The organism is Arthrobacter sp. SX1312, assembly GCF_002929295.1.
Taxonomy (GTDB): Bacteria; Actinomycetota; Actinomycetes; order Actinomycetales; family Micrococcaceae; genus Arthrobacter_D.
Map to the genome: position 1 here is coordinate 171,115 of NZ_PJIM01000003.1, position 57,671 is coordinate 228,785.

At 71.9% G+C, this 57,671-nt stretch carries 40 protein-coding genes and 1 tRNA gene (1 of these 41 running past the window's edge); 10 read left to right on the forward strand and 31 right to left on the reverse strand.

What is annotated here, in order from left to right; all coding sequences use genetic code 11:
* Positions 1 to 25: 25 nt before the first annotated feature.
* Together pth and CXQ92_RS14030 are read right to left on the reverse strand one after the other, a co-directional pair.
* Positions 26 to 610 carry an aminoacyl-tRNA hydrolase gene (gene pth / locus CXQ92_RS14025; RefSeq protein ID WP_104168390.1) on the reverse strand — a complete coding sequence of 195 codons (585 nt, stop codon included), beginning with the start codon at positions 608 to 610 and terminating at the stop codon, positions 26 to 28.
* 10 nt (positions 611 to 620) lie between these two features.
* Positions 621 to 1,271 (reverse strand): 50S ribosomal protein L25/general stress protein Ctc, encoded by a 651-nt coding sequence (locus CXQ92_RS14030; RefSeq protein WP_104168391.1) that lies wholly within the window; start codon positions 1,269 to 1,271, stop codon positions 621 to 623.
* A 377-nt stretch (positions 1,272 to 1,648) separates the two neighbouring features.
* On the opposite strand from CXQ92_RS14030, the gene CXQ92_RS14035 reads away from it, so the two are divergent.
* Entirely contained in the window at positions 1,649 to 2,962 is a 1,314-nt protein-coding gene (locus CXQ92_RS14035; protein ID WP_104168392.1) for a UDP-glucose/GDP-mannose dehydrogenase family protein, read from the forward strand.
* 514 nt (positions 2,963 to 3,476) lie between these two features.
* Here CXQ92_RS14035 and CXQ92_RS14040 read toward each other — a convergent pair.
* The 6 genes from CXQ92_RS14040 to CXQ92_RS18700 form a co-directional block, all read right to left on the reverse strand.
* Positions 3,477 to 6,161: a LuxR family transcriptional regulator gene (locus CXQ92_RS14040; protein ID WP_104168393.1), complete on the reverse strand. Its 2,685-nt coding sequence runs from the start codon at positions 6,159 to 6,161 to the stop codon at positions 3,477 to 3,479.
* Positions 6,158 to 8,863, reverse strand: a complete 2,706-nt coding sequence (locus CXQ92_RS14045) for a LuxR C-terminal-related transcriptional regulator (RefSeq protein ID WP_104168394.1) — start codon at positions 8,861 to 8,863, stop codon at positions 6,158 to 6,160. Before CXQ92_RS14045 ends, CXQ92_RS14040 begins: the two co-directional genes overlap by 4 nt.
* A gap of 196 nt (positions 8,864 to 9,059) precedes the next feature.
* Entirely contained in the window at positions 9,060 to 10,040 is a 981-nt protein-coding gene (locus tag CXQ92_RS14050; RefSeq protein ID WP_104121083.1) for a ribose-phosphate diphosphokinase, read from the reverse strand.
* On the reverse strand, positions 10,037 to 11,563 hold the full coding sequence (gene glmU / locus CXQ92_RS14055) for a bifunctional UDP-N-acetylglucosamine diphosphorylase/glucosamine-1-phosphate N-acetyltransferase GlmU (protein WP_258069956.1): 1,527 nt from the start codon (positions 11,561 to 11,563) through the stop codon (positions 10,037 to 10,039). Before glmU ends, CXQ92_RS14050 begins: the two co-directional genes overlap by 4 nt.
* Positions 11,564 to 11,636: 73 nt before the next feature.
* Positions 11,637 to 11,708, reverse strand: a tRNA-Gln gene (locus CXQ92_RS14060).
* A gap of 129 nt (positions 11,709 to 11,837) precedes the next feature.
* Positions 11,838 to 11,972 (reverse strand): hypothetical protein, encoded by a 135-nt coding sequence (locus tag CXQ92_RS18700; RefSeq protein ID WP_258069957.1) that lies wholly within the window; start codon positions 11,970 to 11,972, stop codon positions 11,838 to 11,840.
* Positions 11,973 to 12,114: 142 nt separating this feature from the next.
* Here CXQ92_RS18700 and CXQ92_RS14065 point away from each other — a divergent pair, with 142 nt between their 5' ends.
* A complete protein-coding gene (locus CXQ92_RS14065; RefSeq protein WP_146067476.1) occupies positions 12,115 to 12,645 on the forward strand; it encodes a hypothetical protein in 531 nt (176 codons plus the stop codon).
* Here CXQ92_RS14065 and CXQ92_RS14070 read toward each other — a convergent pair.
* From CXQ92_RS14070 to CXQ92_RS14090, 5 genes are all read right to left on the reverse strand, one after another.
* On the reverse strand, positions 12,620 to 14,161 hold the full coding sequence (locus tag CXQ92_RS14070; RefSeq protein WP_104168396.1) for a dynamin family protein: 1,542 nt from the start codon (positions 14,159 to 14,161) through the stop codon (positions 12,620 to 12,622). The genes CXQ92_RS14065 and CXQ92_RS14070 overlap by 26 nt on opposite strands.
* Positions 14,158 to 16,032, reverse strand: coding sequence for a dynamin family protein (locus tag CXQ92_RS14075; protein WP_104168397.1), 1,875 nt, complete (start codon positions 16,030 to 16,032; stop codon positions 14,158 to 14,160). The genes CXQ92_RS14070 and CXQ92_RS14075 overlap by 4 nt, the downstream gene beginning before the upstream one ends.
* 89 nt (positions 16,033 to 16,121) lie before the next feature.
* A complete protein-coding gene (locus CXQ92_RS14080; RefSeq protein WP_104168398.1) occupies positions 16,122 to 17,411 on the reverse strand; it encodes an IniB N-terminal domain-containing protein in 1,290 nt (429 codons plus the stop codon).
* Between the two features lie 115 nt (positions 17,412 to 17,526).
* Positions 17,527 to 19,719 (reverse strand): LuxR C-terminal-related transcriptional regulator, encoded by a 2,193-nt coding sequence (locus CXQ92_RS14085; protein ID WP_104168399.1) that lies wholly within the window; start codon positions 19,717 to 19,719, stop codon positions 17,527 to 17,529.
* Positions 19,716 to 21,728: an Hsp70 family protein gene (locus tag CXQ92_RS14090; protein ID WP_181033676.1), complete on the reverse strand. Its 2,013-nt coding sequence runs from the start codon at positions 21,726 to 21,728 to the stop codon at positions 19,716 to 19,718. The genes CXQ92_RS14085 and CXQ92_RS14090 overlap by 4 nt, the downstream gene beginning before the upstream one ends.
* A 275-nt stretch (positions 21,729 to 22,003) precedes the next feature.
* Here CXQ92_RS14090 and CXQ92_RS14095 point away from each other — a divergent pair, with 275 nt between their 5' ends.
* Positions 22,004 to 23,365, forward strand: coding sequence for a right-handed parallel beta-helix repeat-containing protein (locus CXQ92_RS14095; RefSeq protein WP_104168401.1), 1,362 nt, complete (start codon positions 22,004 to 22,006; stop codon positions 23,363 to 23,365).
* Positions 23,366 to 23,429: 64 nt separating this feature from the next.
* Here the strand turns inward: CXQ92_RS14095 and CXQ92_RS14100 are convergent, their stop codons facing one another.
* The 8 genes from CXQ92_RS14100 to CXQ92_RS14135 all read right to left on the reverse strand — a co-directional run bounded on the left by CXQ92_RS14100 (position 23,430) and on the right by CXQ92_RS14135 (position 34,848).
* Positions 23,430 to 24,839, reverse strand: a complete 1,410-nt coding sequence (locus CXQ92_RS14100; protein WP_104168402.1) for a UDP-glucose/GDP-mannose dehydrogenase family protein — start codon at positions 24,837 to 24,839, stop codon at positions 23,430 to 23,432.
* A 55-nt stretch (positions 24,840 to 24,894) separates the two neighbouring features.
* Positions 24,895 to 25,980, reverse strand: coding sequence for a nitrous oxide reductase family maturation protein NosD (locus CXQ92_RS14105; protein WP_146067477.1), 1,086 nt, complete (start codon positions 25,978 to 25,980; stop codon positions 24,895 to 24,897).
* Complete coding sequence (locus tag CXQ92_RS14110) at positions 25,977 to 27,818, reverse strand: nitrous oxide reductase family maturation protein NosD (protein ID WP_104168403.1); 1,842 nt, start codon at positions 27,816 to 27,818, stop codon at positions 25,977 to 25,979. The genes CXQ92_RS14105 and CXQ92_RS14110 overlap by 4 nt, the downstream gene beginning before the upstream one ends.
* A complete protein-coding gene (locus CXQ92_RS14115) occupies positions 27,815 to 29,158 on the reverse strand; it encodes a glycosyltransferase (RefSeq protein ID WP_258069958.1) in 1,344 nt (447 codons plus the stop codon). Before CXQ92_RS14115 ends, CXQ92_RS14110 begins: the two co-directional genes overlap by 4 nt.
* 527 nt (positions 29,159 to 29,685) lie before the next feature.
* The gene (locus CXQ92_RS14120; RefSeq protein WP_104168404.1) at positions 29,686 to 31,506 is read right to left on the reverse strand and encodes an ABC-F family ATP-binding cassette domain-containing protein; all 1,821 of its coding nucleotides are present in this window, start codon (positions 31,504 to 31,506) and stop codon (positions 29,686 to 29,688) included.
* A gap of 36 nt (positions 31,507 to 31,542) precedes the next feature.
* Complete coding sequence (locus CXQ92_RS14125) at positions 31,543 to 32,490, reverse strand: 4-(cytidine 5'-diphospho)-2-C-methyl-D-erythritol kinase (RefSeq protein WP_258069959.1); 948 nt, start codon at positions 32,488 to 32,490, stop codon at positions 31,543 to 31,545.
* Between the two features lie 139 nt (positions 32,491 to 32,629).
* A complete protein-coding gene (rsmA, locus tag CXQ92_RS14130) occupies positions 32,630 to 33,523 on the reverse strand; it encodes a 16S rRNA (adenine(1518)-N(6)/adenine(1519)-N(6))-dimethyltransferase RsmA (protein WP_104168406.1) in 894 nt (297 codons plus the stop codon).
* A gap of 365 nt (positions 33,524 to 33,888) precedes the next feature.
* Positions 33,889 to 34,848, reverse strand: coding sequence for a TatD family hydrolase (locus tag CXQ92_RS14135; RefSeq protein ID WP_104168407.1), 960 nt, complete (start codon positions 34,846 to 34,848; stop codon positions 33,889 to 33,891).
* A 187-nt stretch (positions 34,849 to 35,035) separates the two neighbouring features.
* On the opposite strand from CXQ92_RS14135, the gene CXQ92_RS14140 reads away from it, so the two are divergent.
* Genes CXQ92_RS14140 through CXQ92_RS14150 form a run of 3 tightly spaced genes read left to right on the forward strand, consistent with a single transcriptional unit; the run spans position 35,036 to position 40,095 of the window.
* Entirely contained in the window at positions 35,036 to 36,055 is a 1,020-nt protein-coding gene (locus CXQ92_RS14140; RefSeq protein WP_104168408.1) for a MoxR family ATPase, read from the forward strand.
* Between the two features lie 48 nt (positions 36,056 to 36,103).
* The gene (locus CXQ92_RS14145) at positions 36,104 to 37,642 is read left to right on the forward strand and encodes a DUF58 domain-containing protein (RefSeq protein ID WP_104168409.1); all 1,539 of its coding nucleotides are present in this window, start codon (positions 36,104 to 36,106) and stop codon (positions 37,640 to 37,642) included.
* Positions 37,639 to 40,095 (forward strand): DUF3488 and transglutaminase-like domain-containing protein, encoded by a 2,457-nt coding sequence (locus CXQ92_RS14150; protein ID WP_146067478.1) that lies wholly within the window; start codon positions 37,639 to 37,641, stop codon positions 40,093 to 40,095. The genes CXQ92_RS14145 and CXQ92_RS14150 overlap by 4 nt, the downstream gene beginning before the upstream one ends.
* Positions 40,096 to 40,177: 82 nt before the next feature.
* On the opposite strand, the gene CXQ92_RS14155 is transcribed toward CXQ92_RS14150, so the two are convergent.
* The gene (locus tag CXQ92_RS14155; RefSeq protein ID WP_104168411.1) at positions 40,178 to 41,659 is read right to left on the reverse strand and encodes an NAD-dependent succinate-semialdehyde dehydrogenase; all 1,482 of its coding nucleotides are present in this window, start codon (positions 41,657 to 41,659) and stop codon (positions 40,178 to 40,180) included.
* A 147-nt stretch (positions 41,660 to 41,806) separates the two neighbouring features.
* The gene (gene rsmI, locus CXQ92_RS14160) at positions 41,807 to 42,676 is read right to left on the reverse strand and encodes a 16S rRNA (cytidine(1402)-2'-O)-methyltransferase (RefSeq protein ID WP_258070010.1); all 870 of its coding nucleotides are present in this window, start codon (positions 42,674 to 42,676) and stop codon (positions 41,807 to 41,809) included.
* A gap of 204 nt (positions 42,677 to 42,880) precedes the next feature.
* Here rsmI and CXQ92_RS14165 point away from each other — a divergent pair, with 204 nt between their 5' ends.
* Both CXQ92_RS14165 and CXQ92_RS14170 read left to right on the forward strand, forming a co-directional pair.
* Positions 42,881 to 44,503 carry a dolichyl-phosphate-mannose--protein mannosyltransferase gene (locus tag CXQ92_RS14165; RefSeq protein ID WP_104168413.1) on the forward strand — a complete coding sequence of 541 codons (1,623 nt, stop codon included), beginning with the start codon at positions 42,881 to 42,883 and terminating at the stop codon, positions 44,501 to 44,503.
* A 50-nt stretch (positions 44,504 to 44,553) separates the two neighbouring features.
* A complete protein-coding gene (locus tag CXQ92_RS14170; RefSeq protein WP_104168414.1) occupies positions 44,554 to 46,389 on the forward strand; it encodes a long-chain fatty acid--CoA ligase in 1,836 nt (611 codons plus the stop codon).
* A 40-nt stretch (positions 46,390 to 46,429) separates the two neighbouring features.
* Here CXQ92_RS14170 and CXQ92_RS14175 read toward each other — a convergent pair whose 3' ends face one another.
* Together CXQ92_RS14175 and CXQ92_RS14185 are read right to left on the reverse strand one after the other, a co-directional pair.
* The gene (locus tag CXQ92_RS14175) at positions 46,430 to 47,713 is read right to left on the reverse strand and encodes a TIGR01906 family membrane protein (RefSeq protein WP_258069960.1); all 1,284 of its coding nucleotides are present in this window, start codon (positions 47,711 to 47,713) and stop codon (positions 46,430 to 46,432) included.
* A 109-nt stretch (positions 47,714 to 47,822) separates the two neighbouring features.
* The gene (locus CXQ92_RS14185; RefSeq protein WP_104168417.1) at positions 47,823 to 48,812 is read right to left on the reverse strand and encodes a stage II sporulation protein M; all 990 of its coding nucleotides are present in this window, start codon (positions 48,810 to 48,812) and stop codon (positions 47,823 to 47,825) included.
* Positions 48,813 to 48,924: 112 nt separating this feature from the next.
* Here CXQ92_RS14185 and CXQ92_RS14190 point away from each other — a divergent pair, with 112 nt between their 5' ends.
* Positions 48,925 to 49,725: an RDD family protein gene (locus CXQ92_RS14190; protein WP_104168418.1), complete on the forward strand. Its 801-nt coding sequence runs from the start codon at positions 48,925 to 48,927 to the stop codon at positions 49,723 to 49,725.
* Here the strand turns inward: CXQ92_RS14190 and CXQ92_RS14195 are convergent.
* The 4 genes from CXQ92_RS14195 to CXQ92_RS14210 all read right to left on the reverse strand — a co-directional run bounded on the left by CXQ92_RS14195 (position 49,722) and on the right by CXQ92_RS14210 (position 53,384).
* Positions 49,722 to 50,975 (reverse strand): Ig-like domain-containing protein, encoded by a 1,254-nt coding sequence (locus tag CXQ92_RS14195; protein WP_104168419.1) that lies wholly within the window; start codon positions 50,973 to 50,975, stop codon positions 49,722 to 49,724. The genes CXQ92_RS14190 and CXQ92_RS14195 overlap by 4 nt on opposite strands.
* Before the next feature lie 142 nt (positions 50,976 to 51,117).
* Positions 51,118 to 52,617, reverse strand: a complete 1,500-nt coding sequence (ahcY, locus tag CXQ92_RS14200) for an adenosylhomocysteinase (protein ID WP_104168420.1) — start codon at positions 52,615 to 52,617, stop codon at positions 51,118 to 51,120.
* A 58-nt stretch (positions 52,618 to 52,675) separates the two neighbouring features.
* On the reverse strand, positions 52,676 to 52,867 hold the full coding sequence (locus tag CXQ92_RS14205; protein ID WP_104168805.1) for a hypothetical protein: 192 nt from the start codon (positions 52,865 to 52,867) through the stop codon (positions 52,676 to 52,678).
* A 130-nt stretch (positions 52,868 to 52,997) separates the two neighbouring features.
* A complete protein-coding gene (locus tag CXQ92_RS14210) occupies positions 52,998 to 53,384 on the reverse strand; it encodes a DUF3499 domain-containing protein (protein ID WP_104168421.1) in 387 nt (128 codons plus the stop codon).
* Between the two features lie 137 nt (positions 53,385 to 53,521).
* Between CXQ92_RS14210 and CXQ92_RS14215 the strand changes: the two genes are divergently transcribed.
* On the forward strand, positions 53,522 to 54,016 hold the full coding sequence (locus tag CXQ92_RS14215; protein WP_104168422.1) for a metallopeptidase family protein: 495 nt from the start codon (positions 53,522 to 53,524) through the stop codon (positions 54,014 to 54,016).
* 39 nt (positions 54,017 to 54,055) lie between these two features.
* Here the strand turns inward: CXQ92_RS14215 and CXQ92_RS14220 are convergent, their stop codons facing one another.
* Together CXQ92_RS14220 and CXQ92_RS18705 are read right to left on the reverse strand one after the other, a co-directional pair.
* Positions 54,056 to 55,798: a DUF5719 family protein gene (locus CXQ92_RS14220; protein WP_104168423.1), complete on the reverse strand. Its 1,743-nt coding sequence runs from the start codon at positions 55,796 to 55,798 to the stop codon at positions 54,056 to 54,058.
* On the reverse strand, positions 55,795 to 57,671 hold the 3' portion of the coding sequence (locus CXQ92_RS18705) for a glycosyltransferase family 2 protein (RefSeq protein WP_306738644.1). Its footprint extends 1,615 nt past the window's final position; 1,877 of the gene's 3,492 nt are visible here — the last part of the coding sequence; its start codon lies off the right edge, out of view — the gene reads right to left on this strand; its stop codon occupies positions 55,795 to 55,797. Before CXQ92_RS18705 ends, CXQ92_RS14220 begins: the two co-directional genes overlap by 4 nt.

The following is a 57,671-nucleotide window of genomic DNA, read 5'->3' on the forward strand; positions in this document are numbered from 1 at the left end:
GTCCCGTACATCCCCGCCCCGGAGCCTAGGCCTGGGCGTGGACCTTCTGCTGGGCGGCGAGCAGGCCGTCGCGGATGAGGAGTTCGACGGCGTCCGCGGCGTCGTCGAGCAGGAACGGCAGTTCCTTCTTCTCCACCGTGCCGAAGTCCTTCAGCACGAAGTCCGCGGGATCCTGGCGTCCGGGCGGGCGTCCCACGCCGACCCGCACGCGGTGGTAGTCCTTGGTGCCGAGGGCCTTGCTGATGTCACGCAGACCGTTGTGGCCGCCTTCCCCGCCGCCGAGTTTGAGCTTCAGCGTGTTGAACGGGATGTCGATCTCGTCGTGCACGGCGATCACGTGGTCGGGTGCCACGTCGTGGAAGCGGGCCAGCATGGAGACCGGGCCTCCCGTGATGTTCATATAGGTGAGCGGCTTCGCCAGGACCAGGCGCGGGCCGCCGATCCCCAGGCGCCGCTCGAGGGTGACGGCCTGTGCCTTGGAGGACGTGAAGCGGCCGCTCATACGGGAGGCGAGCAGGTCGAGGACCATCTGGCCCACGTTGTGGCGGTTGCCCGCGTAGCCGGGCCCGGGGTTACCGAGCCCGACTACGAGCCAGGTGTCGGAGGACACCGATTCTTACCTACTTCTCGTCGGCGTCGGTGACGACGGCATCAGCGTCGGCGTCACCGGCGGTTGCGCCCTCGGCGGTCGCCTCGGTGTCGACGTCGGTCTCCTCGGTCTCGCCCAGGTCCTGGACGGTGGGGGCCATGAGGTTGACCACGAGGGTCTCGGGGTCGGTGAGGAGGGTGACGCCCTGGGGCAGCACGATGTCCGAGGCGTGGACGTGCTCGCCGATCTGGTGACCCTCGATGCTGACGGTGAGCGTCTCGGGCAGGTGGGTGGCTTCGGCCTCGACGAGGACCGTGGTGGTCTCGAGGTTGAAGACGACGTCAGGGACGGGCTCGCCTTCGACGTGGATGGCGACGTCCACCTGGACCTTCTCGCCGCGACGGACGGTCAGGAGGTCGAGGTGCTCGACGATCCGCTTGAGCTGGTTGCGCTGGATGTCCTTGACGAGGGCCAGGTGGTCCTCACCCTCGATGTTCAGCGTGAGCAGGGCGTTGGGCGTGCGGACGGCCAGGGTGGTGGCCTTGGCCGGCAGCAGGACGTGGATGGGATCGGCGCCGTGCCCGTAGATGACGGCGGGGATCATGTTGGCGCGGCGGGCCTGGCGGGCCGAGCCCTTGCCGAACTCGGTGCGGACGTGTGCTGCGAGCTTCTGCTCGGACATGGCTTCTCCTGGAACGATTGCGGCTCGTCGCGTGGTTGCGCGAGCACTGGGACACAAGCCGGGGCGGAAGGAACACGCGAGTGGGCAGTCGTCTAGAAACCAGTCGAGTCGCTAGCCACCGTCGATCACGGAGTACGGCCGGACGTCGTGCAATCCGGCCCGCTCCCTCGCCTAGGCATCGCGGTCCATCCTACAGGACCGGGCACTGCCGTCCGTCCGTCCCGAAGGATCACTGGATGCCGGTCTCCACCCGGTACCGGTGGCGGACTCCGTGGGTTCACCGGCAATTCAGCTCCTCCCTCCCTGCGCGTACCGGGAGTCTTTCGGGCCCCGCTAGCGTCGGCCGCGGACCAGTCCTTGTCGTGAGGAGTATCAGCGTGCACATTTCCATCATCGGCTGCGGTTATCTGGGTGCGGTTCACGCGGTGTGCATGGCGAAGCTCGGGCACGACGTCGTCGGCATCGACACGGACTCGTGGAAGATCGGCGAACTCCAGGCAGGTCGTGTTCCCTTCTTCGAACCCGGCCTGCCCGAACTCCTCGATGAGGTCCTGGCGACCGGTCGGCTGAAGTTCAGCCCCAACATGGCCGATGCCAAGGGTGCGCAGGTCCACTTCCTGTGTGTCGGGACGCCCCAGCGGAAAGGCGCGTACGCAGCGGATATGCGCCACGTCGACGGCGCCTTCACCGCACTTCTCGGCTCCCTCGAACCAGGCAACGTCGTGGTCGGGAAGTCCACCGTGCCTGTGGGAACCGCCGCACGACTCGCCGAGCTCCTGGCCGATCACCACCCCGACTCCGTCGTCGCCTGGAACCCTGAGTTCCTCCGCGAGGGTTTCGCTGTGAAGGACACGCTCTCACCCGACCGCTTCGTCTACGGAGTGCCCGACGGCGAGCCCGGCGCGCGAGCGACGGCCGCCCTCGACGAGATATACAGCACGCCCCTCTCCCTGGGTACCCGCCGCCTCGTTGCGGACTACGCCACCGCGGAACTGGTCAAAGCCGCGGCGAACTCGTTCCTCGCCACGAAGATCTCCTTCATCAATGCCATGGCCGAGGTGTGCGAGGTGACCGGCGCCGACGTGACGGTCCTCGCCGACGCCATCGGTCTGGACGAGCGCATCGGCCGCAAGTTCCTGAACGCCGGCATCGGCTTCGGCGGAGGCTGCCTCCCCAAGGACATCCGCGCCTTCATGGCCCGTGCGGGGGAACTGGGCGCGGACCAGGCGCTGACCTTCCTGCGCGAGGTGGATGACATCAACGTGCGACGCCGCATGAGGGCCGTCGAGCTGACCCGCGGCCTGCTCGGGGGCTCGCTCCTCGGCAGGCGCATCACGGTCCTCGGAGCGGCGTTCAAACCCGACAGCGACGATGTCCGCGACTCCCCCGCGCTCAACATCGCGGCCCAGCTGCAACTGCAGGGCGCAGCCGTGACGGTGACCGACCCGCGGGCGATCGACGGGGCCCGGCATCGCTTCCCGGAGCTCGCCTATGAGCGGGACCTGGACGAGGCGATGTCCGACGCCGACGCACTCCTCCTGCTGACGGAGTGGGACGAGTACAGGGCCATCACCCCGGAGCGCTCGGCGCAGCTCGTGCGCACCAGGAACATCCTCGACGGGCGCAACGTCCTCGACGGCAGTACCTGGCGTGCAGCGGGATGGAGTTACAAGGGGATCGGCACGCCCTGAGTTCTCATGCCACCCGATGCAGCGCTCTCCTCGCGCGCGGACAACCGGTGCGTGACGCGAACAACGTCAGCTACACGGCCGTCAAGACGCCGGCCGGCGCAGCGCAGGCCGCTCCCCCACCGGTTCCTACGTCGCCGGTGAGACCGGCACCCTCGAGGCCGACGCTGTCGGAGGCCCCACCGGAACCACCGACGACTCCACCTCCACAGCGGGCCGGCAGCAGCGTGGTGGCATCCGCCCATTAAACAGGAAGAGGCCAGCGGCAGCTGGGGACGGAGTCTTGGTCTCAGGAAGACTCCTTTGCCGCTGGCCCCGATCCGGGACCCGCTCTTTCTGCGAGTAAGGGCCGAAGCCCTGCAGTTGAAGCTTCATCGGTTCAACAGATGCAACCCTACGCAGATCGACCGAACCGCTCACCAGTACGCACTACTTCAGTTTGGCTGATTGAATACCTGAAATTCGTCGTCGGACTACTCAAACCCAACTGGCCGCCGAGGCGCACGGTGGGCGCAGGTCAATGCTCGTCGTCGTACGCCCGCATCTCACCTTCGAGTTCCTCGCGGGTGGTGATGCCGAGCTTCCCGTAGATGCGGTAGAGGTGCCCTTCCACGGTCCGCGTGGACAGGACGAGCGCCTCCGCGATGGCGCGGTTCGACGCCCCATTCGCGGCGAGCCTCGCGATCTCGCGTTCCCTGGACGTCAGCTCGTGGGTGCTGCGCGGGTCTCCCTCCTCGTGCGGCAGCACTCCTTCGAGGAGGGACTGTCGGTGGCGTACGGTCCGCAGTGCCATGCGCCGGGCCCTGCCGTCGCCCTGCTCCTCGAACAGGCGCATGGCCCTCATGGAGGCCTCCGCCGCAAGCGGGATCTTCTGAATTCTCTCCGCGCTGTCCGCGGCCGCGAGCAGGGCGGTGGCGTCGTGGTCCGCCAGGGCATGCGCGTACCGGGAGAGCACCTGCGCCTCCGAGCCCTCGAACTGGTCGGCGAGCTCGGCGAGGCGCCAGGCCAGCGCCGTGTCGCCGAGAACCGAGAGGAGCTCCAGCATGTCCTTCTCGCACGAGCGGAACGACGCCTCCCGCGCGGCCTCGGCCAGTGCCTCGAGCCCGCTGAGATCTCCCCCGCCGGTGCTCGCCGCGGCGAGGAACGCTTGCCCGAGGAGGAGCAGCGGGCGGCTGCCGATGGACGCCACCCCTGTGAACTCCTTCTCGAAGGCCGCGGCGGCTCCCGATTCCCCCAGGGTATGCGACGCCCATGCGGCGACGCCGAGCGCGTAGGGCAGCAGCATCTCGGAGTCCACCTGCCGGAGGGACGCGAGGGCCGGCTCGAGGAGGTGCAGCGCAGTGCGGAACTTCCCGCGGCGGGCTTCGAGGATGGCCTCGAGCGCCGCCAACGGGCCGCCGACGTACTCGAAGCTCACCACGGGCCGCCGCCGGTACTCCTCGAGCGCCTCTCGTGCGGTAGCGAACTCGCCGGCGTGGATCAGTGCGCTGACGTACCGTGCCACGACGCGCGGACGCAGGTGCTCGAGGTCTCCGCGGGAACGATCCACGGCATCGAGCGCCGCGCGGATCCCTGCCAGCGCCGTGTCGGAGTGGCCGAGCGCTGCATCGATCTCGCCGCGGAAGAGCATCAGGAGCACCGGCAGGGGGGCTTCGGACTCCACCCCCGCCGGAGCGAGGGCGTCGAGGGCGTCCACCTCGGCGCGGGCGGTCGCGAAGTCGCCCTCGAGGATCCATGCGAGCAGATGGAGCAGCCCCAGTGCGTGCCCTGCCTGCTCCGACTGCTCTGCCTGCGCTGTCGACCCCTGCTCGGACACCCTGGCCAGCCGCTCCGCGCACGCGTCTGCAATGGCATGGATGCGGCTCGGGTCTTCACCCCCCTGGACGCAGGCCAGTGCCTTCAGGACGGCGGCGTCGGCCGCGACGACGGGCCGGGCCCCATCCGCGGGGACCTGATCGAGCAGTTCCGCGGCCACCGCGTACTCTCCGAGGCCGACCCGTACACGCGCCTCCTCCACCACCCCGGCGTACTCCTCTCCCGCCGCCCGCGCAGCGCTCGCGAACCGCAGGGCGGACTCCGGGCTGGAGACGTGCGCCGCGGTGCGGGCCGCCGTCAGGAGGACGGCCGGCGGCACGGCCGCACCGCAGTCGAGGGCCCAGTCGAGATAGTCGATCATGCCCTCGTCCACGGGGGGCGGCACCACCTCGTCGCCGAAGACGCGGCGGCGAAGGTCCGCGCTGCGCCCGGCCGGGACGAGCGCCCGGACCACGCGCGCCATCATGGGATGGGCCACCCTGAGCACGCTCGTGGAGGAGCCGAGGGTGCGCAGGAGCCCGCGGCGCACGAGCTGCTGGGCCACGGCGTCCTCCTTGACCGCCGCCAGGCGCGCCTGTGAGACGCCACCGCTGAGCGCCACCACCTCATAGGCGGTCCGCTCCTGCTCCGTGAGTTCCTGCAGCAGGGTCTTCGCGAGGTCCATCAGGGGTGGAGCGGGCGGATGGAACCGGCCGGACAGGCACCACACGCCATCGTGCTCCGCGAGCTCGCCGGTGGCGGTGGCGTGGTCCAGCAGCGCGCGCAGCATCAGGGGATTCCCCGCGCTCTGCCGGGTGAGGTAGTGGCCTGCCCCCTGGGACAGCCGCCCGCCCTGGATCGCCTCGCACAGCGCGACGGCGTCCGCTTCGGCGAGTCCCGGGAGGTCCACCCTGCTGATGAAGCCGTCCGTGTAGAGGGAGAACAGGTCTCCGGCCCGCGGCGGCAGGCCGTCGGCGAAGAGCACCACTTTGATGATGCGGGAGATCACCAGCTGGGTGAGGATGTGGCTGCTGTCGTCATCGATGTACTGGGCATCGTCGACGACCACCACCGCGTTCCGTCCTTCGGATGCCGCCCTGAAGTAGGAAACGAGGGCACGGAGCGCGGAGAGGGAGGAATCGAGGGCCTGGGGTGTCGCGTGGGAGAGGTATGGGCCAAGCGCTCCGTACGGTACCGCCGCCAGGTTCTCCGCGGCCCGGACGAGGAAGAACCGTGTCTGGTGCGGGTCCCCGGCGGTCACGAGGCGCCGGGCGATCGCGCTCTTGCCCGTCCCGAACTCGCCCACCACGAGTGCCCCGTGCAGATTGGGGTGGGACAGCGTCTGGGCGATGGCAGCAAGGGGGCCCTCGACCCCCACGAGGGCTACCCGCCGGCCGTCGACGCTCATCCGAGGGGTGCCGGGAACAGCTCAGCGAGCTGGGAGCGGGAGGACACGTGCAGCTTCGAGTAGATCTGGTACAGGTGCCCCTCGATCGTCCGCACGGACACGCACATGGCCTCGGCGATCTCCCGGTTCATCAGACCGCCCACCGCCAGCTGGGCGATCTCCGCCTCCCGGGGAGTGAGGCAGTCGAGCTGGGAGGTGGGGCCGTTGGCGTCAGGGTCGGCCAGGACGCGGCGCGCCCGCTGCTGGACCTCGCGCACCGTCGACTTGTCCCCCAGTGCCCGCGCCGCGTGAAGGGCCGAACGGGCGGCATCCCGTCCGAAGTTCTGGTCTCCTCCCGCGGCGGCGAGGTCCATGGCCTGCAGGAGCACTTCGGCGTCGCGGTGGCTCACCCCCTTCGCGAAGGTCTCGCACAGGTGGGCGTAGGGGCCCTGCACGCGGGCGGCCACCTCTGAGAGCTCCGTCAGGACTCCGCTGCTGCCGAGCCGGACCGCGCTCGTGAACGCGGACAGTGCGAAGAGGGACGCACCACGTTCCCTGTCACTGCGTCCCAGGGCCTGCAGTTGCCGGGCGGCGTCCGGCTTCGCCTCACGCAGCCCCACACTGAGCAGCTGCAACTGGGAGGCGATCCGGCGCACCAGCCAGGGATCGCCCGCGGACGGTTCCGCGTGCACCAGAAGCGGGATCGCGGCCTTGATGTTGTCCCCCACCGAATGGCAGTAGGCGATGGCCGTTGCCGCGAGGGGCAGCACGCGCTGCGGGTCACCGACCCGCAGCTGATCGAAGGCCGGCGTCAGGACCGCCAGCGCGTCCTGCGGCGTCCCGTACCGGCCGCGCACGAGTCCCAGCGCCAGCTGCACGGCCGAACTGTGCAGCACCGTGCCGCTGTCACCGTCCGACAGGCGGAGCTTACGGGCGCCCTGCTCCCAGGAACCGGTCGCGCTGTAGATGGCGATCAGGCGCAGATAGGCGAGTTCCCGGGTACGGGAGGCGACGTCGGGCTCCTGCAGGCGGTCCGCGAGGGCATCGGCGAGCTGGAGCGCGTCCAGCTGGTCCTCCAGCATGGCCCATGCCTCGGCCAGCAGGACGTCACCGGCGATGCCCTGGTCCCGGCCCAACGGGACGCCGCCGGAGCGCAGGGACAGCACCAGGTCCCGCGCGTCACCGAACCGGCCCTGCAGGGACGCGACCTCCGCGCGGGCGATGACGATATCGGCCTGGAGCCGGGCGCGGTCCTGCGGCTCGACGCCGGCGTCGGCCTCCAGCCGCTCCCCGGCCTCGTTCAAGGCGTCCTCGACGCCGCCCAGCCCGAGGCGGTGGCGCAGGAAGACGCCGGTGATCAGCAGTGGCACGGCCTCCGCAGCCGGCGCGTCGTCGAGCAGTGGAGCGGCGAGCAGCATGGCGTTGCCTGCGTCCTGGAAGCGCCCGGTGAAGGTGAGAGCACGGATGCGCTCGACGGCGGCGGCGGCCGACGAGCGGTAGGCATCGCCGAGTTCGGTGTACTCGGCGGCGATGGAGTGCCGGCCGGCACGGTTCGCCGAGCGCGCGGCGGCGAGGGAGAGTTCGGCCGGGACGGGCCGCTGGGCCTTCTGCAGCCACTCCGCGTGTCGCTCCGGATCGAGCAGGTCCCCGAGTGCAGCGCCCCCGACCCACCTCTCGTACAGCTCGCCCGCGCGCTGGGCGGACAGGGACGCGGCGGTACCCGCACCGACCACGGGGTCCTGGAACTCCACGCGCTCCTGCTCGCCGTGGCGCACCGCGAGCAAGCCGGCGGTCTGGAGGGCATCCAGGTCCGCGCTGCCGGTGATGGACTGCGTGACGGGGAGGGGCAGCCGCCCGGCCAGCGCGAGGACGTGGGCGATCTCCTGCTGCCCGGATGGCAGTTCCTCGAGGATGAGCTGGACCGCTTCGGTGATCTCGGTGGGCACGGGCGTGCTGCCCGGCAGGAGGACCCAGGTCTCCCCGTGCTGCACCACGCTGCGTCCGCGGACCGCCCGGATGGAGGCCTGCAGGAACCGCGCGTTGCCGCCGCTCATGCGGTACAGCAGCGCCGCGGCCTCGGCGCTCACCGCTCCCTGCAGCTCCGCCGCCGCGAAGGCCCGTGACTCCAGGGCATCGAACGGCGCGAGGTCGAACCGGCGCAGGGAGCCGTCCCGCCAGAGGCCGGCGAACTGGGGGTCCGCGGCGGCGAAGTCCTGGGCCGTCAGCAGCACACTGGCGGTCCCGCCGAGCACGAGCTGCCCGATGAGGGCCGCCGAGGACGGATCCAGGTACTCGACGTTGTCCACGGCGAGGACCACGCGGCGCCCGCGCGCCTGCTGGTTCAGGAAGTTCGCGACGGCACGGAGCACCATCACGGGGTGCTCGACGACGTCCGCCTCGAGCTCCGAGAGGAGGAAGTTGACGGGTCGGTAGGACTGGTCCCTGAACCCCCTGGACCCGCGGATGCGGAGGACGTATAGGCTCTCCGCACTGGATGAGAGCACCTGCTGCACGACGGCGGTCTTGCCGACCCCCGCCGCGCCCACGAGGACGGCGCCGACGGACCCGGGGGCGGTCAGGGCTTCCCCGACGGCCAGGAGGAGGTCCGCGCGGCCGACGAAGGAGGGGGCGTCGCCCGGAGAAGGCGCCCGGCCGGGGCCCGCCGCAAGACCCGCGGGCGGGATGGATCGAGTATCTGACACGCCCTGGCCGTTCGCAGCCATGAAACCACATCCTAGGTTCGAGGGGGTCGTTCGCCTCCGAGCCTAAGTAGAGTCACGACGGGCTACACGAGTAGCACTTACGGGAGTTACACTCCACCTACTCGATTCTCGCCCCGCACACTCTGGCGAGACTACTTCAAATCGTTCAAAAAACTACTTGCCATATCAAGTAATTGCCGGCCGGCCGGGTCGCCGCTCAGGAGTTGCCGTCGAACAGGCTGGTGACCGAGCCGTCGTCGAACACCTCGCGGATGGCCCGGGCGATCAGCGGGGCGATGGACAGCACCGTCAACTGCGGGAACCGCTTCTCCGAGGGGATGGGCAGTGTGTTGGTGACCACGACCTCGCGGGCACCGGATTCGGCGAGCCGACGTGACGCCGGCTCCGAGAATACCGCATGCGTGGCCGCGATGATGACATCCTTGGCGCCGGCGTTCTTGAGCACCTGCACGGCGCCGGAGATGGTGCCGCCGGTGTCGATCATGTCGTCGATCAGCACGCAGGTGCGGCCCTCCACCTGGCCCACCACCTGCTTGGAGACGGCCTGGTTGGGGACGGTCAGGTCACGGCTCTTGTGCACGAAGGCGAGGGGCGCGCCGCCCAGGCGCTCGGCCCACTGCTCGGCCACCCGGACGCGGCCGGTGTCCGGGGAGACGACGGTGACGTTGTCGGCGTCGACGCGCGAGCGGATGTAGTCCGCCAGCAGCGGGATGGCCATGAGGTGGTCCACGGGGCCGTCGAAGAAGCCCTGGATCTGCGAGGTGTGCAGGTCCACGGACATGAGCCGGTTGGCGCCGGCCGTCTTGTAGAGGTCCGCGACGAGGCGGGCCGAGATGGGTTCACGCCCGCGGCCCTTCTTGTCCTGACGGGCGTAGGGGTAGAACGGCGAGACCACGGTGATGCGCTTGGCCGAGGCCCGCTTCAGGGAATCGATCATGATGAGCTGTTCCATGAGCCAGTTGTTCAGCGGGGCCGGGTGCGCCTGGATCACGAAGACGTCCGTTCCGCGGACGCTCTCCCCCGACCGCACGTAGATCTCGCCGTTGGCGAAGTCGTAGGCGGAGACCGGAAGCAGCTCGGTGCCCAGCCAGGAGGCGATCTCCTCCGCCAGCTCCGGGTGCGCGCGCCCCGAGGCCAGGACCAGCTTCTTCTCGCCGTGTGCGGTGATCTCGCTCATGCCTGGGTGCTCTTCTCTTCGGTGGGGGTACTCGTGGGGGGTCCGGGGGAGGGCGCGTCAGCGGCGGCACCCGCGGCCGTGGCGGAGGCGGTGCCGGGCCGCTTCGCAGCCACCCAGTCGGGGATGTTCCGCTGGGCCGCGACGGTCACGGCGAGCGCACCCGCCGGGACGTCCGCGCGGACCACGGCGCCGGCGCCGGTGTAGGCGCCGTCGCCCATGCTCACCGGGGCCACGAAGACCGTGTTGGAGCTGGTGCGGACGTGGGAGCCGATGACCGTGCGGTGCTTGTTCACGCCGTCGTAGTTGGCGGTGATGTTGCCGCAGCCGATGTTCGTGTACTCGCCGATCTCGGCGTCGCCGGCGTACCCGAGGTGGGACAGCTTGGAGCCGCGGCCGATCGTCACGTTCTTCGTCTCGTAGAACGCCCCGATCTTGCCGTCCTCACCGAGGACCGTGCCGGGGCGCAGGTAGGTGAAGGGGCCCACGCTCGCACCGGCCCCGATGCGGGCGCCGCTGCCGTGCGTGCGGACCACGTGTGCGCCTTCGCCGATCACGACGTCGGTCAGCGTGGTGTCCGGGCCCACCACGGCGTCGCGCGCCACGGCGGTCTCCCCGTGGAGCTGCGTACCGGGCAGGATGGTGACGTCCTCCTCGAGGACCACGGTGGAATCGATCCAGGTGGTGGACGGGTCCAAGACCGTGACGCCCGCCAGCATCCACTGCTCGACGACGCGGCGGTTGAGTTCGGCGCCGAGCGCGGCGAGCTGCACGCGGTCGTTGGCGCCCTCGACCTGCCAGCGGTCCTCCTGCACCACGGCGGCGACGCGCCCGCCGTCGGCCCGGGCGATGGCGAGGACGTCCGTCAGGTACATCTCGCCCTGCGCGTTGGACGCATCGACCAGCGTGAGGGCGCGCCGCAGGACGTCGGCGTCGAAGGCATAGATGCCGGAGTTGACCTCGCGGATGGCCCGCTGCTCGGGCGAGGCGTCCTTGTGCTCGACTATCGCGAGCACGGTGCCGTCCTCGTGGCGCTGGATGCGCCCGTAGCCCGTGGGGTCCTCGAGGACCGCGGTGAGGACGGACACGGCGTTGGCCTCGCGGTGATGGACGGCCACGAGCTCCTGCAGGGTCTGGGTGGTGAGCAGCGGGACGTCACCGTAGGTGACCACGACGGTGCCGCTCAGGGGGCTCCCGGAGCGGGCGTCGAGGCCCTCGAGCGCCACCTGCACGGCGCGCCCGGTGCCCGGCAGCTCGTCCTGGTCGATCAGGACGGCTTCCGGGTCCATGCTGCCGACGTGCTCCGCCACGCGGTCCCGCTCATGGCGGACGACGACGGCGAGCTCCCGCGGCCCGATGGCGCGGGCGGCCCGCAGCGCGTGGCCGATCATGGAGATCCCGCCGATACGGTGCAGGATCTTGGGGGTCCGCGACTTCATGCGGGTCCCCGCGCCGGCGGCGAGAACGATGACGGCGGCCGGTACGCCGGCGCCCTCCAGGTGCGTGGTTTCGTCCTGTGTGCTCACGAAGAAGCGCTCCTACCTGTAGGTGACCGGCGTGTGCGGCGGACTGGCTGATCCCTGGCCAGCGCCTCCCCCGTTCCGCCCATAGGATTCGAACCTATACTCCACAGCTCCAAAGGCTGGGGTGCTGCCATTACACCAGGGCGGACCGCGACGTACCCCGGGTGGGCCGGGGCATGTGCGCACGGTTATCTAGTTTGCCATGCCCGCGGGACTTTGCCATGACGTGCACGGCAGACCGCCCCGGCACGCTGCCGGGGCGGGACAGGCTGCCGGGTCAGAGCAGCAGGAACAGAACGACGGCGACGACGAACACCACGACGAGGGTCCCGATGACGGTCCAGCTGCGCTGCGTGCCCTCCCCTGCGCGACGGCGTCCATGGTCCGGCGACGGGGACGGTGTATTGGTCATGCACCAACGGTAGGAGCCGGCGCCACCGGGCCGACACCCTGCCGGATACTCGACTGCCGATACCGACCACTTGCCCGCCTGCCGGCGGGGCCGCCGGCCGTCGACCGTTGAAGCCCCCGCGCGGCGGGGCTAGATTACGACCATGCGTCCTCCCCGGCCAGAGATGTCCAACGCCGTTCCGCCTCCCTCGCTCAGGGTGGCTGCTCCTCCCCCGCTGGTCCGGTACATGGGCGCACTGTGGCTTCTGGGCAGCGTCGTCGGCGTGGCGGCTCTCGTGTTCGCCTACCTGGACCGAGACGCGCATCTGGCCCGTCTCCGGGAGACCGCCGCGGGCATCGACGCCGGGGCGGACGCGGCGCGGCTGGACCAGGTCGCGGCGATCGCGTTCTGGGGCACGCTCGCGCTGTTCGCGGTGGTGCTGGTGGCCGAAGCCCTCCTCGCGCGCCCTCTGGTGCGCGGCCGCGGTGGCGTGCGCTGGGTACTCCTCGTGATGCTCGCGCTCAACGTGGGTGCGGTCCTGCTGGTGGTCGCCTTCCTCGGTGAGGACTCGGCGGGATTCCAGCCCACCGCGCATCTGGCGGGGGTCCAGCTGGCCCTCGCCGCCCTCGCCTTCCTCCTCTGCCTGCTCCCGCCGGCGGCGCGGTGGTTCAGGGACGCGCGCCCCCCGCAGTGACGACCTCACCCGGTTCCGGCTCGCCCGCCGGTTCCGGCTCGCCCGCCCGGGGCGCCGGGCCTACACGGACCACCAGTTCCTCGCAGGTGCGCACCACGATCTGGCACGCCTCCTGGGCCCCCCGGCTGGTCAGCGGGTTCTCGGCCAGCACACGCCACCGGTGCAACTGACCGAGCGCGGCGGCCCTCACCTCCCCGTGGTCGGCGGCCGGCTCCAGCCCGAGCCGGTCCGCGGCGGCCGTGCCGGAGCCTCCGACGAGGCGCTCGGCGTCGGCCACTGCCGGCGCGGGCAGCGGGACACGGCCGGCACGCAGGGCGGACAGCAGTCTCAGCTCGTTCATCTCGTGGGCGGTGGCGGTGATCCTCTCGACTCCCGCGTGCAGACGCGCGGCGGCGTCCCGGGGGTGCGTGGCGAGGATCACCTCGAGTCCGGTCAGGGCCGTCCGGACCCGCAGGGCCGTGGCCCGCGCGTGGAACTGCCGCGTCATGAGCGACATCAGTTGGTCGAGCCCGCTGCGCCGTGCCAGCTCGTGGGCCAGCGCCGTCGCACTGCCGGTGCCGCCGCGCACCAGGGCGGCGCCCAGCCGGAGCCCGAACATCCCGAACCGGTCCAGCAGGCGCGCGGCGTCCTCCGTCGAGAGGCCGAGAGCGGCGCTTCCCGCGACGAAGCGGTCGGCGGAGATCAGGGTACGCTCGCGGTCGGTCCTCCCGAGCGCCGCCAGCGCCACGAACCCCTGGTACTCCGCCTGCCGGAGGGTCCGCGCGCTCTGGGCGAGCAGTCCCGCCATGGGGAGCACGTCGAGGACCAGGGACCTGAGGGACGGATCGGCCCGGTAGCGGTCGGCGATGCGGGAGGCGGCGATCAGCGAATCGAGCCGCCCCGCCCCCACCTCGTCCGCGCGGGAGAGGACGGCGAGCGCGTTGATGGTGCCCGACCGGGCAGCGCTGGTGTCGTGGAACGCCTCGAGGAACAGCAGGTCCGAAGCGTGGAGGTGCCGCATCAGGTAGATGACGGCGTCGGCCTCGGACGGGGCGTCCTCCGGAGTGAGGAACCGTGTGCTGCGCTCCGAGACGTCCGTGGAGAGCGAGGCGATGCCCGGGGTGTCGATCAGCGTCATGGCGCGCAGGTTCTCGGCCGGCCAGTCGACCACGAGGCGCGCCACGTCCTCGGCCCGCTGCCCACCGAGATCGAACACCAGCCGCCCGTCCACCCTGGTGAGAGGCAGCAGCCGCGGCTCGCCGTCCACGGGGTGCAGGGTGATCCGGGGCGTCGCCGCGTAGCGGTACCAGGTGATGATCCGCGTGCACTCCCCGGTGCCGGTAGGGGCGATCTCCTCGCCGATGATCGCATTGAGCAGCGTGGACTTGCCGGCCTTGACCATGCCGGCGACGGCGACGCGCAGCGGTTCGCGCAGCCGCCGCGCATACCCCTCGAGTTCGGCCCGTACCGCGGGGTCGTCGTCGTAGACCTGGAGGGCGTCCGCGAGGAGGGCTTCGACGGCGCCGCTGTCCCTCACGCGTGCGCTCCCGCCGCCACGGCGCCGGTGGATCCGGTGTCGGGCTGCGCGGGCTCCGTGGCCTGCGCGGGCTCCGGGAGGAGGCGCCCTGCCTGCGCGTGCAGGCGGTCGATCGCCGCGAGCTGAGCCTCCAGCTCGGTGATGCGCGCCTCGCGTTCCTGCCGGAAGGTCGACGCCGTCCGCTGCGCCGCCGCGACGGAGTCCGCCAGGGAGCGGTGGTGCTCCTCGGCGATGGCACCGAAGTGGTCGCGGATCTCGCGCTGGACGAGCCGCAGCCGGTCCTTGAGCTGCTTCCCCACCTGGAACACGACGTCGTCCATCTGGCGCCGCACCAGGGACTTCGCCTCACCCTGGCGGCGCTTGAGCCGTGCGTCCTTGTCCTCGCGGTACGCCTTGCGGCCGAGCAGGAGCCCGGCGCCCACCGAGAGCGGATTGATGAGGGCCATACCGATGATGCCGGTGAGCAGGCCGAACATCAGCACACCACCGTAGGACCCCCGCATGCCGATGAGGACCTTGCCCGCGACGCTCACATGCCCGGGGTCGAGGTACGGCACCTCCTCCACGGGGGCGAGGACGCCGTCCGTGCTGGAGACCTCCAGCAGCGGCAGGGGTACCTCGTCGAGCGCGAACAACTCGGCCACCTGCTCGGCGAGCCACTGCGAGCGCTCGTTGGTCCACACGAAGGTGTCCGACACCGCGGAGGCCACGCGCTGCTCGAGCCACTCGGCGAACTGGTCCCAGATGAGCCCGGGATCGCCGTCGTCGATGGAGGCCTCGGCTTCCCGCTGGATGGACCGGAGCCGGTCGCGGAGATCGTGCTCCATGTCGCTGATGAGATCCGACGCGCCGTCGTTGAGGGTGGTCTGCCAGCGCGAGGACCGCTTCCGCTGCTGGTCCGCCCGCTCCTTGGCCTCTTCCAGGTCGGCGAGGAGGAGGGGCACGCCCTCGGGGTTCCGGAGTGCCTGCAGTTCCGCCGTCACCGAGAGGCGCAGGTGATCGGCCGTGGACAGCAGGTCCTGGGCCACCGACTTCCGGCGCAGGACCTGCGCCTTGCCCACCACCTCGTTGCGGAGGTAGCCGATGAGGTCCGGGAACCCCGACTCGCGGTTCAGCTCCACGTCCTTGGTCTGCGACGCGAACAGGCGGAGGTCGGAGGACACCGGGATCAGCGGGGCCGGGATCCCCGCCTCGGAGAGGTGGCCGCGGTCGAGGTCCGCGACGGCCCGCCACTGCGGATACAGGTCCGTCTTGGAGAGCACGCAGCCGACGTTCGGGACGATCCGGGTGGCCTGCCGGAGGAAGCGCAGCTCCGGCTCGGTGTACTCCTGGGAGGCATCCGAGACGAGGAGCATGGCGTCCGCCGTGGGCAGGGCGGTGAGGGTGGTCAGGGCGTGGGCGGATTCGAGGCCTCCCACCCCCGGGGAGTCGATGATCGAGAGCCCGTCGGCCAGCAGCCGTCGCGGGAGGCGGACCTCTGCCGAGGCGAGGCCCTGCCGGTTGGACGGGTTGCCCCGTTCGGAGACGAAACGGGCGACGTCCTCGAGGGCGATCTCGCGGCGCTCGACGGCCTCGCGGTCCGGGCCGCCGTCCTTGCGGGGCATCAGCACCGCCGCACTGGCGGGATCGCCGTAGCCCACCACCGTGGGCACGGAGGTGGCGATGTCGTCATCGACGGGGCACACCGGGGCGTTCACGAGAGCGTTGATGAGCTTGCTCTTGCCCTGCTTGAACTCCCCCACCACGATCACACGGATGTCCGGGGTGGCCAGGCGTCCCAGTGTCTGTTCCAGCCGCCGGCGCAGGTCGGCGCGGTCGCCGGTGGCGACCAGCCCCAAGCCGCTCTTCACGAGCGGAATCAGATCATCCATGTGACACTCCCCGGTGAGTTGTTCTATGAGACCACGGGCAGGCCCAACGGGAACAGCTCCCCGTTGGGCCTGCCTCGGTCGTGCTGCGGTCAGAGCGAGGAATCCTCGATCTCGGACTCGATCTCGACATCCACCTCGTTGTCGACGAAGAACGCGGAGTCGTCGATGGACGTGAACTGATCCGTCGAGTTGTCGGTCGCGGTGAACGAGTCCTCGATCACGACGTCGGTGTTGATCGACTCGTCCGTCGTGAAGGAGTCCTCGATCTCCACGTCGACCTCGGTGGTGTCCGAGTTGTCGTTGTACGAGTCCGTCAGGGAGTTGTCCGTGATCGTCGTCGTCTCCTCCGCCGTGAACGAGTCCTCGATCCTCACGTCGACGTCGGTGTTGTCCGAGTTGTCGTTGTAGGAGTCCTCGATCGAGTTGTCCGAGCGGTCGGAGTTGTCGGTGTTGAGGGAGTCCTCGATGTCGACGTCGATATCCGTGTCGATGTCGGTGTCCACCGAGTTGTCCGAGTTGTCGTTGTACGAGTCCTCGATCGAGTTGTCGGAGCGGTCCGAGTTGTCCGAGTTGTCGTTGTACGAGTCCTCGATCGAGTTGTCCGAGTTGTCGTTGTAGGAGTCGTTGGTGTTGCCGATGGCGACATTCGAGGAGCCGCCGGCGTGGACGTTGGTGGAGTGGTCTTCGGAGTTGTCGACCGAGTTGTCGACCGAGTTGTCGACCGAGTTGTCGACCTTGGCGTCGCCGTCCGCCGCGACCGCCCGGTCACCGGAGGCGACGATGGCCTCGTTCTCGAACCACTGGGTGACGTCGCCGTCGGCCCAGATGTTCTGGTTCACGGACTGGTCGGTGATGGTGTCGCGGTCATCCACGGACGTGGTGTACGAGTAGTTGTTGACGATGTGCAACAGCTGCTGGATCGCGTGGCCGTGATCGCTGTCGTCGTGATCGTGATCGTGATCGTGGCCGTGGCCGTGGCCGTGGCCGTGATCACCGTCCTTCCCGTCGTCACCGTCCTTCCCGTCGTCGCCGTCCTTGCCGTCGTCGCCGTCCTTCCCGTCCCGTCCGGGAGCACCGTCCCAGCCGTCCTTGCCGTCGTCGCCGGGCCAGCCGTCCCTGCCGTCGTCGCCGTCTCGGCCGGGAGCACCCGGGCTCACATCGCCGGAGGAGTTCCCGCCGGTGTCGTACGTGCGGTCGAAGCTGACCGGGGCGTAGTCCAGGACCACGGGCAGGACGGCGTCGACGTCGTCGCTGCACACGTCGCCGAGGCCTGCGCTGGCCAGGACGGCTTCGGGGTCGCTGATGAATTCGCGGGCCGCTTCCTCGTCGTTGAAGAGGTTCATCAGGAAGTCGAGGAGGTCTGAAGCGAGAGTAGTCATGAGCTGTTCCTTCGGTGAGGTCGGATCCGCCGGCGGCTCTGCTGGCTTGTGTCAAACGTAGGAGCGGGGGGGCGGGCGGGACATCGGTAGTTCCACCCCTGATCCCCGGGGCGCGTTAGGGGTTCCGCCGGCCCCGGTTAGGGGAACCCACCGGGTTCGGGACCCGGCCCGGCAGTGGGTGCGCGGCGGTGGAGGTCTCCGCGGAGGTGGTCCCGAGCGACACCCGGAGCCGTGCCAGCAGGTCGGAGCGCGACGAAGCGCCGAAACGGCGCCGGATGCGCGCCACATGGTGCTCCACGGTCCGCGGGGAGATGAAGATCTCCTCGCTGATCTCGCGGTAGGTCCGTCCCTGCAGCACCAGCTGCGCGATCTCCCGTTCCCGGCCGCTGAGCGCCGGCTCTCCTGCCCTCCGCGCTGCGGGACCCCGCGTCCCGGCGTCGGCCCCCGGCATCGCGGCACCGTGCATCGCGGCACCGGTGCCGGCGGATCCGTGCGGGAGTGCCGTCCGGGCAGGCCTCGGGGTCCGGTCCCCCGGCGGGACAGGGGCTGCCGGGGAGGGCCCGACGTCGTGAGGCGTGATCCGCTCACGCGCGGGCCGTAGGTCGCGCGCGCAGGAGAGCAGTCGTGTCATGTCCCGGCGGTCGTCCGCCCGTGCCGCTGCGTGGCCGGCCAGGCGCGCACCCTCCCAGGCGAACCCCGCGGCGGCGAGGCCCTGCGCTGCCGCCTCGACGGCGCCGGTCTCGGAGCGTCCGGCGAGGACGGAGACCCAGGCCTTGCCGGCGAGCGCGAAAGTGGCCGCCAGGGGGTAGGCGGAGGGCTGGTGGACCAGCGCCGCGGCATGCGGGGCGAGGTCGCCGGGGCGTTCGAGCAGGAGCGCGGCCTGGGCGGCGGACCAGTGCAGGGGGACGGACCACAGCGGGGGATCCCCGAGCTGCGAGAGCAGCACCCATGCCTCGTCGAGGTGGGTGCGGAGCGCGTCGGAGTCGCGGAGCCGGGCTGCTGCGATGACGAGTTCGGTGAACGGGAGGAGGGTGAAGAGATCCACGGAGACGTGCAGCAGCGCCTCGCGGGCACGCTGCCACGCCTGGACGAGTGCCGCACTGTCCCCGGCGCGCCGGGCCAGTCCCACCTCGAGCGCCTGCAGCAGGAGGTGGTCCCGCGGCGTGAGGCGCTGATCCCGTGCGCGGGCCTCGTCGCAGAAGTCCCGTGCCAGGGCGGGCTGGTCCAGAAGCATGGCGGCCCAGCCGCCCAGGAAGCAGAGCCGGGGGCGCGACACCCGGCCGCCCTGCCCGCCCGTGAGCGCCGCCTGGATGACGGCGAGCGCGGTCTGGTGGTTCCCGGCGAGGAGCGCGACGGTCGCCGCGAGGCAGGCGGGCAGTTCCGGCGACGGGGACACCCTCCCCGTGGCGTTGAGGGTGTCGGACGAGCGGATGAGGATGGGCACGGCACTGGAGGGGTCGGGGCCGAGGGACTGCAGGGCGCCCTCCGCGAGCAGGAGGTGCGCGACGTCCGCCAGCGACGGCGACGCCGCCGGGCCTCCACCCGAGACCATCGCCCGGGCGCCCGTCGCATCGCCCGTGGCGAGCAGTGCCAGCGCCCCGAGGGGATCCACCCCGGTCGATCCTGCTCCCGCCGCCCAGCGGTGCACGTCGGCCGCTCGGGACATCATGCCCCGGTGGGCCCACAGCGCGGAGGCGACCCGCACGGCCCGCGCGGCATCGGCGAGGACCGGTTCGGCGTCGGCATCCCCGTGCCCGAAGTAGGTGTCGAGGATGCGGGAGGCGGCGTCGAGGTCGCCGGCACCGAGCGCCGCCTCCGCCCGGCGCGGACCGGTGCCCGTGGCGTCAGCTCCGGCGGCGACCGCGCGTTCCAGCAGGTCGAGGGCCGCTGCGGGATCGGTGCCCAGCAGCGCGGTGCCCTCCTCGGCCAGCACCCCGGCGACGCGGTCGTCGACGAGGCCGTCCGCGGCGAGCCGGCGCGCAAGGGGGCCGAGGGGGAGCGATTCGGAGCAGTAGAGATCCACGAGGGCGCGCTGCAGCCGGCGCACCTGGTAGGCGTCGGCGTCGCGCAGCATGGACGCCCGGAGCTCGGGCGTCGGGCGGCCGTCGGGCTGCACGAGGCCGGCGGCCCTCGCCTCGGCGGCCAGCTGTTCGGCGGGCACACCTTCGTTGTACAGCAGCGGAGGGACGAGTCCGGGGATGGAGAAGCCGATGCACAGCGCGAGGACCACCTCGTAGGTCGCCGCGTCCAGCGGCCGGCCGTGGAGCGGGGGCGTCCCTGTCTCCACGTCGTGGGCGGTCACGGTCACGACTCCGACGTGAGGGACGACGGCGTGGCGGGATCGGCGGGAGGCGGATCGGCGGGAGGCGGATCCGCGGGCGCCGGCGCTTCGGGCGTGGTGGGCTGGGGGTCCGGATCGGCGGGAGGCGGGTCGGTGGGTGCGGGGTCCGCCGGTGGCTGCGTGGGATCCGGGGCCGGCGGCGGCGTCACGGGATCGGGAACCGGCGGGGTGGTGGGTGGGGTCACCGGGGGCGCCTCGGTGACGGGAGGCGCGGGCGTCGGCGAGGGGGAAGGAGCAGGCGGCGTCGGGCCGACCGGGCCGGCGCCGGGTTCCGGTGCGGACGGGGACGGCGTGCTGGTGCGCGGTGGCGTGGGCTTCGTGTCGCCCGCGGGCTTGGGATCCTTCGACGCGGCCTTCGTCGGGGTGCCGGGTGTCGGGGTCGCCTGCTTCGTCGGGTCGGAGGAAGCGCCGGCACTCTTCTCCGTGGCGGTACCCGACGGGGTTGCCTGCCCGGCACCGTCGGGCGCCGTTCCCGCCATCGCCTCCGTCCTGTCCAGGAAGGTCCCGGCGTCGCCCGGCTCCAGCAGGGGCCCGACGCCCCCGTCCGTCCCGTCCGGGGTGGCGGTCACGCCCCCTGCCTCTGCCGTGGGGGCGGATCCTTCGGCGGCCTCGGCCCGCTGGTCGCCGGACAGGGCCGAGAGCGCAGAGAACGGGTTCGGGGAATTCGTCGCGGACGCCGTCGCGATCCCCAGCAGCGCCACGGCCGCGGCGATGGCCGCGACCCGGACCCCGAGCCGCCTGGTCGGTGGCGGGGCTGCCGGCCCGTGCGCGGGCAGCGGGGCGCTGTGCGGGGCGGGCCGTGCGAAGCCGGCCGCGTTGACGGTCGGGGCCGCCGCACCCTCCAGGGGCACACCGGTCCCGTGACCCGGCGCCGCGGCGGGCCCGTCCCCCGGCGCATCGTCCAGGGCCGACGTGGCGAAGGACGCGCCGAGGGCGACGGAGGCCTTGGGGTCGACGTCGATGGCCAGGGGCCGGTCGAACTCCTCGGACAGCAGCTGGGCTACCAGCGGGATGCGCGACGATCCGCCGATCAGCAGGATCGCGGTGAGATCCTGCCCCCTCACCCCCGCACTCTCGAGAGCGGAGCGGAGGGTGGTGAGCGTGTCACCGAGCGCCGGTCCGATCATCGCCTCGAATTCCGACCGGACGATGCGGACCTGCGAATACGCCCCGGGCATCATCACGGACACGGTGGCCTCGGAGTCGGAGGACAGGGCCTCCTTGGCCTCCGTGCATTCCTTCCGAAGGCGGGTCAGCGCGGCGAGGACCGCCGGGTCGTGCTCCGGTCCGGCCAGCGGGACGTCTGCGCTCTCGAGGACGTGATCGAAGATCTCCTGGTCGAAGTCCGCCCCGCCGAGCCGCTCCAGGCCCTGGGGGGTGCCGAGGACCGCGAACGTGTCGGCATCGGTCTTCCGGAGCACCGTCGCGTCGAAGGTCCCGCCGCCCAGGTCGTAGACGGCGAGGGTACTGCCTGCCGGGACCTGCTCCCGCGCGGCGTACGAGAGCGCTGCCGCCTCGGGCTCGGTCAGCAGGACGACGTCGCCGATGCCGGCCTCGGCCAGGGCCTGTCGCAGCAGGGAGGTGCGGTGCTCGCCCCAGCCCACGGGGTGCGTGAGGGTGACGACGTCGGGCGCTCCGCCCTCCCGCTCGGTGGCGACACCCACGACCCAGCTGACGACGGCGGCGACGAGCTGCTGCGGGAGGACCTGTTCGCCGCCGACCATGAGGGGGATGTCGTCACCCATGCGCCGTTTGAACTCGCGGGCGACGCGGTCGGGTTGCGCGGCGCCCCTGCGCTCGGCGGCATCACCGACCAGCCGGGTGCCGTCCGCACCGAGGAACACGACGGTGGGAATGGCCGCCGCGCGGCTGCCGAGGGAGAGGATCTGCGGCACGCCGGGACCATCACCGTCCGTCCGGAGGGTGGCGGCTGCCGTGTAGCTGGTACCTACGTCGACGCTGAGACCGTAACTCATAGCTCCCCATGTCGTGCTCATCCTTGACCACTCGAGCCCAGCTAACAGGACGGCACACGGCAAGACGAGAGTAACGTCGCGCACCCGCTACTCGTCTTGGGGAATCCATTACTTGGCCGCCGGCATCCGTCGGACGCAAGGATCGGCAAGCATTTCCTCAGGTTCCACTGTTTCTTGCAAGGCCGGCGCGGGACTCCTAGGAGCGCCTCGCGAGTGTGGCTAGCCTCTGACGAACTGGCCCGCATCAGCGGGAAGGTCTCTCCAGAAAGCAGCACATGTTCTCCTCCTCCAGCCTGCCTGCGTGCAGCCGCGTGGCAGCCGCCGCCGTCGCCGTCGTCGCCGTCTCGCTCATCGCCTCCCCCGCGTCCGCTGCTCCCCCGACCGTCCGCGCCGACGGGCAGGCGCTCGCCGGGTCCGTCCAGCGCGACGGTGCCTTCCTCGCCTCCGTCGAGGCACCCGCCGGGTCGAAGGTGAAGTTCAAGGTGGACGGAACCTACCTCGGCCAGGACACCACCGCTCCCTACACGTGGCCCGTGGCCGTCGGGGCCGGAACGCATAAGCTCGAGGTCCGGTGGGAATCGCCCGCCGGGCGACAGGAGAGCACCGTGTCCTTCTCCGTGGCGACCCCCCGACCCGCGGCCCCGGCGCCCGCCGCCACCCCGGCACTGAAGCCCGCGCCGGCCCCGGCACCGAGGCAGACCTCGAAACCGACGCCCAAACCGACGCCCAAGCCGATATCGGCGCCGGCGCCGACCTCGACGCCCGCACCCGCGAACGTCGTGCAGGTCTCGACGGCAGCCGGGCTCAAGACCGCCCTCGCGAACGCACGGCCCGGGCAGGTCATCGAACTGCGGGACGGCCGCTACATCGGAGCCTTCAAGGCGTCGGCGTCGGGCACGGCGGCGTCCCCGATCACCCTGCGCGGCTCCCGCGGCGCCGTGCTGTCCAGCGGGTCCACGTCCTCCGGTTACGGCCTGCACGTCACGGGTTCGCACTGGCGCATCACGGGGGTGGCTGTAGCCTCCTCGGCCAAGGGGATCGTGCTGGACGGGTCGAGGAACACGATCATCGACGGCGTCGACGTGGGCACCATCGGCGCCGAGGCGGTGCACTTCCGGTCCGGGAGCTCCGACGGCGCCATCCGCAACTCCTTCATCCACGACACCGGCCTCAAGCAGCCCGGGTACGGCGAAGGCATCTACCTGGGCAGTGCGAGGAGCAACTGGTCCAGGGGCGTGGCCGACCGTTCCGACCGCATCGAGGTGAGGAACAACCGCATCACGAACACGTCCGCGGAGGGTATCGACGTGAAGGAGGGCACCACGGGCGGGGTGATCATCGGCAACACGTTCACCAATGCCGGTGGATCCGGCGCCAACTTCGCGGACTCCTGGGTGGACGTCAAGGGCAACGGCTACCGGATCGAGGGCAACACGGGCTTCGGGACGAAACTGGACGCCTTCCAGGTGCACTCGGTCCTCGCCGGGTGGGGCACGGGCAACTCCTTCGCGGGCAACACGGTGCAGGGCGGGGTCCCGGGGTACGAGGTCTGGGTGCAGTCGGCAGCCCTCAGGACGGTCATCGCGTGCGAGCCGAGCGGGGCGGCCCGCGGGCTGAGCAACATCGCCTGCCGCTAGTCCGCCGGACACGGAAGGGGCCGGGTGGGAGTCCGCTCCCACCCGGCCCCTTCCGTCGTGCGTGCTAGCCGACGAGCGTGGGCGTCTCGTCGCGGACGTCCGAGGCCAGCGCGACCGTGCCGGCCTGGGCGGGACGGCCGAGCGCGCGGTACTGCCAGCCCTTCGACGTGTAGTCGTTGGCGTCCAGGGCGTGGCGCCCGTCCACGATGCGGCGGTGGTTCACGAGGGCGCCGAGCGCGTCAGGATCCGCGTTCCGGAACTCGGACCACTCCGTGAGGAGGGCGACGACGTCGGCCTGGTCCACGGCCTCGGCCATGGAGCCCACGTAGTTGAGGTCGGGGTAGCGACGGTGCGCGTTCTCGTTCGCCTCCGGGTCGTACACGCTGACGATCGCACCCTCGAGGTAGAGCAGGCGGGCGACGTCGAGCGCCGGGGCGTCACGGACGTCGTCGGAATTGGGCTTGAACGCGGCACCCAGTGCGGCGACCCGCACGCCGTCGAGGTTGCCGCCTGCCAGCTCGCGGATGAGATCCACGGTCCGCACACGGCGGCGGTTGTTGATCGAGTCCACCTCACCGAGGAAGCTGACGGCCTGCCCGACGCCGAGCTCCTCGGCGCGGTACTTGAAGGCCCGGATGTCCTTGGGAAGGCAACCTCCGCCGAAGCCGAGGCCGGGCTTGAGGAACCGGCCGCCGATGCGGTCGTCGAGGCTGAGCGCCTTGGCGAGGTGGTTGACGTCGGCCCCGGTGGCCTCGCAGATCTCCGCCATGGCGTTGATGAACGAGATCTTCGTGGCGAGGAATGAGTTCGCCGCGACCTTCACCAGCTCGGAGGTCGCGAGGTCGGCGACGATCACCGGGGTGTCGAGGTCGAGGATCGGCTTGAAGACGGTGCGGAGCTGCTGCTCGGCCCACGCGGATTCGACGCCGAAGACGAGGCGGTCGGGGTACAGGGTGTCCTGCACGGCGAACCCCTCGCGGAGGAACTCGGGGTTCCAGGCGAGCTCCAGTTCCGCGCCGAGCGGGGAGATGGACTGCACCATCTCCGTGATGCGGGCGGCCGTGCCGATCGGGACGGTCGACTTCCCCACCAGCAGGGCCTTGCGGTCGATCCGCGTGGCCAGGGCCGTGAACGCGGACTCCACGTAGCGCAGGTCGGCGGCGGCGGAGTCGGCGGCCTGGGGGGTGCCGACGCAGATGAAGTGCACGTCGCCGAAGGCAGCGGCCTCGTCGAAGTCCGTGCTGAAGCGCAGGCGGCCGGAGGCGAGGGCCTCCTCGAGCTTCTCGGGCAGGCCCGGCTCGAAGAACGGCACCTTGCCGGCGGTCAGCATGTCGATCTTGCGCTGGTCCACGTCGACGCCGAGGACGTCGAAGCCCATGATGGCCATGCACACGGCGTGGGTTGCTCCCAGGTAGCCGGTGCCGATGACGGTCACCCGCGGTGCGGGCTCGTGGTTCTCGGGGGAAGAGCTCATGGTCGGTCCTTTTCTGGAGTGGGGAGAAGCTGGGGTGGGGAACGCGGTCGGTGGGTCAGCCGGAGGTGCAGGGTTCATTCGACAGGCCTTCTCCGGCGTCGGAGGCCGTGTTGCTGCATTCGACGACGTTGTCGCGCACGGGTTTCAGCGAGTAGCCGAGGCCGGGTCCGTTGACCTGGGCCTCGTTGTCGCGGAAGACATTCTCGGTGCCCCAGCCGTCCACGATCTCGTGGGTCTGGAAGCCGTCCTGCGGCGAGTTGGCGCCGGTGTTGCCGTCGATCAGCCAGCCGCGGCCCTTCACGTCGACCCAGGAATCGGCCTCCACGAGGGCGGAGCCGTCGAAGGTGTTGGCGCGCAGGACGCCGTCGGCGGTCCCCTCCTTGATGTCGACGCTCTCCGAGGTGGTCCCGGAGATGGTGTTCCCGGCGACCTCGTTGCGGTCGGAGCGGTCGGGCTCGCAGTTGCTGATGTCGCACCAGTTGCTCTCGGCCGTGCCGATGTAGACGCCCTCGCCGAACTTGGGCTTGCGCAGGCCGGTGTCGCTGATGGTGTTCCCGATGACGCGGTTGTCCGTGCTGAACTTCCGCAGGTGGATGGCCTCGTCGCCGATGGTGGTGACGGTGAGGCCGGTGATCAGGGTGTCGGTGCTCTGGTCCACCATGACCCCCTTCTGGCCGTTGCGGACCGTGAAGCCCTGCAGCACCCAGTGGGCGGAGTCCTCCAGGTGGAGGATGTAGCCGTCCTCGGTGGTACCGCCGTCCAGGATGCTCTCCGTGGAACCGCAGAGCATGATGGGCTGCTCGGCCGTCCCGGTGGCCGAGGCCGTGAAGTTGCCCCTGTAGACGCCCGGGGCGAGGGCGATGACGTCCCCCGGCTCCGCGGCGTCGAGCGCGTTCTCGAGGTCGGTCGCGTTGGCCACGGGAACCGTCGGTTCGGGGCACTCAGCCGGCGTCTCCACCGGGGCGGGCGCGGGGGCGGCGTCCTGGCTCGTCTCGGGTTGCGTCTCGGGCTGGGTGTCCTGACGATCCCGCGCCGCGCCGTCGCCGTCTTCCCGGTTCAGGCCGACGACCACGACGACGGCGGCCACCGCGATGGCCACGACGGCGAGGAGGAGTGCGACGATCCGTCCGCGGCGCGTCATCGGGCGTCCCGGAGGTCGTCGATACGCACGATTCCGCGGCTGAGCGCCGTCAGCGGCACCCGCACCTCGTAGGGGTTGCGGATGGTGCGGACGCGCAGGTGCCGCTTGCGGGTGAACGCGGTGGCCACGAGGAGGGCGCCGAGCAGCAGCCAGATGAAGGTCAGCGGCTGGAAGACGGAGTTCACGACGCTCTGGACGGTGGTGGCGGGGTGCCAATCGAGGACGTCGTTCTCCTCGACCAGCGCTCCCGTGGAGGTCTCGTCCCAGATCGGGATGGTGCCGTCCCCGCTGACGTCGTTGCCGGTGACCCGGGTGTCCGGCAGGCTGCCCACGAGGGTCACGCCGTGGCTCGAGATGGAACTCAGGATGTTGCCGGTGACGGCCGCCGAGGCGTCGCGGACGTACACGCCGGTGGGGGTGCCGGAGATCGTGTTGCCGCGGATGTCGGCCTGGGCGCCCGTGTCCCGGACGGCGATGCCCTGCTGCCGCTGGTCGCGGATCTCGTTGTCGATGATGCCGACTCCTTCTGCTGCGTAGTTCACGACGACGCCGACCTCGTTGCCGCGGATGGTGTTGCCCGTGATTCGGAGGTTGTGGCCGCCGCTGAGTTCGATGCCGTAGCGGCCGTTGTCCGCGACCGTGCTCCGGACCACGCGGTTGCTGCCGTAGGTGACCACGGCGGTCCCGACGGCGTTGGGGCCGTCCGCGAGCGGCTGGCCGTCGAGCGAGAGCCCGTTGCGGCCGTTGCCGCTCGCGGTGATGTCCTGCAGTTCCACGCGGGCGCTGGAGCGTCCGACGGCGATGCCGTCCACCGCGTTGTCCGAGGACGTCGTCCCGGTGATGGTGGCGTCCGTGACGGAGCGGTGCAGGACCAGTCCGTCCACGAGGCTGCCGCTGATCGCGGTGTCGCGGATCGCGACGTCGCGGGCATTGGTGATGAAGAGCCCGAACGCGTTGTCCGTGACGGTCAGGTGGTCGATGCCGGCGGTGACGACGCTGTAGTCGAGCTCCGTCTGGTCGGCGAGCGACTGCAGGTCCGCTTCGGGCAGCAGGCGGGCGCCGGCCGGGGCCACGGGTTCTTCGGCGGCCGGGGCCTCCTGGAACGTCCCGGGCGTGTCGGTGCCGGTCAGGGCGAGGCCGCCCGTGTTCCCGCTCCAGAAGCCCAGCGAGGACACCGTGGCGTACGAGAACGAGGCATGCCCGCCGATGGCGCGGACGTAGGCTCGGCCGTCGGAGGTGTCGGTGTCCGCACCGGTGCCGTCCCAGCTCGTGACCGTGACGTCGGACTGCTCGGTCCCGGCCATGGTGAGCGAGCCGCCGAGGGCGACGATCGAGACGAAGGCGTCCTCGTCGCTGCGCATGCGCACGGTCACGCCGTCGTCCCCGCTGAGGGACAGGGTGGCGCCGGGCAGCACCACGATGTTCTCGGTCAGCAGGAACGTGGACGGCGCCTGCTCGGTGAAGGTGTCCGGGGCGAGCCCGAGGAGATCGGCCGTGGTGTACGGCTCGGTGCGTGCCGGGAGGACGAGCGTGTTCGTGGCCCCGGTGTTGAGCCGGTACGGGCCCTCGAGCCCGTCGACGCGCCAGCGGGCGGCGGAGGCGATGGTGCGCACATAGACGAGGCGCTCCTCCTCGCTCTTCACGATGCGGGCCTCGCTGCGGGGATCCCCCGTGTACAGCTCGCCCTGGACGTTGCCGTTGGCGGCGATCTCGTTGCGTCCGACGGCGTCCGCCTCGGATCTGTCCCAGACGTTGCCCGCGGCGAGGAAGCCTGCGCCCGCGAGGGCGACGACCAGGAGCGCGAGGAGGCCGAGGAGGATCGGTTTCCGGCCGGTCATGCGACCGCCTCCCGGGTGTCGGACGTGGTCTCGAGGCTCACGGCGTCCTGGCCGTCGCCGCCGATCTGGTCCGCGTGCCGGGTCAGCCAGCCCTGCTTGTTCATGGTCGCGAAGGCGTACAGCTTGATGGGCAGTGCCACGAGGATCACCGCGAAGGCGAGCACCGGGAGGATGAGGATGTCCCGCGGATGGCGGCGCAGGTGGGAGATCCCGCGGATGCCGCGGCCCAGGAGCAGCCAGCACAGGGCTGCGGCGATGCCGAGCACGGTGAAGTCCAGCCGGTTGAAGATGAGGTAGAACATGGTCAGGCCCATGGTCACCGGGGTGAGCAGGATCTGCAGGACGGTGACCTTCGTGATGAAGGGTGTACGCCAGAGCCAGCCGGTACCGATGGCCGTGAGGTAGCAGCGGTAGGAGTTGCGGCTCCACCGCACGCGCTGCTTGACGAAGGCGCTGAAGCTCGCCGGGAACATCGAGAGGGCGCGTGCCGTGGACTGGTGCACGGTCTTGTATCCGGAGGCCAGGACGAGCCAGGTCAGGCGGCCGTCGTCGCCGGAGATGCAGCGCTTTCCGAGGAAGTACTCGTTCTCGAGGTGCTCGAGGACCGGCAGGACGGCGGACCGGCGGTACACCGCGGTGCGGCCGGAGATGCACGGCACGGCACCGGCGGCACCCATCGCCGGCACGTAGTCGAGGTAGCGCAGGTTGACGAGCCAGTCGGCGACGCGCCGCCAGACGCTCGTCTCCCGCATGTAGACGGTCTGGTGCGTCCCCACCGCGCCGACGAGCGGATCGATGAAGGGCATCTGGACGTTGCGCAGCAGCTCGGGCTGCCACCAGGTGTCCGAGTCGGTGAGGACCAGGACCTCGTACTGCGCGAGGCGGATCCCCACGCCGAGCGCGGACCGCTTGCCCACGTGGTGGAAGAGGATCGGCTTGATCGTCGGGTCCTGGAGGGCCTCGATCCGGGCGTAGGCGTCGAGGTCCTTGACGTCGAGGACGATGATGATCTCGTCCGGGCCCTGGGCTCGCCAGGACTCGAGCGCGCTCATCAGGATCTCCGGGTCCTCGTGGAAGGACGGGACCACCACGGAGGTGGTGGTGCGGTGGTCGGTGACGATCGGCTTCGCCCGGCGCGACAGGATGAACCGGTACAGCCAGAGGGCCCAGACGATCGTGCCCGCGACGGCCACGGGGAAGTACGGCGAGACCTCGGCCCAGAACGCGCCGGCGCCCGCCCAGTCGAGGCCTGAGGTCCAGGCCGACCACTGGGAGCCGAGGATGCTGAGGCCGACATCGAGGGATGTGCCGGCGGTGGCGGCAAGCGGAAGAGGATGCAAAGGAGTCCTTGGGCAGGCGGGAGCGACTGGGTGGGATGCACATCAGTGGGCTTTGGTCGCCAGGCAGCGTTGCAGGCGGGCTGCGGCGCGGCGGGCGCGGGGGGCAGCCGAACGATCGTCAGCCACCTTCTGATTCGACCCTAGGGCAGGACGCAAGGAAGCCGGATACCTGTCTATTTCCGCGCAACCACCTGTGACAGGATGCACAGCTACTCGGCTGAGAGGGACTACGTGAGCGCCGCGGAGGCGTCCTCGGTGCACCCGCCAGCCGTTCCGGGAGGCCGTGGCGGCGCATCGAAAAGGGCCGTGCGCCCTTCCCGGCGCCACAACGGGCGGGAAAGGGCGCACGGCCCTACGTGGTCGCACGGGCGTCGTGTTGCAGGCCGACGTCGCCGCGGTTACGTAGCAGTTACGCGCCACTACCTGTTTTCTGGAGGGCCGCCCCTGTACGCCTCGTCCAGGATGCTCCTCGGGGGTTCCGCGACGTGGGGCACATCACCGCGATGAAACCCGACCCCCGTACTGGACTATTCGCCGATGATCTCTGCGGTTTCCATCCACTGCACTTCGAGGTCCCCGATCTCCGCCTGCAGCTCCTGCAACCGGGCGTTCAGGCCCGCGATGTGCTCGAAGTCGGCGTCGGGCCGTGCGCCGGCGTCGTTCATCTGCTTCTGGGTCTTGTCCTTCTGCGCGTCCACCTTGCTGATCTGCCGCTCGATGCGCGTCAGGTCCTTGCGGGCCTGCCGCAGCTCGGCCTCGGACGTGCTGCCGGCGGACCCGCCGCTGACGGCCGGGGACGCGGCGCTCCCGGTGGCCGTGAGGGGGCCGGCGGCATTCCGCAGCTCGAGGTACTGGTCCACGCCGCCGGGCAGGTCGCGGAGCTTCCCGTCGCCGAGCAGCGCCATCTGGGTGTCGGTGACGCGCTCAAGGAGGTAGCGGTCGTGGGAGACCACCACGAGGGTGCCCGGCCAGCCGTCGAGGACGTCCTCGATGGCGGACAGGGTGTCGGTGTCGAGGTCGTTGGTCGGCTCGTCGAGCATCAGTACGTTCGGCTCACCCACGAGCAGCCGGAGCAGCTGCAGGCGACGGCGCTCGCCGCCGGAGAGCTCGCTGACCCTCGTCCACTGCTTCTCGTTGGTGAACCCGAGCTGCTCCACGAGCTGGCTCGCGGAGACCTCCTTGCCGCCGACGGCGAAGACGCGCTTCTCCGCCTCGATGACCTCGATGACGCGGCTGTCGCTGACGTCGTCGAGCTCCCTGACCTCCTGCGAGAGCACGGCGGTCTGGACCGTCTTGCCCCGCTTGAGCTTCCCCGCGGTGGGCTGCAGCTCGCCGTTCAGGAGCCGCAGCAGCGTCGTCTTGCCGGACCCGTTGACGCCCACGAGCCCGAGCCGCTGGCCGGGCGCGAGCCGCAGCGTGATCTTGTCGAACAGCGTCCGCTCCGCGCCGTCGCCGTCGTCGATCGTCAGGCTGACGTCCTCGAGGTCCAGGACGTCCTTGCCGAGCCTGGACATGGCCATCTTGCTGAGGGCCAGGGAGTCGCGGGGCTCGGGGACGTCGGCGATGAGCTCGTTCGCGGCCTCGATGCGGAACTTCGGCTTCGCGGTGCGGGCGGGGGCGCCGCGGCGCAGCCAGGCGAGTTCCTTCTTGACGAGCTGCACGCGCTTGGATTCGACGACGGACGCCATGCGGTCCCGCTCGGCGCGCGCGAGGACGTAGGCCGCGTAGCCGCCGTCGAAGTCGTCCACGACGGCGTCGTGGACCTCCCACGTGTGGTTGCAGACCTCGTCCAGGAACCAGCGGTCGTGGGTGACCACGAGCATGCCGCCCTCGGTGGGGCGCCAGCGCTGCTGGAGATGCCGCGCCAGCCAGGCGACACCCTCGACGTCGAGGTGGTTGGTGGGCTCGTCGAGCATGATGACGTCGTCGTCGGCGATCAGCAGCTTCGCGAGGGCCACGCGGCGCTTCTGCCCGCCGGAGAGGGAGGACACCTTCGCGTGCCAGTCCACCTCGGAGACGAGGCCGCCCATGACGTCGCGGATCTTCGGGTTGGACGCCCACTCGTGGTCCGCCTGGTCGCCGACGATCGCGCGCCCCACCTCGAGGTCGCCGTCGAGCACGTCCGACTGGTCGAGGTAGCCCACGGAGACGTCACGCCGCTTGGTCACCCGGCCGGAATCCGGGGTGCTGCGCTGTGCGAGGAGCCGCATGAGGGTGGACTTGCCGTCGCCGTTGCGGCCCACCACCCCGATGCGGTCGCCGGCCTCGAGGCCGAGGGACACGTTGTCCAGGATGGTGCGGGTGACGAAGGCGACGCTGAGGCTTTCGGCGCCGAGAAGGTGTGCCAAGGAGATACTGCTTTCGGTTGGAACGGTGGTGCGCGGTCAGGCCGCGGATTCTGTGGCGATCCGCGCCCCGTGGGCCGGACCGTGGACGGTCATCGCCTGCAGCCCCTCGGCCCCGAGGAGCGACTCCAGTTCGGCCGCGTGGCCGGAACTCTGGGTGAGGAAGGCGATGGTGGGACCCGATCCGGACACGATCCCGGCGAGCGCACCAGCGGCCTCCCCCGTCTCAAGGATATCGCCCAGCCCCGGGGCGAGCTCGATCGAGGCACGCTGGAGGTCGTTGTGCAGCAGCGGGGCGAGGCGGAGGGCGTCGCCGGCCCGCATGGCCCCGAGGATCGCGGGGTCGATGGCCGGCTGCGGATCCGGGGCCAGGCCCTCACGCAGGCGGATCCTGTCCAGCGTGCGGTACACCTCGGGCGTGGAGAGGCCGTAGTCGGAGGTCACGAGCACCCAGTGCAGGGGGGTCTTCGAGATGGCCGGGGTCAGGCGGTCCCCGACCCCGAGCCCGACGGCGGTCCCGCCGACGAGCGCGAACGGCACGTCGGCGCCGAGGTCGACGGCGATCTTCGCCAGCTCGTCCCGGGAGAAGCCGCTGCCCCACAGGGCGTCGCAGGCGAGCAGGGCCGCGGCGGCGTCCGCCGAACCGCCGCCCATGCCGCCCGCGATGGGCACGCGCTTGGTGATGTCGAGGTGCACGCCGGTGCGCCCGGGGCTGACCTCGGCGAGGAGTTCCGCGGCGCGCACCGCGAGGTTGGTGCGGTCCAGCGGGATGGACGCGGCGGGGAGGTTCAGGGTGCCCTCGTTGTTGACGCTCACGCTGATGCCGTCGCCGGCCGTCTCCGTGGCCGTGACCTCCTCGTACAGGGACACCGCGAGGAAGACGCTGGCGATCCCGTGGTAGCCGTCCTCCCGGGGCGGGCCCACCGCGAGGGAGACGTTGATCTTCCCCGGGGCCCTGACGCGCACGGACCGGGCGCCGGAGCGCATGTCGACTGTTCTGCCCGAGGCCATACCCACCAACCTAACCCACCCGTCTTCCGCGGATCCTCCTGGAACTTCTCCTGCGACCTGTCCCGCGACGTGTCCCGCGGCCTGCCTGTGACCTGCCTGTGACCTGCCCGCGGCGTCAGTGCGCGGGCGCGGCGCCCGGGGCGTCCGCGCGGGCCTCTGCGATGCGCGCGAACGCCGTGATGTCGAGGACCTCGCCGCGGGCGGTCGGGTCCACCCCGGCCGCCCGGAGGGCCTGCTCCGCCAGGACCGGGCTGCCGGCCCAGCCCGCGAGCGCCGCGCGCAGCGTCTTGCGGCGCTGGGCGAAGGCGGCATCGATGACGGCGAACACCTGCTCGCGTGTCGCCGTCGTCGCGGGTGGTTCCCGGCGGGTGAAGCGGACGAGGCCCGAGGCGATCTTCGGCGCCGGCCAGAACACGTTCATGCCGATCACCCCGGCCTTGGCCATGCTCGAGTACCAGGCGGCCTTCACGGACGGGACGCCGTAGGTCTTCGACCCGGGAGGCGCGGCCAGCCGGTCCGCCACCTCGTCCTGCACCATGACGAGGCCGTGGCGGAGGGACGGGAAGCGCTCGAGCAGGTTCAGGACCACGGGGACGGCGACGTTGTAGGGCAGATTGGCCACGAGGGAGGTCGGGGCGTACGGCAGGGAGGTCACGCGCAGGGCGTCCTCGAGGACGACGTCGAGGGCCGCCGCCCGGTCGGGCCGCCACTGGGCGATGGTGTCCGGCAGCTTCCCGGCGAGGACGGGATCGATCTCGACGGCGACGACGCGCTCCGCGGCGTCGAGCAGGCCGAGGGTGAGGGACCCGAGGCCCGGGCCCACCTCGAGCACGATCTCGGCGGGGCCGAGGTTCGCAGCGGCGACGATCCTGCGGATGGTGTTGCCGTCGATCACGAAGTTCTGGCCGAGGGTCTTGGTGGGGCGGATGTCCACCTCTGCTGCCAGGCGGCGGATGTCCGCTGCTCCGAGGAGGGGTGCCGGCGGGCCGGCGGCGGGGGACGTGGTCACCCTGCCATCGTATCGGTCCGGGTGTGCCGGAGTCGGCGACGCCTGGTGGAACCCCTGGTCTCAAGAAGGGCTCCGGGCGCCGCCGACCCGCTGGGCGATCTCCCGGCTGGGGAGGGAGACCACCGGTCTGCCGCCGGCTTCCGGTCTCAAGAGAAGGGCGGCGGGAAGGCATCACCTGCGCCGGTGCGACGCGGCGGGCAGCTCTGCCTCCCGCTGAACACTACGGAGGCGCCCGGGGCCGGGCACGCGTGCCGACCACCCGAGTGGTCCGGGCGGACACTCGGGTGCCGTCCGGGCGGACACCCGGGTGCCGTCCGGGTACCACCCGTTTTTCGGCGCTCGGCTACGGGGCGGCCCGCTCCCGGTCAGTCCCAGCTGCCGTAGACGGCTTCGGTGTTCGCCGTCAGCCGCGCGCACAGGGCGTCGAGGTCGGTGTCGAGGATTCCCGCCATGGCGCGCACGGTGTACGGCACGGCGTAGGACGCGTTGGGCCGGCCGCGGTAGGGATGCGGGGTGAGGAAGGGGGCGTCCGTCTCCGTCAGGACGAGCGCGGGATCGGCCACGAGGAGGGCCTCGCGCAGGTTCGCGGCATTCTTGAACGTCACGGTGCCCGCGAAGGACATGTACCAGCCGTGCTCGTTGCAGGTCCGGGCGAGCTCGGCGTCGCCCGAGAAGCAGTGCAGCACCACGCGGTCCGGCGCGGTGTCGGAGAGCAGCGTCGCCACGACGTCGTCGTGCGCCTCGCGGTCGTGGATCTGCAGCGCCCTGCCCAGCCGTCGGGCGATGTCGAGGTGGCTGCGGAAGGACGCCAACTGGCTGCCCCGGCCGTCCTCGCCGGTGCGGAAGTAGTCGAGGCCCGTCTCGCCGAGCGCGCGGATGCGGGGCCCGGCGGCGAGCTGCTCGATCTCCGTGAGGGCGTCGTCGAGCGTCCCCGCGGCGGCCAGCAGGGGTGCCTCGTTGGGGTGCAGGGCGACCGCCCCGAGGAGCCGCCGGTCCTGCTCGACGACGGCGGCGGTGAAGCGCGAGGACGCCAGGTCCGTTCCGACCTGGACGGCGCCCCGCACACCGGCGGCCGCTGCGGCGTCGAGGGCCTCGCCGATGGTGACCTCCACCGCCCCCTCCCGGAAGTCGAAGTGCGTGTGGTTGTCGATCACGGGCACGGGCAGCGGCTCCGGCAGCGGCAGGTACTCACCCCTGCGGCGGCGTCGGGCCGCGGCGCCGTCCCCGGCGCCGTCGGACGTCCCGGCCTCCTCCGGTTCGCGGTAGGCGGGCGGCGTCTGCCCCACCGCGTAGGGGTGGGGGACGGGCAGCACGCTGGTACACATGGTGCCCAGCCTAGTTGTGGTACGGAACTATTTGCCCGGGAAGCAGGTTGAGCTAGTAACCTGTTGAATCATTCAGCTCGGCCAGTCCTGCCCAGCGCCGGAACGGCCGCTGCCGTTCCCTGCGTGTCGAGCGATCCCGGCCCTTCGGCGCCGCTCGGCGCGGCAGCCGCACGCATGGAGGATAGCCATGGACGTCCAGCACAACATCGCCGAGGTGGCTGCGGACCCACGGCTCGTGACGACGCCGGACCCGGACGCCGCGGGCTTCTACGCCATCGCCGCGCGCATCCTCGACTCCATCCAGACGGTGATCGACGGCAAGCCCGAGGCCGCGCGCCTCGCCCTCACGGTCCTCCTGGCCCAGGGCCACCTGCTCCTCGAGGACGTGCCGGGGGTCGGGAAGACCCTGCTCGCGAAGACCCTCGCCCGGACGATCGACTGCACCGTGAACCGCATCCAGTTCACCCCGGACCTGCTGCCCTCGGACGTCACCGGGGTGTCCATCTACAACCAGGACTCCCGTCGGTTCGAGTTCCGGCCCGGCCCGGTCTTCGCGAACATCGTCATCGGCGACGAGATCAACCGCGCCTCCGCCAAGACGCAGTCCTCCCTCCTCGAATGCATGGAGGAGCACCAGGTGACCGTGGACGGGCACACGCACCTGCTCGGCGACCCGTTCATGGTGGTCGCGACGCAGAACCCGATCGAGATGGAGGGTACCTACCCCCTCCCCGAGGCGCAGCGCGACCGCTTCATGGCCCGCATCTCCATGGGCTACCCCGACGCGCGCGCGGAGGCCGACATGCTGGAGACCCACCAGTCCGTGTCACCGCTCGCGGCCATCCGCCCGGTGGCGAGCGTGGAGGACATCGCCGGGATGATGCGGCAGGTCCGCGGGGTGTACGTCTCGCCGGCGGTGAAGGACTACACCGTGGCCATCGGCCGCGCCACCCGGGAGCACCCCCGGCTGAGGCTCGGCGCGAGCCCGCGGTCGCTGCTGCAGTTGCTGCGGGCAGCGAAGGCCGGCGCCGCCCTGGAGGGACGCGACTTCGTGCTCCCCGATGACATCGCGGCGATCGCCGACGCCGTCCTCGCCCACCGGCTGCTGCTCGACCGCAAGGCCACGAGCGCCGGGGAGACGGCGTCGAGCATCGTGGCGGACGTGCTCTCCCGCGTCCCCGTGGCCCGGGAGGCGCCCCGGCGATGACAGTCCCCCGTTCCGGCACCCCCACCTCCTAGCGTCCGGCGGCCCCTGATGAACCTCATCGAGAAGCTCCCCTCGGGCCTCCTCACCGTGCGCGGCTGGGGATTCGTCCTGACCGCAGTGGTCGCCCTGCTCTTCGCGCAGGTCCTCGGACGCCGGGACCTCCTGTACGTGGGGATCCTGCTGCTCGCCCTGCCGCTGGCCTCCGTCGTCGTCCTCCGGCTCGTCAAACCGCGGTTCACGGTGGGCCGCCGGTTCCAGCCGCAGACCATGGAGATCGGCTCCACGACGACCGTCACGCTCTCCCTGACGGCGAGCGTCGCGGGCGGGGCGAGCATCGCCATGGAGGAGCAGCTCCCCGCGCGATTCGGCCAGGCACCCCGGTTCAGCTACCCCTCGCGCAGACCCACCCGCGACGGCGTCTCCCTCTACGAGTACCGGATCCGCTCCACCTCGCGAGGCGTCTACGAGATCGGGCCCGTCACCGCCGAGTTCACGGATCCGTTCGGCCTCGGGAGATCGCGCCACGTCCTCGGCACGGCGGACCCGCTGGTCGTCACCCCCGCGCCGGTCGAGCTGCTCGTCTCCGCGCTCGCCGGGTCCCGCGGCAACGACGGCATGGCCGCGACCCGGCGCCAGGCCAACCCGAGCGACGACGACGTCATGACCCGCGAGTACCGGTACGGCGATTCGCTGCGGCGCGTGCACTGGGCCGCGACGGCACGTCACAGCGAGCTCATGGTGCGGCAGGAGGAATCGGTCACCACGCCGCAGGCCACCCTGCTGCTGGACCAGCGGCACCACAGCTTCAGCACCGGTCTCAGCGCGGTCTTCGGCGGAGACGCCGCCGCCGACAGCGCGCTGTTCACGTCGCCGACCTTCGAGTGGGCCGTCACGGCCGCCATGTCGATCAGCGCGCACCTGCTCGAACGCAGCTACGCGCTGCGGTTCCTGGACCAGCAGGGGGCGCCCGCCCTCCTGCACTCGCCCTCGGCGGCGTTCCCGGCCGAGGAGGAGCACCACGGGCAGGGCGCCGTCGAGGGCATCGCCGAGGGGCTCGCGGCGCTCGAACTCGCGCCCGAGGCCGGGCACCGCACGCAGGGCCACGTCGAACACTCGGGCAGCACCGCCGTGCGGGCCGGTGAGGCGGCGCGCAGCGCGGTGCGCCGTGTACGCCGGGGCGCCTCCGAGGTTCCCCCGAAGACCCCGCACGCCAGGACCCCGCACGCCGCCTTCGGCGACGACCTCCTGGACCGGCTCGCCGCGAACCGGCACCGCGGGCCGCTGATCGCCGTCCTCGGCCTGATCACCACGGAGGACGCACGGGCCCTGGCCTCGGCGTCCGACTACGGGTCGCCGGCCTACGCCATCCTCGCCACCGACCGTCCCGCCGAGTCGCAGCCCCAGCTCGCCATCCTGCGGGATGCCGGCTGGCATGCCACGGCGGCCTCGCCCTCGGCGAAGCTGCCGGTCGTCTGGGCCGGCCTCGAACACGCCGTCGGCCGGACGTCCGCGCACGCCTCCCCGGCCGCCGCGGCGACGTCGTCCGGGCGTTCCTCACGCGCCCCCGTGCCCGGGGGGCGGGGATGACCTCCACCCTCCCCCGTGCGGCCTCGTCGCCGGCTCCCCCGGTGGCGCGACCGGCGCTGGCGGCGCCTCCGAGCGATCCCTGGCACTGGGTCGTCACGGGGAGCGTGCTGCTCGCCGTGCTCGCCGCCTCCACGAGCCTCAACGGCGTCGTCGAGCCGTGGACGTGGCTCCTTCCCGTGCTCCAGACGCTCGTCCCCGTGCTCCTCGCCATGGCGCTCACCCGGACCCTGCGCCTGAACGGCGCACTCACCGCGCTGGTCGGCCTCCTCGCGCTCGTCGGGGCGCTCACGGCGCGGTTCTTCCCGCGGCAGAGCATCCTCGGCGTCATCCCGGGGCCGGGAACCCCGCTCGAACTGCAGCGCCTCCTCGCCCAGGCGGAGGAGACCGTCGTCTCGCAGGTGGCGCCCGTGCTGCCCGGAGCGGGCCTCGTGCTGGTCCTGTGCGCCGCCCTGGGTCTCATCGCCATCGTCATCGACCTCGTCTCCACGACCATCTGCATGCCGGCGGCCAGCGGACTCGGGCTCTTCGCGATCCTGATCACCCCCGCCGTCGTGAAGCCCGACGGCGTGGGGATGCCCGCCTTCGTGGCCACCGTCCTGGCGTTCCTGCTGCTCCTGGCGCTCGCGCAGCGGCGGGAGGACCGCCTCGCCTCCGGCGGTGCGCGCACCTCCGCCGGCTTCGCGGGCCGGAGCGCGATCATCGGCGCGGCAGCCCTCGCCGTGACGATGGCCCTGCCGCTCACCATCCCGGGGTTCAACTCCGGGGCCTTCCCGCAGGGCTCCCGGCTCAACGTGTGGGGCACCGCCACCGGGCTGAACCCCGCGGTGACCCTCGGCAACGACCTCCGCAACCCCACCGGCTTCGGCCGGATCACCTACTCCACCAACTCGGACGCCCCCCTGTACCTCCGCGCGGTCACCCTCGAGGACTTCAGCGGCAGGCGCTGGGAGCCCGACCAGCGGATCAACGACCGCGAGACGGGCGTGGCCGAGATCGGGGCGGAGGCGGGCACGCCCGAGAACCCACCCGCGAGCGACACCGTGTTCACGCGCGTCAGCACGCAGAGCTACGCGAGCCCCTGGCTCGTGGCCCCCTACGCGCCGACGGGCGTGGCGAACCTGGCCGGGGCGTGGGCCTGGGATCCGGCGAACCTCTCCATCCTCGCCACCGACGGCGGATCGACGGCACGCCAGGACTACCTGGTGCAGAGCCGCGCCGCGGACCTGACGCGCGAGGGGCTCGGCGTGATCGGCCCCGCGGACCCGGACGCCGTCGCGGAGGTCTTCATGGACCTGCCGGACGACACCCCGGAGATCGTCCGCACCCGGACCGCGGAGGTCACGGACGAGTTCGTGAATCCCTACGACAAGGCCCTCGCCATCCAGAGCTACCTGCGGAGCCCCGACTTCTCCTACTCGGTGGAGGCCCCCGTGGACGGCGGGTACGACGGCAACGGCATGGACGTCATGGCCCGCTTCCTCGAGGAGAAGTCCGGGTACTGCGTGCACTACGCGGGCACCATGGCGGTCATGGCGCGTGCGGCGGGCATCCCCAGCCGCGTGGCGATCGGCTACACCCCCGGCAGTCCCACGGGCGACACCGAGGAGGGCCCGCTGGGCACGGAGCTCCGCGAGTTCGTCGTCGATTCCCGCAACGCGCACGCGTGGCCCGAGCTGTACTTCGAGGGCGTGGGGTGGGTCCAGTTCGAGCCCACGCCGTCCCGTGGCGTGGTGCCCACCTATGCGCAGCAGGCGTTCTCGCCGGTCGGGCCGCGCGCGGACGATTCCGATGCGCTGAACCCCGGGGGCAACCCGGATCCGCTGGACCCCTCGGCGGCCCCGACGGACGCCGCGCAGGACGGCGTGGAGGCCCGCGGCGGGGCGGCGCAGGACGACGCCCGACCCGTGGCGAACGTGGCGGCCGGGCTCGGCCTGGTGCTGCTCGCGCTCCTGCCGTTCCTCCTGCGGACGGCGAGGACCCGCGCCCGGCGCCGCACCGTCGTCGTCCGCGACGCGGCAGGTGCCACGGACGGTACTGCCGGCGGCAGGGCGGCGACCGCGGCCTGGGCCGAGACGACGGAGATCGCCGGCGACTACGGCTACCGGCTGGAACCCACCGACACACCCCGGACCTTCGCCGGGCGGCTCACCCGCGACGCCGGGTTCGAGGGCGATCCCGCCACGTCCCTCTCACGCCTGCGCACGGCCTACGAGTTCGAGGAGTACGCGGACCACGGCACCGGGAACCCCGGCTCCCCCGGGTACGTCCCGGCGCCCGGGCGCTGGTCCGTCCCGGCGTCGACCCGCACGCGGCCGGCCGCCGGGCCCCGCTGGGACGACGTCGACACCGTCACGCGGGCACTCCGGGCGAACAGCACGTGGTCCACCCGGGTCAGGGCGCGGCTGTTGCCGCAGTCGCTGCTCAACCGGTTCCGGAGCAGCGAACGCCGCTGACGCCGCGGGTTGGGGACGCGGCATCGGAACGCACGAAGGCCGGCACCTCAGGTGCCGGCCTTCGTGCGTGGTCCCGGGAGGTCTAGGAGGCGTAGGGGTCCGCGATCCCCACGTACTGCGTGTACAGGTACTCCTCGATGCCCTCCGCGCCGCCCTCGCGGCCGAGGCCCGACTGCTTGACGCCGCCGAAGGGTGCCGCGGCGTTGGACACGACCCCGGCGTTGAGCCCCAGCATGCCGGTGTCCAGCCGCTCGCCCATCCGCAGGCCGCGGTTCAGGTCGCGTGTGAAGACGTAGGCGACGAGGCCGTACTCGGTGTCGTTGGCCAGTTCCACCGCTTCGTCCTCGGTGCCGAACGTGATGATCGGCGCCACGGGGCCGAAGATCTCCTCCTGCATGATGCGCGAGGACCGGGGCACGTCCTTCAGTACGGTGGCCTGGTAGAAGTAGCCGTCGCCCGTCACGGGGGCGCCTCCGGTGACGGCGACCGCGCCGTCGCCGACGGCCGCGGTGACGAGCTCGTGGACCTTGTCCCGGCTCTTCCGGTCGATCAGCGGGCCGAGCTTCGAGGCGTCCTCCGTGCCGCGCGCCGGGGTCATGCCCTCCATGCGCTCGGCCAGAGCCGCGGCGAAGCGGTCGGCCACCGATTCGTGGACGATGAAGCGGTTGGCAGCGGTGCAGGCCTCACCCATGTTCCGGAGCTTCGCGAGCATCGCGCCGGTCACTGCGGCGTCGAGGTCGGCGTCCTCGAACACCACGAACGGCGCATTGCCGCCGAGCTCCATGGAGGTCCGCAGCACGTTCTTCGACGCGGCCGCGAGGAGGTTGCGGCCCACCGGGGTGGAGCCCGTGAAGGAGAGCTTGCGCAGGCGCGCATCCTCGATGAGGGGCCCGGTGACGTCCCCGGCCGTGGTGGTGTTGACGATGTTCAGCACACCGGCGGGAAGTCCTGCCTCCTGCAGGACGGTGGCGAACAGCGAAGAGGTGAGTGGGGTCAGGTTGGCGGGCTTGAGCACCATCGTGCAGCCGGCGGCGATGGCCGGCGCGATCTTCCGGGTCGCCATGGCCAGCGGGAAGTTCCACGGCGTGATGAGCAGGCACGGTCCCACGGGCTTCTTGCTCACGAGCAGGCGCGACTTCCCGTCCGGGGAGACCGAGTACCGGCCCGAGGTGCGTACGGCCTCCTCGGAGAACCACCGCAGGAACTCCGCGCCGTAGGTGACCTCGCCGCGCGCCTCGGCCAGCGGCTTGCCCATCTCGAGGGTCATCAGCAGGGCGAACTCGTCGGCGCGCGCGGTGACGAGGTCGAAGGCACGCCGCAGGATCTCGCCCCGCTCGCGCGGAGCGGTGCGCGCCCAGCCGGCCTGCGCGGCGACGGCGGCGTCGAGCGCGGCCATGCCATCCCCGGGGGTGGCGTCAGCCAGCGTGAGCAGGGTGCGGCCGGTCGCCGGGTCCTCGACGTCGAACGTGGCTCCGGACGACGACGCCCGCCACTCCCCGTCGATGAGGAGCCCGGTGGGCACCTTGTCGAGTACTGCCTTCTCCTGGTCGGCGGTGACAGCCATTGTGAGCTCCTTCGGGAAGATTCGGGGCGCGCCCCGTCGGGGCATTCCCGCTCACGCTAGACCGGGCGATGAACGGGTGTCCAGTAGGGGCTGCACCACGGAACCGGCTTCCCTTTGGACGAGTGCACAGCACCGGCACGCGTTCGATCAGCGCGCGGCGATCACCGCGGCATACAGTTCCCGCTTGCTGACGCGGGCCTCTTCCGCGACCGCCGCCACGGCATCCTTGAGGCGCATCCCGCCGTCGATGAGCGCGTTGACGTCCGCCACGTGGTCCTCGGGCCGTGAGGGCGGCGCCTCCGGGGCGCCGGCGAGGACCACGGCGATCTCCCCGCGCACCTCGTTCTCCTGCGCCCATTGGAGGAGCTCGAGGAGTGATCCGCGGATGACCTGTTCGTGCACCTTGGTCAGTTCGCGGGCCACGGCGGCCTGCCGGTCCGAGCCGAACGCCTGCTGCAGCGAGCGGAGCATCGCCTCGAGGCGGTGCGGGGCCTCGAAGAACACCATCGTGCGGCGCTCCGCGGCGAGGTCGGCGAGGCGCCCCGCCCGCACGCCCGGCTTGCGGGGCAGGAACCCCTCGAAACAGAACCGGTCGGTGGGCAGCCCGGACAGGGCGAGCGCCGCGAGCACCGCGGACGCACCGGGCACCGCCGTCAGGTCGAGGCCCTCGGCGACCGCGGCCTCGACCAGGCGGTAGCCGGGGTCCGAGACCGAGGGCATGCCGGCGTCGGTCACCATCAGCAGGGTCGCGCCGTCCCGGACGAGGTCGAGCAGCTCGGGCGTCCGCTCGGCCTCGTTGTGCTCGTGGTAGCTGATCACCCGGCCCGTCACCGTGACGCCGAGTGCCTGCACCAGGCGGTGGAGCCGGCGCGTGTCCTCGGCTGCGACGACGTCGGCGGTGTGGAGGAGGCCGATCAGGCGCTCGGTCGCGTCCCCCATGTTGCCGATGGGCGTCGCCGCGAGGACGATCCGCCCCCGGCCGCTGTCGTCGCCCGCGGTGCCGCGGTAGGCCGTGATGGGGCTCCGGACGGCGTCGTCGGGCCGGTCCGTCTCCTGCGCCTCGTCGGGCGCCTCCCCCTCATGCGCCGAGGGGTCCTCCCGGACGGAGTCGGGGGCGTCGTCGTCGAATGGCTGGTTCACCGGACCAGCCTAGCGCTCCGCACCGGCCAGGCAACCGGCCGGGTGCGGAGCCCGCGCCTCCACCGCCGGTAGCATGGCAGGGTGAGCCCCACCGCCGTCCGACCCCGACGGGACAGCCCCCAGCAGGCCGGATCCTGGGTCCTCGCTCCCTCCCTCGCCTTCACACGCGACGCGCTGCTGGCCCGCCTCCTCGGCGCTGCGTCCCCGGGCGGGGCCCTGCGCTGGGCCGTCCCGCTGGCCGTGGCCCTGCTCGCCGGGATCCTGCGCTTCGTGCGCCTCGGCGAACCCGGGTCCCTCGTGTTCGACGAGACGTACTACGTCAAGGACGCCTACTCGCTGCTGCAGTCGGGGTACGAGCGTGAATGGCCGGAGAACGCGAACGAGTCCTTCGACGCCGGCGATCCCGGCGTGCTGCTCGGCACCCCCGACTACGTGGTCCACCCGCCGGTCGGCAAGTGGATGATCGCCGTCGGCATGCTGCTGTTCGGCTCGGACAATGCGTTCGGCTGGCGCTTCTCCGCCGCCGCCGTCGGGACCCTCTCGGTGCTCCTGCTCGCCGTCGTCGCCCACCGGATGTTCGGCTCGGCGCTGCTGGGGGCCGCGGCCGGGCTGCTCCTCGCGGTCGACGGGCACCACCTCGTGCAGTCGCGCACCTCGCTGCTGGACATCTTCCTGAGCTTCTGGCTCCTCGCCGCGTTCGCGGCGCTCCTGGCGGACCGCGACGACGGACGGCGGCGGCTCGCGGACCGGCTCGCGGCGCCGCCGTACGGGGGCGGGCCCTCCCGCGCGCAGCTGACCTACGGCCCCTTCCTGGGGTTCCGTCCGTGGCGCCTCGCAGCCGGCGTGTGCCTCGGACTCGCCCTCGGCACCAAGTGGTCGGCCCTCCCGTTCATCGCCGCGTTCGGCCTGATGACCGTCGCCTGGGACATGAGTGCGCGGCGCATCGCCGGGGTGCACCACTGGGTGCTGGGGGCTGCGCTGAAGGACGGCCCGCCGGCCTTCGCCTGCCTCGTCCCCGTGGCCGCGCTCACCTACCTGGCAGCATGGACGGGGTGGTTCCGGTCCTCGGACGCCTACGACCGCACCTGGGCCCAGCAGAACCCGTCGGAACAGTGGGGCTGGCTGCCCGACGGGCTCCGCTCCCTCGCCGAGTACCACCGCAGCGCCTACGCCTTCCACCAGGGCCTCGGCTCCGACCACCCGTACGAGGCGAGCGCCTGGTCGTGGCTCGTGGTGGGCCGCCCGACGTCGTACTTCTACGAGAAGCCGGCCGGGTGCGGGGCGGAGGCGTGCTCGCAGGCCGTGACCGTGCTCGGCAACCCGCTCATCTGGTGGAGCGCCGCGCTGTCCCTGATCGTGCTCCTGTTCTTCTGGCTGGGCCGCCGCGACTGGCGCGCCGCGGCCATCCTCACCGGTGTCGCGGCGGGCTACCTCCCCTGGTTCCTGTACCCCGATCGGACCACCTTCTACTTCTACGCCGTGGCCTTCGAGCCGTTCCTCGTCCTGTCCCTGGTGTACTGCCTCGGCCTCGTGCTCGGCGGGCCCGCGGCGGACGGCGCCCGGCGGCGGACGGGTATCGTGCTGGTGGGGCTCTTCCTGGCCGCCGCCGTCGCGCTGTCGGCCTACTTCCTGCCCATCTGGACCGCCGAGGTCATCCCCTACGACCAGTGGCGCGACCGCATGTGGCTGCCGAGCTGGATCTAGGCCGCGGCCCCCGGGTCCTCCGGGCCCTACCGGAACGAAAGCGAGCACCTGTGCGCGAAGCCATCACGGAACTCCTGGTCGGCCTGCCGGCGACCGGCAACACCACCGACCTCCTGCTGCGGACCCACGACGCCGATCCGGGGCGGGCGCTGTACGCGGTGCGGTCAGGGACGCGGTGGCAGGACGTCTCGGCGGCCGAGTTCCTGCAGCAGGTGACGCGCGTCGCCAAGGGCCTGGTGGCGCGCGGTGTGCGGCCCGGCGACGCCGTGGCCGTGATGTCGGGGACGCGCTACGAGTGGACGCTCGCCGACGTCGCGATCTGGTTCGCCGGAGCCGTCACCGTCCCCATCTACGAGACCTCCTCCGCCCACCAGGTCGCATGGATCCTCGAGGACGCACGGCCCGTCGTCGTGTTCGTCGAGGACGGGACGCGGGCCGGCGTGGTCCTGGACGCCCTCGCACGGACCGGCCTGGCGGACGCGACCGCCCTGGTCCGGCTGGCCCGCGAGGCGCCCGACGGCGTGGAGAGCCTCGCGACGCTCGGCGAGGACGGCGCCGCGGTGTCCGACGACGCACTCGAGGCGGCGCGGTCCTCCCGCGGCCTCGGGGATGCGGCGTCCATCGTCTACACCTCCGGCACGACGGGACGGCCGAAGGGCTGCGTCATCACGCACGGCAACCTCGCGCTGTTCGCCGTCAACACCCTCGAGTTCCTGCCGGAGTTCCTGAGGCAGGAGAACGCCCGGACCCTCATGTTCCTGCCCCTGGCCCATGTGCTGGCGCGTGCCGTCCAGGTGGTGTGCTTCACGGGCGGCATCACGCTGGCACACTCCGGCTCGGCGCAGCAGCTGCTCGAGGACCTGAGGACCTTCAAGCCGACGTTCCTGCTCGCCGTCCCGCGCATCTTCGAGAAGATCCACGCCACGGCAGGCCGGCGCGCGGCGGAGTCCGGCAAGGGGCGGCTCTTCGCGGCCGCCGAGCGCACCGCCGTCGCCTACTCGCGTGCGGTGGACGCCGGCGGCCGGGGTGGCCGCGGCCCCTCGCCCGTCCTGCGGGCATCGCACGCGGTCTTCGACAGGCTCGTGTACCCGCGGCTGCGGGACGTCTTCGGCGGCGAGGTCACCTACACGGTGTCCGGGGCCGGCCCGCTCAGCGAGCACCTGACCCACTTCTTCCGCGGCGCCGGGGTCATGGTGCAGGAGGGGTACGGCCTCACCGAGAGCACCGCGCCGTGCACGGTGAACACGGTGTCCCTGACGCGCGTCGGATCCGTCGGCATCCCGATGCCCGGCACCAGTGTCCGGCTGGACGACGACGGCGAGGTGCAGGTGAAGGGCGCGGGCGTCTTCGCCGGGTACCACCGGAACGGTGCCGCGACGGCGGAGGCCTTCACCGGTGACGGCTACTTCAGGACCGGCGACCTCGGCGCGCTCGACGACGACGGCTTCCTGACCATCACCGGCCGGAAGAAGGACCTGCTGGTGACCGCGGGCGGCAAGAACGTGGCACCGGGCCCCCTCGAGGAGAAGCTCCGTGAGCACGCGCTCGTCGGCCAGGCCGTCGTCGTCGGCGAGGGCCGGCCGTTCATCGCGGCGCTCATCAGCCTGGACCGCGAGGCCCTCGACCCCTGGGCGGCGGCGCACGGCCGGCCCGGGCTGACCGCGGAGCAGGCCGCCCTGGACACCGACGTCCTCGCCGACCTGCAGTCCGCCGTCGACGGCGCGAACGCCACCGTCTCGCAGGCGGAGCAGATCCGGAAGTTCACCGTGCTCGACGTCGACCTCAGCGTCGAGTCGGGGCACCTGACGCCCACCCTCAAGCTGAGACGGGCCGCCGTCGTCGCCGACCACGCCCTGGCGGTGGACGAGCTCTACGCCAGGCGGTGACCGCGGCGTCCCGGGGAGCCGCCAGGCGTCCGGGGATCCGCTAGGGGGCGTCCAGCGCCTCCCGGGACCGTGCCCGCGCTGCGTCCTGGGCCATCATGGAGCGGTCGCGGCGGGCCTTCGTGGGCCAGGTGAGGACCAGCGTGAGGATCGTCGCCGTGAGCACGAGAACCGCGACCGTCACGGCGGAGTCCGTCCAGAACTGCTCGGGGAACAGCCGGATGAGGGTGTCGTCCACACGGAAGGTCCAGGTGCCGTCGGCGAAGAACAGGGCGTGGACCTGCGTGAAGAAGGTCTGCCACGCGAGGATCGCCAGCACGGTCAGGACCACCATGCCGACCAGCGTCAGCACGGCACCTGAGAACAGCGCCCGGCGGACCCCGCCCTTGTAGTGCCGCGCGAGGTAGGTGCAGGCCGCGACGGCGAGGACGAGGAGCACGAGGGCGATGACGAAGGACAGCCCGAGGACGCCCTTCACATCGGCCATGTGGCCCACCTCCGACTCGAGGAACAGCGGCTCGCCCTCGGGCGTCACCAGGTCGCCGAGGTACCGCGGCGGCGCGAAGTTCAGCACGTAGTCGAGCGCGTACGAGCCGTAGGTCATGCGGTCGTCCAGCGAGAAACCGAACCGGTCGGCGGGGAACCCGGGCCGGTGGTACTCCAGCCACAGGAACGACGACGTCGCCACGGCCCGGATGGCGGCCGCGACCACGATGACCGGGAAGAACAGGGCGACGACGACCTGCAGGAATCGCGGGAGCGCGGGCTTCGCCGCGGCCGCCTGGTCCCGGGCCGCGGCACGCCGGGCCGCTTCGCTGTCCGGGGGGCGCACGGAGAGGGCCGCCGTGTCCGTGGACGGCTCGACGGCGGCCGGCGCGTGACTCCCACTCCCCGACGAACCGGCTCCCGACGACGGCCCTGCCACCGCGGCGGCCGCCGGGACTCCGGCAGGGTCCTGTCCGTCCGGGGAGGCAGTCGCGGCGGTGGATGCAGGGGAAACGGTCGAGGCGGTGGAGACCGTGGCCCCGTGACCGCCCGGGGTCCCTTCGTCCCCGTCGACGCCCGGGAGATCCGGCCGGCCGGCGGCCTCCCGCATCGGGAGAGGGTCGCGCTGGGTGGTGGCAGGGATCGGCTCCTCCCCGCGATCGGGATCACCAGCGCCGGAGGCGGCCGTCCCGGCCGCGGCAGCGCCGGAAGCGGCGTCGTCCTCGACCCGGGAGGCGTCGGGGGCCCCGGAGTCCGCCCCCACCGAAGCGGCGTCGTCGTCCACCCGTTCCGCACGGGATGCGACGGATGCGCTCGGACGGGTGCTGTCGGTCTCTGCCACTGCGATCTCTCCTTGATGGGTGCCGCCGGTGCCTGCATCCGGCGTCTTTCGACACTACCGGGCATTCGGGCGCCGAACGGGAGGCTCCCCGCACGCCCGTCGCTCGGGGTCAGGCGGTGACGACGGCCTCTCCCCGGTCAACGGCGCCGAGGTCGCCGCGGTGCCCCGCCGCGACCGCGCGCCGTCCGAGGATCAGGGTGTACGCCCAGTACGCGGCGAAGACCAGGAACCCGATGCCGAGGCGCAGCCACGGCGGCAGTCCGCTCGGTGTGACGAATCCCTCGACGAGCCCCGAGACGAGCAGCACCAGCACCAGCCCGAGTGCGACGGTGATGAGCGCACGGCCTTCCTCCGCGAGCGCCGCGGCGCGTGGCCTGCGTCCCGGAGCCACCCAGGCCCAGAAGATGCGCAGCCCTGCGGCGGCGGCGATGAAGATGGCGGTCAGCTCCATGAAACCGTGCGGCAGGATGTAGACGAAGAAGGTGTCGAGCCGGTCGTAGGACGCCATCATGCCGGCGGCCATGCCCACGCCCTGCGCGTTCTGGTAGAGGATGAACACCGGCCAGATGCCGGTGACGCCGAACGCGACGGCCTGCAGCGCGATCCACGCGTTGTTCGTCCAGACCAGCCCGGCGAAGGAGGCGGCAGGATTCTCCGAGTAGTAGTCGACGAAGTCCTCCTCCACGTAGCGTCGGAGTTCCTCGTCCGGCCCGAGCGCCTGGATCACTCCGGGCGTGCCGACCCAGAGGGCGTAGAGCCAGGCCACCGCGATGAAGAGCACCCCGACCACCGCCGTGAGCCACCGGATGCGGTAGAACGCAGCGGGCAGGGAGAAGACGAAGAACTGCGCAATGTCCTCCATGGTGTTGGACTTCGCCCCGGTGAACCGGGTCCGCGCGCGGGAGAGCCGGGTGGACAGCGCCCCGGACAGTGCGCTCTCGGGGTCCACGGACCGGATGATGGACAGGTGCGTGGACACGCGCTGGTAGAGCACCAGCAGTTCGTCCGACTCCGCGCCGTCGAGCCGCCGCCGGCCCACGAGGTCGTCCAGGCGTTGCCAGTCGCTGCGGTGCACGGCGATGAATGCGTCAACGTCCATGGCCCAACCCTATAGTTCCGGGGTCGTCGTGGAGCGGCAACGGCACGACGGCGCTACGCTGCAGGGAGCACGGGACCACCAGGACCCGTCACCGGTCGTCAGGGGGACATGCATGAGTTCGGTCGTCACCGGCGAGGCGGTGGTCCTCGAACTGAAGGCCGCCGGATTCGCCGCCCGGGGGCTGAGTGTCCTGATCGACATCATCGCCCAGGTCATCCTCGCGATCCTCCTGCTGCTGCTGATCGGGAACGTCTTCGGCGGCGTCCTCGACGATGCGCTCACGCGAGCCCTGGTCCTGGTCGTCGTCGTGCTGCTCCTCCTCGTCCTGCCGGTCACGGTGGAGACCGTGACCCGCGGGAAGTCGCTGGGCCGCCTCGTCATGGGGCTGCGGATCGTGCGGGACGACGGCGGTGCGATCCGCTTCCGGCACGCCTTCATCCGCGGCATGCTGGCGATCCTCGAGATCTACATGCTCGTCGGTTCGCTCGCGTTCCTCGTCTCCCTGTTCAACGAGCGCTCCAAGCGCCTCGGCGACCTGCTGGCCGGGACCTACGCGATGCGGGAGCGGGTCGTCGCCCGGTCCCGGGCCGTCCTCGTCATGCCTCCACGCCTGGAGCACTGGGCGGCCACGGCGGACATCGGGCGCCTGCCCGACGCCCTCGGCCGGAGGATGTCCCAGTTCCTGGCGCAGGCCCCGCGCCTCACGCCGTCGGCCCGCACCGCGCTCTCCCGGGATCTTGCCGCCGAAGCGGGCCGGCACGTCTTCCCCGCACCCCCGGCGGACACCCCTCCGGAGGAGTTCCTGCACGCCGTCATCGCCGCGCGCCGGGACCGCGACTATGCCGCGATGATGCGCCGCCGCGAGCGGACGGAGTCGACGGCGAAGAGGCTCCACAACCTGCCGTTCGGCTAGGGCTGGTCGACCCACTCGTCCCATGGCACGTTCCAGTCGCCGAAGCCGTCCCACACGTACATGGGGCCGTAGTCCGTGTTCAGGATCTGCACCACGTCTCCGGTCGCGAACGTGTCGTAGAAGTACTCGGCGCCCTCGGGCGACATGCCGATGCAGCCGTGGGAGACGTTGAACCTGCCGAGGGCCACCTGCGCGGCGGGGAGCGCCTCGTGCACGAACGCTCCGCCGTTGCTCAGGCGGCTCGCGTGGTTCACGACCGTCGGCGGGTAGTAGGCGGGATCGCCCGGCTCCAGGCCGATCGACTCCGCCGTGAACCGGGTGCTCTCGTACTGCTCCATCACCACCATGTAGCCCTCGGTGGAGGGCCAGTCCTCGGTGCCGAGGGTGATCGGGAACGTGGCATCGAGCTTCCCGTCGAGATACACCTCCATGGTCTTGGTGGCGTTGTCGACCACGGCCAGGCGCGTGTTGTGCGTCTTCACGGTCCTGGTCGTGTCGCCGTTGCCGATCATGCCGTTGCCGAAGTCGACGCCGAACAGCCTGGACTCGACCGTGATCGTGCTGTTCGGGGCCCAGAACGTCTCGGGGCGGTAGCGGGCCTTGGTGTCCGAGAGCCAGTAGAACGCGCCGGGCTGACCGCTCGTACTGGTGACGGTGATGGCCTTCTCGACGGCGTCCCGGTTGGTCACGGGTTCACTGAAGGTGAACTCGAGCGGCTGGCCCGTGCCCACCGTGGCTCCGTCCAGCGGGTACATCGCGGCGTCGGCCTCGTTCGCGGGCTCCACGGTCCTGAAGGTCGAGGTACCTCGCCGGGGCTGTCCGGCGGCGTCGCGGGCCGTGTAGGAGAGCTCGTACTCGGTGTCGAACGCGAGACGGTCCGTCGCGGTCCACTGCGTGCCGTCGTCGGACAGGGTCCCGGCGACGGGCGTGCCGCCCGCACGGGGGACGAGTTCGACGGCGTCGAGCGTCGCCCCGGTGACCGTCACCGCGGGCGGGGTGGCGGGGTTGACCGAGAACGCGCCGTCCGTGGGCGTGACGCCCACGGTGTAGTCGGACCGGGCATCGGGTGCCGACGCCGCGGGGGAGGATCCCGGGGACGACGTCGACGACGGCTCGAACTCGTCCCAGAAGGACGCTGTCGTGATGCCCACGCCACCGCCGACGGCGACGACCGCAGCGGCACCGATGGCCGCGATCGTCCAGATCTTCCGACTCGCTGCGGCCCTGCCCGATCCCTGCTTCATGCGCATGCGTCCAGCCCTTCACCGTCACTGCTCCTGAGCGGACTGTACGTCACGTGACGTGCCTCACCGCGGAGGCCGCGCGGCGTCCGTCGGGGCCTGCTCCCGCCGGCCCCCGAGGGAACCGGCAGCAACCGCCTCGGGGGGCTGCCTAGTAGCGGTACTGCTCCGACTTGTACGGACCGGCGACGTCGATGTCCAGGTACTCGGCCTGCCCCTTGGTCAGCTCGGTGAGCTCGACGCCGAGGGCGTCCAGGTGCAGGCGGGCGACCTTCTCGTCGAGGACCTTCGGGAGCACGTACACCTCGTTCGCGTACTCGCGGTTGCCCTCGGCGTCGTCCTGCTCGAACTTCGTGTACAGCTCGATCTGGGCGATCGTCTGGTTGGCGAAGGAGTTGCTCATGACGAACGAGGGGTGGCCCGTGGCGTTGCCGAGGTTCAGCAGGCGGCCCTCGGACAGCATGATGATGGAGTGCTGCTCCACGCCCGCGGACTCGTCGGCGGGGATGACCCACTCGTGGACCTGGGGCTTGATCTCGATCTTCTCGACCCCCGGGATGCGCCCGAGGCCCGCGATGTCGATCTCGTTGTCGAAGTGCCCGATGTTGCCCACGATGGCCTGGTGCTTCATGCCCGCCATGTGGCGGGCCATGATGACGTCCTTGTTGCCGGTGGTCGTGATGAAGATATCGCCCTGCGCGAGCACCGATTCCAGTTTCGCGACCTGGTAGCCGTCCATCGCCGCCTGCAGTGCGCAGATCGGATCGATCTCCGTGACGATCACCCGGGCGCCCTGGCCGCGCATGGCCTCGGCCGCGCCCTTACCGACGTCGCCGTACCCGCAGACGACGGCGACCTTGCCGCCGATCAGCACGTCCGTGGCCCGGTTCAGGCCGTCGGGCAGCGAGTGGCGGATCCCGTACTTGTTGTCGAACTTCGACTTGGTGACGGAGTCGTTGACGTTGATCGCGGGAAAGAGGATCTTGCCCTGTGCGGCCAGCTGGTAGAGGCGGTGCACGCCCGTGGTCGTCTCCTCGGTGACGCCCTTGATGCCCGCGGCGATCGCGGTCCACTTCTGCGGCTCGGAGCCGATCGTGGAGCGGAGGGTGTCCAGGAACACGGTGTACTCGTGCGAGTAGTCGGCGTCGCCCTCCTGCGGGTTCGCGGGCACCGCTCCGAGCGCCTCGAACTCGGCTCCCTTGTGCACCAGCATCGTGGCGTCCCCGCCGTCGTCGAGGATCATGTTCGGGCCGAGGCCGTTCGCCTGGCCCGGCCAGGTGAGGATCTGGGTGGCGGTCCACCAGTAGTCCTCGAGGGACTCGTTCTTCCACGCGAACACGGGCACCCCGGCAGGCTCCTCGACCGTGCCGGTGCCCACGACGACGGCCGCGGCGGCCTCGTCCTGGGTGGAGAAGATGTTGCAGGACGCCCAGCGCACCTCGGCGCCGAGGGAGGTCAGCGTCTCGATGAGGACGGCCGTCTGCACCGTCATGTGCAGGGAGCCGGCGATGCGGGCTCCCGCGAGGGGCTGGGACTCGGCGAATTCGCGGCGCAGCGCCATGAGTCCGGGCATCTCGTGCTCGGCGAGGCGGATCTGGTGGCGGCCGGCCTCGGCGAGTGAGAGATCGGCAACTTTGTAGTCGAAGGTCATGGTGTCCTGGTCCTTGGAGGTTCGGAAGGGCTGGGGATCGGCGGTGCGGCTGGCCGGGTCAGGCGCGCGCGCCGCCGTCGAGTGGTTCGCGGCGGAGGAGCACGGGGATGCCCTCGTCGAGGGTGTAGGTCAGCCGGGTGCCGTCGGGTCCCGGCGAGGAGGTCCTGAGGACGCGGCCCTCCTGGACGAGCTTCGACCCGGTGACGGGGCAGCGGAGGACGTCGAGCAATCGGGAGGGAAGATTCGCCACGGGGAGCACTTTCGCTCGGAAGGAAGAGGGATTCTGCCCTCCAGTCTACCGCGGGCGCCTTCTCCTGCCTCCATCGGAAGGTCCGGTCGGGCGGAGCCGGAGAGGTGCGGGACCAGCCGGAGCCGCCCGGTCAGGGTTCCCGCAGGATCCTCAGGTGGCCGCGCCGGGGGCCGCTGACGCCGACCGGGGGCTCCATGGGGGCCTTGGTCCCGCGGGGTCCGACCGGCGGGGCCTCGACGGTCGGCTCCGCGGCGGCTTCCCGCACGGCGTCGGCCAGGGCCAGCAGGTCGTCGGAGTTGTGCTCGGGAGCGGCGTCGGGGAGCGTCAGGCGGACCACCTCCCAGCCGCGGGGCACGGTGAGGCGTTCGGCGTGGACCGCGCAGAGGTCGTAGGTGTGGGGCTCGGCGTAGGTTGCGAGGGGTCCGAGGACCGCCGTCGAATCCGCGTAGACATAGGTCAGCGTGGCCATCGCCCGCCGGGGGCAGGCTGATCTGGAGCATTGACGGAGTGATCCCACGATCCTCAACCCTACCGGGGATCGGCCGGGGCGGCCGCCGTGACGCGCCCCGGTGGCCGCCGCGCATCGGGGGCGCGCCCGCACCCCGCACCAGCGCAGGAGTGCGTGCGGGGCGGTCGAAGGCTTAGAGTCGATGCATGCAGGATGCTCCCACACTTTCGGTGAACCTGACTGATCCGGCGGCCGCGGAAGAGGGTCCGGCGCGGTCGTTCTACGAGCGCCGTCGCAATCGCCGGGGGCGCGGCATGCGCGGTAACCTGCTTCCGCAGTACCTGCCGGGGTCGCGGACGCGGTCGGAGCAGTTCGACGACTGGGTGATGGAATCGGCCCAGCGGCTCGAGCGCCTGTGGGGCGAGCGCATCCAGGACGTGCAGATCGTGGTGCAGGAGATCCCGGACGGCCTCGAGGACATGACGCCCGAGTCCCTGCGGGGACTCCTGGGATCCTGCTCCCCCGCCTCGCCGAACCGGCCGGCCGTCATCACCATCTACCGGCACCCCGTGCTCATGGCCGCGAGGGACGTCCTGTCCGTCAACGAACTCGTGCACGACGTCGTCGTGGAACAGACCGCCGAACTCATGGGACTCGCCCCGGAGGCCGTCGATCCCGCGTACGGCCGCTCCCAGGCCTGACGGTTTCAGCGGTCCGGCGACCTCCCCGCGGAGCACCGGTCAGTAGCCGAGTTCCACCGGGATGCTCTGCGGACCCGTGGCACCGGCCGGGACGCCCGCCACGGAGATCCCGCTCCTGTCCCCGGGCAGCGTCATCATCTGCGCACCGTACACGGGGTCCCCGGTCGCATCGACGACCACCGCGACCGGCGACCGGCCGAGGGACGACGACGGCACCGTCACGGACGTACCCCCCGCGATCCCGATCACCACGGGCTCGCCCAGCGCGCCGTCGGCCAGGACGGGCGTCAGCGTGACCTCGCCCCTGCCGCTCGGCGCACCCAGGACCAGGGAGGTGTCCACGCCCTCGGCCAGGGCCATCGCGTGAGCGCTGCCGAGGCGGACCGCCGCCGGGGCGCCCGCGAGGTCCACGGGTTCGCCGTCGTCGGTCCCGCGGGTCACGCGTGCGGCCGCGACCACCGAGACGTCGGAGGTGACGGCGACCGTGTAGTTCCCCTCCGGGAGCGCGTCGAGGGGGACGCTCGTGACGGAACCGGCCGCCGCGGTCACGACTCCCCCGCCCGGCAGGGCCACGTCCCCGTCCGGCCCGAAGACCCGGATGTCGAGCACGGCGTCGCTGGACCCGGGGACGAGCACCTGCAGCGCGGGGGACGCGCTGCCGTACCCTTCCTGCTCGCGGATGCGGCGCGCCGTCGCGGCGTCCTGGACGGCGACGCCGGGCACCACCTGGGTCAGGCCGGCCGGAGCACTCGGCGACAGGAGGTCCACCCCGCCGGGCGTCAGTCCGCGCAGCACGCTCTGCTGGATGACCCCGCTCACGCGTCCGCCGTCGCTGCGTACGCGCACGGCCACCTGCTCGTGGTTGCCGGCGAGGGCGGCCAGCACGATCCGCCGGGTCTCCCCGGGGGCCACCAGCCCACCGCGCGTCCCGGCCGCCTCGATGGGTCCGTCCGGCCCGTAGAGCTCGAGCGACACGGCGGCGGGCGTGCCCGTGGGGTTGGTCAGGGTGAGGGTGGAGGACTGCCCGACGGTGGTCGCGGCGCCCAGCAGCCACAGATCACTGGAGGGCACCTGGCAGGCGGTCGCTGCGAGCCCCCGGAGGTCCCCGTCGGTGGCGGTGTAGGTGGCGGTCGCCGCGGCCACCGGCGTGAGCCCGCCCTGCGACTGCGCGCGGAGGACGGACGGGGCGTCGACGGCGATGCCGCGGGCGACCCCCGCGACGCGGTTCGTCAGGCCGTCCTCACCACTGCTGGCGGGGCGGTCCGCCGCCAGGGAGGACGCGGGCGCGAACTCCCGGATCAGCGCCAGCGGCTCCTCCCCGGCGACGGGCAGCAGCCCGCTCCCCGTCACGGTGGCACTCAGGTCGCTGAGCACCACACCGGACACCGTGGTCTTCGCGCTGGCCGACGCGGGACCGAACTCGGGATCGGCGCCCTCTCCGGCGGACTCGAGCAGGCGCGGCGGCGCAGGACACACCGCGGTGTAGTCGCCGGCCGGAACCGCGGCCGCCGGGACCCCGACGTCGGATCCGGGGCTCGTCGGCAGGGCCGCGGTCACGCCTCCGGAGGCGATCGCGGCCGTCGCCGCGAGGAGCACGACGCCGGTCGCGGCGCCCAGCGCGGTGCCGAGGCGGGTACGCCGTGGGACGCCGGCCGCCCTGTCCCGGGCGACGGCGCGCGCGGCGACGGCCGTCTCCGCGGCGACGGCGGTATCCGCACGGACCGGGGTGTCCGCCGCCCGGATACCGTGCGCCGACCGGCCGGTCGTCCGTCGACGGCTCACATCGCACCGCTTCCAGTGGTCGCCGGCTGCGGGGACGCGCCGGCCATCACGTCGTCCCGCGGGTTCCCGGGGACGGTGGCGTCGGAGAGGGGACGCCGGGTGGCCTGCCGCGCCGGGTGGCCACCCTTCGGCCTCGCGACCGCGGGCCGGGACGGGATGGGCAGGGCGAGGAGCGCCGTCAGCCCGAGGACGAGGGCCTGGATTGCTTCCACCCAGGGCTCGAAGACGCTGGAGTAGGAGATGTCCACCCTGCCGCCCGCGGCGGGCAGCGCGAAGGCCTGCTGCCACCCGTCGGACACGGGCTCGAGCCGCTCACCGTCGAGGCTCGCGCGCCACCCGGGGTCGGCCTCCTCCGCCAGGACGAGGCGCCGCCCCTCCGCGCCCGGGGGGACCGCGCCGCCCGCGTCCACGCCCGACGACGGGACGATGGCCTCCGTCCGGCCCTCGGCACCGACGACCCGCGCCCGGGCCGGAAGGTCCCCGATGTCCTCGGTCCCGCCGTCGGACATGGCCGGAGCGACGCGCCAGAGCCGGCCCGCCTCCGTGTCACCCACGGCGGTGAGGCCGGGCACGGAGTCGATGCGGCCGCTGAGGAAGTCCCCGGCGGCCTCGGACTGCCGGAGCACGACGAAGCCGACGCCGAGGTCGCGCAGGTCACCGCGGGGATCCGCGCCCGTGGCGCCGACGATCACGGCGACGCTCGTGCGCAGGAGCCGCTCCGATGCTCCGTCCTCCTGCAGGGCCACCTCCCCGGTCCCCTGCAGGGTGCGGGCCGCGTACAGCGGGTTCAGCGCATCGAGGGTCGTCCCGGCACCGCGGGTCAGGGCGGCACGGACGTCGTCGTCGTCGTCGACCGTGATGACGAGTGTCCGGGTCCGGTCCGGGCCCGTGCCGCGGTCCGCCGCCGTCGCGGGCAGCGGGCGCTCGGCCACGGGGTCCAGGCCGATCGCGGTGCCGAAGTCCGAGGAGCGGGCACTGGTGGCGGGTGCCTCCGCGGCGGGACTGCCGGGAAGCAGCACCGGCTCGGCGACCGCTGCCGGCGGGCCGGCGAGCCCGGGGGCGAGCCACAGGCCGAGACTGAGCAGCGGGCCGACGGCGAGCGCCGTGCCCGCGGCGACCCGCAGGAGCCGCCGGCCGGCGCCGGCCGGAGCCGCGGGGACGCCCGCGTCCGGGCGGCCCGGCAGCCCCGTGAGGGCGGCCGCGAGCAGGCACAGGGTCACGGCCGAGACGAGCGGTCCGGGGAACACCCCGACCAGGGCCGGGCCGTCCACCGCGACGGGGAACTGCGGGATCACCGCGCCGAGTGCCAGCGCGAGGATCGCCAGGAGCCAGAACGGGCGCACGAGGGTGCCGCGTCCGCCCCGCAGGAAGAGCGCGACGGCGGCCAGGGCGATCACGGGCCCGCCGATGACGATCGCGGCGACGAGCGACCAGGGGCCCGGGCCGAGGAGACCGGCCGCGGCGGGCGCGAGCATCGGGTCGAACCGCACCGGGAACCCGAGGAGCTGCTGCCAGGGTGCGGCCGGAGCGAAGGCGAGCGGCACGCCGGGATCGCCGAGGACACCGCGGGGGGTCGCGAGGGCCGAGAGGAGGTACGGCAGGTACAGCGCGACGACGGGCAGCAGGGTCCACCACAGCGTGCGTGCCCTCGTCCCGCCGACGACCAGCGCGACGACCAGCCCCGCCACGGCGAGTGCCCCGAGGGAGGGCGCCGACGCCGCGACCACGGCGAGGACGAGCCCGGCCGCGGCGCCGGCGGTCCAGCTGCGCGTCCCGTCGCTGCCGGGCGTGACGATGCCCTCCGGCACCGTACGCACACTCACCGCGCCCCCGACCGCCCGGACGATCCCCAGCAGGGCGAGGGGAAGCAGGA

Excerpts from the sequence above, each read along its gene's own strand:
- CXQ92_RS14030 (WP_104168391.1), bottom strand. The coding sequence starts at position 1,271 with ATGTCCGAGCAGAAGCTCGCAGCACACGTCCGCACCGAGTTCGGCAAG.
- CXQ92_RS14040 (WP_104168393.1), bottom strand. The coding sequence starts at position 6,161 with ATGAGCGTCGACGGCCGGCGGGTAGCCCTCGTGGGGGTCGAGGGCCCC.
- CXQ92_RS14045 (WP_104168394.1), bottom strand. The coding sequence starts at position 8,863 with ATGGCTGCGAACGGCCAGGGCGTGTCAGATACTCGATCCATCCCGCCC.
- CXQ92_RS14050 (WP_104121083.1), bottom strand. The coding sequence starts at position 10,040 with ATGAGCGAGATCACCGCACACGGCGAGAAGAAGCTGGTCCTGGCCTCG.
- CXQ92_RS18700 (WP_258069957.1), bottom strand. The coding sequence starts at position 11,972 with ATGACCAATACACCGTCCCCGTCGCCGGACCATGGACGCCGTCGCGCA.
- CXQ92_RS14065 (WP_146067476.1), top strand. The coding sequence starts at position 12,115 with ATGCGTCCTCCCCGGCCAGAGATGTCCAACGCCGTTCCGCCTCCCTCG.
- CXQ92_RS14075 (WP_104168397.1), bottom strand. The coding sequence starts at position 16,032 with ATGGATGATCTGATTCCGCTCGTGAAGAGCGGCTTGGGGCTGGTCGCC.
- CXQ92_RS14080 (WP_104168398.1), bottom strand. The coding sequence starts at position 17,411 with ATGACTACTCTCGCTTCAGACCTCCTCGACTTCCTGATGAACCTCTTC.
- CXQ92_RS14090 (WP_181033676.1), bottom strand. The coding sequence starts at position 21,728 with ATGAGTTACGGTCTCAGCGTCGACGTAGGTACCAGCTACACGGCAGCC.
- CXQ92_RS14095 (WP_104168401.1), top strand. The coding sequence starts at position 22,004 with ATGTTCTCCTCCTCCAGCCTGCCTGCGTGCAGCCGCGTGGCAGCCGCC.
- CXQ92_RS14100 (WP_104168402.1), bottom strand. The coding sequence starts at position 24,839 with ATGAGCTCTTCCCCCGAGAACCACGAGCCCGCACCGCGGGTGACCGTC.
- CXQ92_RS14105 (WP_146067477.1), bottom strand. The coding sequence starts at position 25,980 with ATGACGCGCCGCGGACGGATCGTCGCACTCCTCCTCGCCGTCGTGGCC.
- CXQ92_RS14110 (WP_104168403.1), bottom strand. The coding sequence starts at position 27,818 with ATGACCGGCCGGAAACCGATCCTCCTCGGCCTCCTCGCGCTCCTGGTC.
- CXQ92_RS14125 (WP_258069959.1), bottom strand. The coding sequence starts at position 32,490 with ATGCGCTCCGGCGCCCGGTCCGTGCGCGTCAGGGCCCCGGGGAAGATC.
- CXQ92_RS14135 (WP_104168407.1), bottom strand. The coding sequence starts at position 34,848 with ATGTGTACCAGCGTGCTGCCCGTCCCCCACCCCTACGCGGTGGGGCAG.
- CXQ92_RS14140 (WP_104168408.1), top strand. The coding sequence starts at position 35,036 with ATGGACGTCCAGCACAACATCGCCGAGGTGGCTGCGGACCCACGGCTC.
- CXQ92_RS14145 (WP_104168409.1), top strand. The coding sequence starts at position 36,104 with ATGAACCTCATCGAGAAGCTCCCCTCGGGCCTCCTCACCGTGCGCGGC.
- CXQ92_RS14150 (WP_146067478.1), top strand. The coding sequence starts at position 37,639 with ATGACCTCCACCCTCCCCCGTGCGGCCTCGTCGCCGGCTCCCCCGGTG.
- CXQ92_RS14155 (WP_104168411.1), bottom strand. The coding sequence starts at position 41,659 with ATGGCTGTCACCGCCGACCAGGAGAAGGCAGTACTCGACAAGGTGCCC.
- CXQ92_RS14185 (WP_104168417.1), bottom strand. The coding sequence starts at position 48,812 with ATGGACGTTGACGCATTCATCGCCGTGCACCGCAGCGACTGGCAACGC.
- CXQ92_RS14190 (WP_104168418.1), top strand. The coding sequence starts at position 48,925 with ATGAGTTCGGTCGTCACCGGCGAGGCGGTGGTCCTCGAACTGAAGGCC.
- CXQ92_RS14195 (WP_104168419.1), bottom strand. The coding sequence starts at position 50,975 with ATGCGCATGAAGCAGGGATCGGGCAGGGCCGCAGCGAGTCGGAAGATC.
- ahcY (WP_104168420.1), bottom strand. The coding sequence starts at position 52,617 with ATGACCTTCGACTACAAAGTTGCCGATCTCTCACTCGCCGAGGCCGGC.
- CXQ92_RS14215 (WP_104168422.1), top strand. The coding sequence starts at position 53,522 with ATGCAGGATGCTCCCACACTTTCGGTGAACCTGACTGATCCGGCGGCC.